The sequence below is a fragment of the Protofrankia coriariae genome (assembly GCF_001017755.1).
GTDB lineage: Bacteria > Actinomycetota > Actinomycetes > Frankiales > Frankiaceae > Protofrankia > Protofrankia coriariae.
The window spans coordinates 266-42,684 of sequence record NZ_JWIO01000038.1 but is presented as its reverse complement, the minus strand read 5'-3'; the positions used below and the strand labels follow the sequence as shown (position 1 = coordinate 42,684).

Here is a 42,419-nt window from a genome sequence, read left to right as displayed (position 1 = left end):
TTGCCGGCACCGTTCGGCCCGAGCAGGCCGACGATCTCCCCGGGGGCGAGGGTGAGGTCGAGGGAGTCGACCGCGGTCTTCTCGCCGAACCGGTAGGTCAGCCCTCGGACGTCCAGCGCCGGCGAGTCATCCGGGGCTGGCGTGGACGCGGTCGGTGACACGGAATGATCGATGGACATCCGACCTCCATATCTTTTTCTTTCTACAACTAACTATCCACCCCCGCGGTTGTCGCGTCACCTGTCCCGGTCGAACATCCACCCGAACACCCACAAAAGGCCTGGGCCTCCCGCCTCCGGATGACGGAGGTGGAAGGCCCCAGGTAAACCTCGCGGCAAGAAGACCCCAGCCGGTCAGTGCCCGCCCTCGGGATGCTGCGAGGAGGAGCCGGTCGGCTCCGGCTGGCGTTCCTCCTCCTCGACGAAGAAGCCGCTGACAGCCCGGCCCGCGCGACGCACGAGAGCACCCTTGGCATGCCCATCCCCCGCGGACGGCAGGGCCACCCGGTCGGTCGGCACCCGGGGGTGGTCGGGCACCGGCGGCAGCTTCGGCCGGTGCTCCTCCACGAACTCCCCGTTGGGCAGCTGCTGGATGATCCCGGTCTCGATGCCGTGTTCGGCGATCTCGCGGTCACGTTCCTGCAGGTGGATGCACAGCTTCCTGGTGAGGTAGAAGACGATCGGCGGCAGGACGATGGCGCCGACCCGTCCCGCCCAGGTCATCGCGTTCAGCGAGATGTCGAACGTCTTGGCGATGACGTCGTTGCCACCCGAGATCCACAGCACCAGGTAGAACGTGATGGCGAAGGCGCCGAGGCCGGTGCGGGTGGGCGCCTCGCGCGGACGCTGCAGCAGGTTGTGCGACTCCTTGTCGCCGGTGACCTTCGCCTCGATGAACGGGTACACCGCCAGCAGGGTGAACAGGATGCCGGGCAGGATCAGCGTCGGCCAGAACACCGCCGGGACCGTGTGCCCGAGCCCGCGGAACTCCCACGGCGGGAACAGCCGGGTCGACCCGTCGAGGAAGCCGATGTACCAGTCCGGCTGGGATGCGGAGCTGACGTTCGCCGGGTCGTACGGCCCGAAGGCCCAGATCGGGTTGATCTGGGCGAGGCCCCCGAGCAGGGCGAGCATCGCGAACACCAGCATGAAGAAGCCGCTGGACTTCGCCGCGAAGACCGGGAAGACCCGGTGTCCGACGACGTTGTGCTCGGTCTTGCCCGGACCGGGGAAGTCGGTGTGCTTCTGGTGCCAGAGGATGCCCAGATGGGCGCCGATCAGCGCCAGCAGGATGCCCGGCACCAGCAGGATGTGGACGACGTACAGCCGGGGAATGAAGTTCTCGCCCGGCCACTCACCGTTGAAGACGAGGAAGGACGCCCAGGTGCCGACGACCGGGATCGACTGCGCGATGGACGAGGCGATCCGCAGCCCGGTACCGGAGAGCAGGTCGTCCGGCAGCGAGTAGCCGGCGAAGCCCTCCAGGATGCCCAGCACGAACAGGCCGACACCGATCAGCCAGTTGACCTCGCGGGGCTTGCGGAAGGCACCGGTGAAGAACACCCGCATCAGGTGCACCAGGATGGACGCGACGAACAGCAGCGCGGCCCAGTGGTGGATCTGGCGGAAGACCAGGCCCGCGCGGGTGTCGAAGCTGATCTCCAGGGTCGACGCGTAGGCGCGGCTCATCTCCACGCCCTTGAGCGGCACGTACGAGCCGTCGTAGACGACCTCGGTGTTGCTCGGGTCGAAGAACAGCGTCAGATAGATGCCGGTCAGCACCAGGATGACGAAGCTGTAGAGGGCGATCTCCCCGATCATGAAGGACCAGTGGTCGGGGAACACCTTGTTCAGGTTGCGCCGCAACGCCCCCTGCGTGCCGAACCGTTCGTCGGCCGCCCGGTTGAGCGCGCGGACGGGACCCGGCCTCTTGACCAGGGGTGGCGGTGGGACGGTGGTCATGAGCGCTCCCAGAAGGCGGGACCGATGGGCTCGGTGAAGTCGCCGTCTCGTGCGATGAAATATCCGTCCGCGTCAACGTCGATCGCCAGTTGTGGCAGGGACCGGCTGGCCGGCCCGAAGATCGCTCGGCATCCGTCCAACACATCGAACACGGACTGGTGACAGGGGCAGAGCAGGTGGTGGGTCTGCGCCTCGTAGAGGCTGACCGGGCAGCCCGCGTGAGTGCAGATCTTGGAGTAGGCGACGTGGCCGTCGTAGGCCCAGTTCTCCCGGCCCGGCCGCGGCCGGTTCTCGTCCGGCCCGAGCCGGATCAGGACGGTGGCGCTGTCGGCCTTCTGGTGCAGGGTGAGCTGGGGCTCGTAACGGACCCTGCCGTCGGGCTCGGTGACCGGGACCGCCGGGAACACCGTCTCGATGCCGCCGATGGAGATGTCACCGAGCCTGACCGGGGTGCCCTCCCCGGTGACCAGCCGGGCGCCCTTCACCCAGTGGGTGTGGCCGAGCTGTTTGCCCGGCTTGCGGTTGGTCAGGTTCAGCAGCGGTACCACCAGCAGGGCGCCGAGCACCGTGCCCGCGCCGAGCAGGGTCCGGCGGATCAGCGGCCGGCGGGCCAGCCCGGTGTCGGCGTAGCCGAGGGCGACCGTCTCCTCGGTGGCGGCGATCTCCTCGTCCGCGGACCTGAAGGGGTGCCGCTCCTGGACGGCCTCCTCGTGCGGCATGAGCCGCTTGGCCCAGATGATGATCCCGAACCCGATGCCGCCCACGGCCAGGGCGAGCGCGGCGCCCAGGGCCGGGGTGTAGTACTCCTTGTGCTTGTCACCGACGAAGTTGGTGACAACGAACCCGACCGTCCCGATGATCGAAATCACGAACCAGAACGCGGCCTGCCGCTCGGCCCGGCGTTCGGCCCGGCGGTCGAGCGCCTCGGCGTGGGGATCACGTACACCCACGCCCCGCTCGGGCGGCTCGGCCAGCAGGACCGTCGACCCCGCGCGGGTCGCGTCGGTCTGGTGCTCAGGGGTACCGAGACGCTCGGGACCGTCGTCGTGGCCCTGACTCAGTTCGGGTCCGCCAGCGCTGACGTCGGACCCGGGTGCGGGCTGCCCTGACGGCTTCACCGGGTGCTTGGCCCTGTCGAAGATGCTGCCGCCGCTGTCGTCGGGCGCGCCCGGGCCGGCGTTGTCGTCGTCCTGCTTGCTCATACCTTCTGCCTCGCTCCGATCCACAGGCACACCGCGAGCAGGCCGCCGATTCCGACCAGCCAGGCCAGCAGCCCCTCAGGAACCGGGCCGTACTTACCAAGACCGTGGCCGCCGGCGGCCGGAGCCTCGCTGACGTGCCGGATGTACTTGGCGATCGCGACCGCGTCGGCCTCGTCGACCTGCCCCGGGCCGAACAGGGGCATCGACTCCGGACCGGTCCGCATCGCCTCGATGATCTGAGTCGGGGTGGCGTGGCTGAGGTCCGGCGCGTACTTGCCGTAGGTCAGCGGCGCGCCCGCACCCGCGGCCTGGTGGCACTGGGCGCAGTTGGCCCGGTACAGCTCCCCGCCGTGGGCCAGGTCGGCGTCGTTCCACTCGGCCTCGTCGATGACCGGCTTCCGCGGGCCGCCGCCGAGGCTGTCGATGTAGGCGGCCAGCTGGTCGATCTGCGTCTGACTGTAGATCGGGTCCTTGCGCTTGGCCTGCGCGCCCGGCGCCGCCAGCGGCATCCGCCCGGTGCTGACCTGGAAGTCGACCGCGGCCGACCCGACGCCGATCAGGCTCGGGGCCTGGTTGCCGCCCTGGCCCTGCAGGCCGTGGCAGCTTGAGCAGCCCTGGAGGTAGAGGGCCCGCCCCGCCCGGACGGCCTCGTTGGTCGCCGCGGTGTCCTCGGCCGTCCCACGCGGAGCGAACGCCGTCCACAACACGCCGGTGGCCGCGAGCGCCACCAGCAGGACCACGGCCGAGGAACGCCGACGCCGGCGTACGGATGCGCGGGCAGCGCCCGTAGATGCAGTCATGTCGCTCACTGGCTCACTGGAGGAGGTAGATGGTCGCGTACAGGCCGATCCAGACGACGTCGACGAAGTGCCAGTAGTACGACGTCACGATCGCGGACGTCGCCTTCTCGGGCGTGAACCTGCCGTAGGTCGACCGGGCCAGCACGATCACGAAGGCGACGAGCCCACCGATGACGTGCAGGCCGTGGAAGCCGGTCGTGAGGTAGTACACGGAGCCGTAGGCATGGGACGAGATCGAGAACTCGTTCTCGCGGAAGTACTCCCACGCCTGGCCGCCGACGAACACCAGACCCATGATCAGGGTGATGACGTACCAGCGGCGCAGCCCGTAGACGTCACCGCGCTCGGCGGCGAACACGCCGAGCTGGCAGGTCAGACTGGAGAGCACCAGGATCGTCGTGAAGAAGAGCGCGAAACCGACGTGCAGGTGGACCGGGCCGTACTCGGACCCCGCGGGAACGCCGGTGGTCGGCGGCCAGTTGTCGCTGTCGACCGATCGGATCGTGTAGTACATCGCGAACAGGGCCGCGAAGAACATCAGCTCCGATGACAGCCACACGATCGTTCCGACCGAAACCATCGAGGGACGGTTGGCCGTCGGATGCGGCGGCGGAGCTTTCTCAAGGACGGAGGCGGAGGCCACGTCGGTCATTCTGGCACGCGATCCGTCAGGCGCCACCGTAGGTTCGACATTCGGTAGGACTACGAGCTGTCGAGGGTTCGACCGAACCCCCGTCCGACCCCGATCGGAGTGAGGTGACAGGGCCTGTGACCAGTCCCGGCGCCCTTGCCACGGCAGGCGCGGGAAGCCTGCTCGCATCGTCCGGGCAGGGAGAACTTCCACCGCCACCGACCGTCGGGCGAATGCTGCTGCACATCTCGCCGGAGCCCGGCCCGTTGCTGCTGGTCGCCCTCATGGGCGGGTTGTACCTGTTTGGAGTGAGCAGACTCACAGATCGTGGAGACGCCTGGAGCCGCTGGCGGACGGCCTCCTGGCTGGCCGGCCTGGTGGTGGTCGCCTACGCGCTCGTCGGTGGGATAGCCGCCTACGACACCGCCCTGTTCAGCGCGCACGCCGTCCAGCACATGCTGCTCGGCACGGTCGCGCCCATCCCGCTCGCGCTGGGCGCCCCCGTGACGCTGGCGCTGCGGGCCCTGCCGCTGCGTCCCCGCCGGCTGCTGGTACGGCTGCTGCACAGCCGGGTGGCGCGGGTGGTCACCTTCCCGCTGGTCGGCTTCGCCGCGTTCATCGTGAGCCTCTACGGGCTGTACTTCACCGGCCTGTACGAGGCGTCGATGCGGCACACGGCGCTCCATCTGTTCCTGCACGTGCACTTCCTGGCCGTCGGCTGCCTGTTCTACTGGCCGATCATCGGACTCGACCCGATGCCGGGACGGCTGCCGTACTGGGGACGGCTGCTCCTGCTGTTCGTGACCTTCCCGATGCACGCGCTGTGGGCGCTGGCGATGTTCACCACCAACGAGGTCTTCGCCGCGGACTGGTATGCCGAGCTCGGCCGGACCTGGGGGTCCAGCCCGCTCGGCGACCAGCAGACCGGCGCCGGGCTGATGTGGGCCGCCGGCGAGGTGGTCGGCGCCATGGTGTTCGTCGCGTTGTTCATCCAGTGGTCACGGGCGGACGGCCGGGAGGCCGCCCGCGAGGACCGCCGCCTGGACCGGCTGCTCGACACCGCCGCGAGCCCCGCCCGAGCACGCCCGGGCACACCCGGGCACCCCGCGACCGAGCGGGACGGGGCAGCCGGACGGCCGCGGGAGACGGAACAGAATGCGGATCGGGAGCTCGGGCCCGTTCCGGAGGCGGATCCGGAAGCCGAGCTGCTCGCCCGGGAGGCCGCCTACAACGCCTGGCTCGCCCGGCTCGCCGCGAACGACACCGCCGCCCCACGGCGGCCCGCGACCGTCCGCGACAGGACACCGGGGACGGAGCAGGGCTGACGAGCCAGGCCAGGCAGGCCGACAGGAAGGCCGGGCCGGAGCGCCGGCAGCCGGCTACGTGGCGGACTACCAGCCGCGTAGGCGGTCAGCCGCGTAGCGCGAGGTCCGCGATCAGGGACGTCCTGGTCGTGCCGGTGATCGGTGTCGCCTCGTTGTAGGCGGGATGGTCGACCACCAGCTCGACCGGCACGGCCGGATCCCGGAAGGCGTCCCGGGTGTCGTCGTTGAGGAGGAACCGCAGCATGTGCACGGACACGGTCTGGCTCGGGACGTCCGGGTCCTCGTCGGGGCCGAGAATCTCCTCGGCCGGCACCGGTACGCCGCCGATCTCCAGCCGGATGCTGCGCTGCACGCCGGCCAGCCGCTCCAGCTCCGCGCGCACGGCGTCCAGGACGTCAAGCTCGATGAACAGGGTGGCGGTCAGCGTGTGGCTGGAGGGCAGCAGGCGGGAATAGATGTCGATCTCGTGGGCGACCTCCGAGGGATCGCGCAGCCGTTCGGTGTAAACCATCTCCTGCACCTGGTAGCGCAGGGTCTGCTCGTTCTCGAACTCGAACAGGAGCATGTCGCCGACCCGGATTCGGCGCTCCGCCCTCACCGGCAGGATGCGGGCGCGCAGGCTCGGCCGTTGGGCGGAGTAGACCTCGGGGTCGGTGATGATGTCGGCGACACTGAGCGCCATCGTTGGGACTCCCTGACGATCATCGAAGGCATGGGCGGCGCGCCGGATGTTACGCCGACATCCGCCAGATCATGAAGCGGCCGGGATGCCGTCCGCCGGGCACACGCCGACAACGTCACGCGCCGACAACGTGTAGTGGCCGGGGCGGACGCGACCTGTGCGTCCACCCCGGCCAGCTACCTTCTCGGCGGCAGGCGGCTCCGCCCTGGTGACAGCCCGAAGCGGTACGGCCTGCCGGAGTTATTCCGCCGCGACTGTGTCCAGCGTGTCCAGGGCCTTCTGGAAGCGGCCGGCGTGGGTCTTCTCGGCCCGCGCGAGGGTGGCGAACCAGTCGGCGATCTCCTCGAAACCCTCCTCACGGGCGGTCTTGGCGAAGCCCGGGTACATCGCGGTGAACTCGTAGGTCTCCCCCGCCACGGCGCTGGCAAGGTTCTTGGCGGTGTCACCGATCGGGCTCCCCGTCGCCGGGTCGCCGACCTTGGCGAGGAAGTCCAGGTGGCCGAAAGCGTGACCGGTCTCACCCTCGGCGGTGTCGCGGAAGAGCGAGCTGACATCGGTCAGGCCCTCGATGTCCGCCACCCGGGCGAAGTAGAGGTAGCGGCGGTTCGCCTGGCTCTCGCCGGCGAACGCCTCCTTGAGGTTGTCGTGCGTCTTCGTGCCGTCAAGCTTGGACATACATGCTCCTTCTTTCGGCTGCGGTCACCTCTGGTGACCTTCTTCAAGTGCGGTCACCTCTGGTGCGAGGCGACGTCCTTGGGGTGCGGCCGTCCAGGATGGTGACGACCGCTCGGATGAGTGGCTCGCGGCGGCGCGGGAAACCTCGAGTGGGACACCGGCCGCGCGACAGCCGCTGGTGTTCAGGGCTTCCGGTGATCAACCACCCGGTCGACAGGACGGACACAGGCCGCGCAACTGCAGGTCGTAGCCTGTGATCGCGAAGCCGGTGCTGTGCGCGAGCTCGTCGACCATCATCTCCACCGGGCTCGGCAGATCGATGTCCACGGCTTGTCCACAGCGGTCACAGACCAGATGGTCGTGACGGCTGGTGTTCCCGTCGTAGCGGGCGGCCGTACCGTTGCCGAGGCTGAGCTCGAGGGCCTGTCCGGCCTGGACGAGCAGCCCCAGAGACCGGTAGACGGTGGCAGCGCCGATACCTGGCGCGACTTCTCGGACGCGATCGTAGACCTCGGCCGCTGTCGGATGGTTGTGGGCAGTCTGAAGCACCTCCAGCACCGCGCGGCGCTGGGGGGTGAGACGGAGAGCCTGCTGACCGTCCATGTCACATCCGATGTTGTCACGTCCGATGCCGTTGGTAGACGCGCCCCGCCCTGGCCAACCGTCCGCAATTATCTTGTGACGTTTGGTCATGGCTGGCCGCGACTGACTTTGCTGCGCTCGACACCCTTGAGAACGAGTCTCATTCTCTACCAGAGGACGGCGGTCCCGCAAACCCGCCGCGCCCGGCCTGGCGGACCAGGCGATGACACATCGGCATCTCCCCTGCGTGTCCCGCACAGCTCCCGGTGCCGCGACCGTGGGCGTCACCTGTCAGCACGATCGGATACCCTGCGGGCGGGTCCCTCACCATGGGCACACATCACGCCATGGGCGCACACCCACCATGGGCGCACACTGCCGCGGTCGCGGTGTGTGGCTCCTCGACGCTCCCATCGGGCGCCATCCTGCCAACGGCCGCTTCGAGTGAAAGGCCTGCGGTCGCATGAGTACCGTTCTCGTGTACGCGGACAAGCCCGAAGTCCGGGAGCAGGTGAAGCTCGCCATCGGCCCGCTTCCCGACCGCGAACTCGGCATCCTGGAGTTCCTGGACGCCGCGGACGGCCCGTCCGTGATCGACGCGGTCGACCACGGGGAAGCCGACATCTGCGTCCTGGACGCCGAGGCCGCCCCCAGCGGGGGTATGGGCCTGTCCCGGCAGATCAAGAACGAGATCCCCAACCCCCCGCCCACCGTCCTGCTGGTCGCCCGCCGGGACGACCGCTGGCTGGCGAGCTGGTCGCTGGCGGACGCGGTGGTCGCTCACCCGGTCGACCCCGCCGAGCTCACCGAGGTCGTCGTCACGCTGCTGCGCCGCCGGCACGCGCCGGCGCCCCGCGCGCAGTCCTCCCCCGCTCACTGACACGCCCCTTCCCTGCTGACGGCAGTGCCCTGGGGCCAAGGCGCCCAACGCCCGGCCACAGCCCCACCCGGCGCGCCGGCCCGGCCGGTGCGCCAGCCCGGTCGGGCTACCCGCGATCCGTCCGAGAAACAGTCCGCGCGGTACCCGGATGGCCGGACGGCACGAACAGCTCGGCGGTCCGGGAGCAGCCGGGGCGGCGGGAACGACCGGACGCCAGGAACAACCAAGTACGATCACAACGGGGAAGACAGGGATGATGGCCACGCCAACAGGCACGGAGCCAACAGGCACGGACAGGGACGAGCCGGTCGTACCCGTACCCGCCGGCCAGCCGAGCTGGGCCGAACTTCTCACGCTGCTCCTGCGCGGGGACTCGCTACGCGCCGAGGAGGCCGGCTGGGCGATGCGGCAGATCATGTCCGGCGCGGCGTCACCCGCCCGGATCGCCGGCTTCGCGGTGGCGCTACGGGCCAAGGGTGAGACCTCCGAGGAGGTCCGCGGCCTGGTCGAAGCGATGCTCGACCACGCCGCGCCGCTGGAGGTCTCCGACGAGGTCCGGGAACGCGCGGTGGACACCTGCGGCACCGGCGGAGATCGATCACATTCGGTGAACATATCGACCATGGCGGCGCTCGTGGTCGCCGGATCCGGCATCCCCGTGATCAAGCATGGCAACCGGGCCGCGTCCTCGCGCTGCGGCACGGCCGACCTGCTGGAGGAACTCGGCGTCGTCATCGACCTGCCGCCGGCCGCCGTCGGCACCTGCCTGGCCCGGGCGGGTGCGGCCTTCTGTTTCGCCCCGGTCTTCCATCCGGCCATGCGGCACGCGGCCGGGACGCGCCGTGAGCTCGGCGTGCCCACCTTCTTCAACATCCTCGGGCCGCTGACCAACCCGGGCCGGCCCGCCTCCCAGGCCATCGGGGTCGCCGACCCACGGCTGGCCCCGGTCGTCGCGGGCGTGCTCGCCGCGCGCGGCACCCGGGGCCTGGTGTTCCGGGGCGACGACGGCCTCGACGAGCTCACGCCGACGACCACGTCGACGGTATGGGTGGTCAGTGGCGGCACGGTCCGGCAGGAGGCCTTCGACCCACGAACGGTGGGCATCCAGCCCGGCGACCCCGCGGAGCTGCGGGGCGGTGACGCCGCCCACAACGCCGAGGTCGCCCGTGCCCTGCTGGCCGGACGTCGCGGGCTGGTACGCGATGCCGTCCTGCTGGCCGCCGCGACGGCTCTGATCGCCTCCACCGGGCCGACCGCCGCACCGGTGAGCGAGCAGATCCAGCGTCAGCTCAGCCGGGCCGCCTGGTCGCTGGATTCCGGCGCGGCCGAAGCCGCGCTGGGGCGCTGGGTCAGGACGAGCCAGGCGGCTGCCGCCGCCGCGTCCACCGGCGTCTGAGGCCAGGGCAGCACCGGTTCACCCAGAGGCCGGTTTTCACCCAGGACAGATCCGGCCCCTGCCGGAGGACCTGTCACGTACGTCCGTTCGCGTAAGTCCGTACCGATGGGCGCCGACAGACGGAAGTTCCATCCAGAGCAGGTCAGGCCCTGTCTCACCTGGGCTGTCCCGCGCGTGGGCGGCCGGTCCAACCCAGGGCCACCTGTTTCCGGTGGGCCGGCGTCCGGCCCACCGGAAACAGGATCAGTCTTCGGGGACGGGTGGGTGCCACAGGTTCTCGAACAGCAGGCCTGTGACGAAGAACAGCGTCAGGATCCCGCCGATCAGACCGAGCCAGACACCGAAGACGATGCCGAAGACGACCAGGCTGGCGCTGAACGCGATAAAGATCGGATAGTAGCTACCCGGTGTGAAGTGCCCGAGTTCCCCGGCCCCGTCGGCGACCTCGGCGTCGGGCAGGTCCTGTGGCCGCGCTCCGATCCGGCGGGCGGTGAACAGCAGATATCCACCGACCAGCAGGCCGAGGCCGCCGCACAGTGCCAACGCGACGGTGCCGGTCGGATCCTGTGATGTGAACCAGTAGACCACGTCAACCGCCGCGCAGAAGATTGTGAATACGAGGAAGACCACGCCTTCGATCTTCATGGCTACCGCTCCTCCCTTGCGGCCTCCGCCGACGCGAAAAAATCATCGCATCGGCTTCGGCCAGTGCCTCTCTCGGCCTCCGCCGACGCGACAACATCATCGCATCGGCTTCGGCTGGTCTCCTGCCGGCCCACGGGCCGGCTATTTGATTTCAGGCGTGGCGTGGTAGTCCACGCTGCCCGCCGCCTGCGGATAGTGCAGGTCGAAAGCCGGCCGTTCCGAGCGGATACGCGGCAGCGAGCGGAAGTTGTGGCGCGGCGGCGGGCAGGACGTCGCCCATTCCAGGGAGTTCCCGTAGCCCCACGGGTCGTCCACGACAGCCAGCTCGCCCTTCTTGTACGAACGCCAGACGTTGTAGATGAACGGCAGGGTCGAGGTGGCCAACAGGAAGGCGCCGGCCGTGGAGATCGTGTTGTAGGTGGTGAAACCGTCGGTGGGCGAGTAGTCGGCGACCCGGCGCGGCATGCCCTTCACGCCCAGCCAGTGCTGGATCAGGAAGGTCAGGTGGAAGCCGAAGAACAACGCCCAGAAATGGATCTTCCCGAGTTTCTCGTCGAGCAGCCGCCCGGTGACCTTGGGGAACCAGAAGTAGATCCCGGCGTACGCGGCGAAGACCACCGAGCCGAAAACGACATAGTGGAAGTGCGCGACCACGAAGTAGCTGTCACTGACGTGGAAGTCGATCGGCGGGCTGGCCAGCAGCACGCCGGTGAGGCCGCCGAAGAGGAACGTCACGAGAAAGCCCAGCGCGAACAACATGGGCGTCTCGAAGGTGATCTGCCCTCGCCACAGAGTGCCGATCCAGTTGAAGTACTTCATCCCGGTCGGCACCGCGATCAGGAAGGAGAGGAAGGCGAAGAACGGCAGCAGGACGGCCCCGGTGGCGAACATGTGGTGTGCCCACACCGCCACCGACAGCGCGCCGATACCGACCGTCGCGAAGACCAGCCCCTTGTACCCGAACAGCGGCTTGCGGGAGAAGACCGGCAGGACCTCGCTGATGATGCCGAAGAACGGCAGGGCGATGATGTAGACCTCGGGATGGCCGAAGAACCAGAACAGGTGCTGCCACAGGATCGCGCCGCCGTTGGCCGCGTCGAATATGTGCGCGCCCAGTCGGCGGTCCGCCTCAAGCGCGAGCAGCGCGCCGGTGAGGACCGGGAAGGCGATCAGCACCAGGATCGAGGTGATCAGGAAGTTCCAGCAGAAGATGGGCAGCCGGAACATCGTCATACCCGGCGCCCGCAGGCAGAGAATCGTCGTGATCATGTTGACCGCGCCGAGGATGGTACCCAGACCGGACAGCGCCAGGCCGAGAATCCACAGGTCGGCGCCGGCCCCCGGCGAATAGAGCGAGTTGTTCAGCGGCGCGTAGGCGAACCAGCCGAAGTCCGCCGCGCCGTTGGGGGTCAGGAATCCCGTGACGACGGTCAGGCTGCCGAAGAGGAAGAACCAGTAGGACAGCGCGTTCAGCCGGGGGAAGGCCACGTCCGGCGAGCCGATCTGCAGCGGTATCAGGAAGTTCGCGAACGCGAACGCCATGGGCGTGGCGAACATCAGCAGCATCAGCGTGCCGTGCATCGTGAACAGCTGGTTGAACTGTTCGTTCGACACGATCTGCAGACCAGGCCGGGCGAGCTCGATCCGCATCAGCTCGGCCATGATCCCGGCGAAGAGGAAGAAGATGAAGGAGGTCACGCCGTAGAGCAGGGCGATGTCCTTGTGGGACGTCGTCCGCAGGTAGCCGAGCAGGTTCGTCCGCGGCCTGGTGTGGAGATCCTCGACGTGGCCGGCCGGCGGCTCGTGCACCAGTGTCACTGTCGGCTCCCGGAGGTGTTCGGTGCGGCGGATGTCTGCGCGGGCGCCCCGGCGGCGGTGACTGTGGCCGGGGTCACGTCCGAGACCGGACGGGTCCGTTCGGCGATGAACCGGTCGTACTCGTCACCGGGGACCACCTTGACGGAGAAGTTCATCCGGTCGTGGTCGACCCCGCACAGCTCCGCGCAACGGCCCACGAAGGTACCGGTTTTGGTGATCGTGAGCTGGAACTGGTTGATCCGGCCGGGGACCACGTCCCGCTTGAACAGGAAGTCGGGCACCCAGAAGGAGTGGATCACATCCGGCGAGGTCTCGATGAAGCGGATCGTCCGGTTCTGCGGGAGCACCAGGACGGCTGGCTCCCCGGGCCTGCCGGTGACCTCTATCGGGGCGGTGCCGTCGCGGCCGGTGTCGAGATAGCGGAACTGCCAGTTCCAGCGGAAACCGATCACGTTGACGGTGACGTCCGGGTCGGGTGGCAGCCGGTTGATCTCGATCTCGTCGCGGGCCGTGTAGTAGAACAGCCCGGCCACGATGACCAGAGGCACGACGGTGTACAGGATCTCGACCGGCAGGTTGTACCGGACCTGCCGCGGCAGGTCGTCCGACCGCTTCCGGAACACAATGATCGCATAGAAGATCAGGCCCCAGGTGAACACGCCCACGGCGAGCGCCGCGATCGAGGAGCCCTGCCACAGGTTCAGAATGCGCGGTGTCTGGTCCGTCACTCCGTCGGGGAAACCGAAGTTGGGAACATCACACCCGGTCGCGGTCATGACGAGCAGCGCGAGCCCGGCCGTCAGGGCCAGGCGGCGCCGCCGCGGCCGGGCGCGGGCGGCGCGGTGATCAGAACCTCGCGCGCGGTTCGTACTCCCCGCCCGGGCAGCGTCGGAGGCGGCCGCTTCCTCGACATCGGCGGGCAACGGCCGAGGTCGGCCGAAGGATCGGGTCACCAGGTCCTGCCTCCCACGAATGCGTCGGCCCGGGCGAACCAACCCGGTCGACGCAGGGCTCTTCGACAAGCTGTAGATGCTGCGGCAGGAGCGTATCCCAGCTACCCGTCCGGCATCACGCCAGAGCCCCGACAGGTGAGCCCTCCCGCCCCGAGAAAGGCATCCCGGGCAACCCGCCGGAGCCCCTTTTCGCCCCGCCGTCGGCTTGCGGCGCGACAGACGACCCGTCGCGACCCGCAGCGACGGGGCCTTCCCGAACCCGTGGCGGGATGACGCCTATGCCTCCACCGCGAGGACGCCGGGAAGATCGGTAAAACGGGCTTTGACGTCGCGGCTGAGGACGATCCGTCCGGTCTCGGCCGCATGGGCCGCGATGATCAGATCGTGGGCGATGAGGATGTTGCTGTCGAGGATCAGGCGGCGGCCCACGGGTCACCCTCGTCCACGGCCAGGTGACCGACCGCCTCCGCGATGTCCGCTTCGAAGGCGTCATCCGGTGGCGCGGTGCCGACAAGCACGGCTCGAAGGTCGACTCCGGTCCGCCGACGCGCCGGCCCAATTTCCGCGATCGAACGGTTACCTCGTGTAATTACAATGGTCTCACCAGCCTCGATCGCGTCAAGCAGGTCCGAGAACCTGCGGGACGCCTCGGTTGCCGTTACAGTAAGCATGATCATCGTCAAATCCGAAAATCAGATACGACACCGACGGCCGGCCCACCGTCGCCGGCCTGCTCGCGCTCGGCGTCCACCCTCAGCAGTGGTTTCCCCGGTACGTCATCCAGGCATCGGCCGAGCCGCTGTCGACCGATCCCGCTGGAACACGCGCCAGGAACCAGGTCACGATCACCGGATCCATTCCACGGATGCTCGACGCCGCGCTGCTGTGGGCCAGACGTACGTTCGACACGTCGATCGTCTCCGAGGCGGACGGTACCGTGCACGACCGTCCCACCTATCCGTTCGTCGCCTTCCGTGAACTGGTCGCCAACGCCCTGGTCCACCGTGACCTCGACCACTGGTCCGCCGGCCTCGCCGTCGAGGTACGGCTGCGGAGGGACCGCCTCGTCGTGGCGAATCCGGGCGGGCTGTACCGCATCACCGTCGACTGCCTCGGCCGGGACGCCGTCACCTCGGCACGCAACGCCAGGCTGGTCGCCATCTGCCAGCACGTCCGCTCCCCGGAGACCGGCGCCCGCGTCATCGAAGCTCTCGCAAGCGGTATCCCGACCATTACCGACGCGCTCGCCGCATACCATCTGCCGCCCGCCCACTACATCGACAGCGGCATCCGGTTCACCGTCGTCCTCCAGCGGAGGACAGCCACGCCGGCCGAGACGGATCTGAACACCACGGAACTGCGGATCCACCAGGCTCTTGCCAAGGGAACGCGGACCGTTTCGGAGCTGGAAAGAGATCTGGGACTGACCGCCCCCACCATCCGCAGGGCACTTCGTCGGCTGCGCGGTCGAGGTCTGATCGTCCAGCTCGGCGGCAGAGGACGCCCCACCGTCTACCAGCGCCTGGACGAAACGTCGTGACCATCCGGATCCATAAGGCGGCTCTCAGGATGTGTCCGGGCAGCCGGACGATACATCGACCGGCAGAACGGCCGTCAACCTGATAGGGGGACGGAAGATGCCGATGGCGGCGGGCTCGGACAGTTCGGGTCAGCTTTTACCCGGCGGAATCCGATCAGTCGGCCCGCGTCCTGACCGCTCTCGGATCCGCCCAGCTCCACGACGATGCAGTCGCCGACACGGAGGGACTGGAGTACGGAGGATTCGGCGGGGAAGCATGCGCCTCCCGCGGCAGGCCGTCCGACACACACCCGGTCCGGCATAACAGAGGTGACCATGCCGACGAAGTCGCCGGCCGGCCCGGAGGAACCGCAGGAAGCTGCCGTCATCGCTCCGAGAAAAACAGCGAAAAGCATGTTCGGCCGCCCGCCGCCGGCTCTTCGAAGCACCGCCCTCATGTCACTCCTCGTTGTCCACGGGCAGCTTCCCGCGTGACGGACGTGTGCCAACCGACCGCCACCGCGGCAACGGGCGGCGACATGACCGACGGTGAGCCGGTTGTGGTCGTCCAGGTGCGCGAGTATGGTCGCTCGGCCGGCCCTGCCTGGTCACCGCGACCGGCGCGCCCCATCCGTCTGTCCGCGCGGTACGACGGGGAGCATCAGCTGTCCGCTCCGGGCCATCCACACGAAGCATGATCCAGGCGAGTTTGTTGTTTTGTACTCTTTTTCGTCAGATCAGCGTACAAAACGGCAAACTTTTGGCGATCTTTCCTGAGGCGGACGGTCATGTCGTGGGTCTCGGACGCCGCTTCGGGCCCGCGGCGGGACGGGCCCGCGCGCCAGCATGGCGTGAACGTGGCGGCATACCGTGGTAGGCGTGCCGGCCTATCTCGATCATGCTTCTACGGCCGTTCTGCATCCGACGGCCCGGGCGGCCCTGCTGGCCGCGATCGACGAGGGGTGGGCCGACCCGGCCCGGCTGTACCGCGACGCCCGGCAGGCCCGCATGCTGCTCGACGCCGCCCGGGAGACGGTTGCCGGGGTGATCGGCGCCCGGCCGGACGAGGTCAGCTTCACCGCCTCGGGCACCCAGGCGGCCCAGCTCGCGCTGCTCGGCGCGGCCCGGGCCCGCCGCCGCGCCGGCAGCCGCATCCTGGTCAGCGCCGTGGAACACTCCTGTGTCCTGCACGCCGCCGAGTGGCACGAGCACGCCGGCGGTCTGGTCGGCACCATCGGGGTGGACAGGTTCGGCCGCGTCGACCCGGTGAGCTTCACCCCCCCGCCGGACACGGCGGTGGCCAGCCTGCAGCACGCCAACCACGAGGTCGCCACCATCCAGCCGGTGGCCGCGGCCGCGGATGTCCTGCACGCCACGGGCGTCCCGCTGCACGTGGACGCGGCCATGTCGCTCGGGCGGATACCGGTGGACGTCACGGCGCTGGGCGCCGACCTGCTCAGCGCCAGCGCGCACAAGTTCGGCGGGCCGGCGGGTGTGGGCATCCTGGTGGTGCGCACCGGACGCCGCTGGGTCAACCCGCTGCCCGCGGACGAGCGCGAGGGCGGGCGGGTCGCCGGCTTCCCCAACGTCGCGGGGATCGTCGCTACGGCCGCGGCCCTGCACGCCCGGGCCAGCGAGATCATCACCGAGGGTCCACGCCTGGCCGGCTATGTGGAGCGGCTACGGGCCCGACTGCCCGAGCTGATAGCGGACGTCGAACTGCTCGGCGACCCCGACCCGGCCGGCCGGCTGCCGCACCTGCTCACCTTCTCCTGCCTCTACGTCGACGGCGAGTCGCTGCTGCACGAGCTGGACCGGGCGGGCATCGCGGTCAGCAGCGGCTCCAGCTGCACCTCCGACACGCTCACCCCGAGCCATGTGCTCGCCGCGATGGGTGCGTTGACGCAGGGGAACATTCGGGTGTCCTTCGGCCGGGAGTCCGGCAGCGCGGACGTCGACGCCCTGCTGGCGGTCCTGCCGGACGCGGTCGCCCGCATCCGCGAACGGGCCGGGGCCGCCGGACTGTGACACACAACCGGCCCGCGATGCACTACCGGACCGTGACAACCGGACCATGACGAACAGTCGGGCTATGACAAACAATATAAATAATATAAACAAAACAGATAATACGGACGACATCCACTGGGACATGGCGGCGTTCACCGTGGACGCGCGGGGCCGGCGATGCCCGCTGCCGATCATCGAACTGGCCCGCCGTATCGGTGAGCTCGACCTCGCCGCCACCCTGGTGCTGTGGGCGGACGACCCGGCCGCGGACCTCGACGTCCCCGCCTGGTGCCGGATGCGCGCTCAGGAGCTGGTCGCGACCCGGGCGCTGCCCACGGGCGGGACGGCCTACCTCGTCCGCCGACTCACCTGAATCCTCGGTCAGGCTGTGGCCCCCCGGGGGTCCTGGTCAGGCCGTGGGCAGGTGCGGTGCGATCTGTGCGGCGGCGTCCGCGCCGTAGGTCTCCGACAGGCGCTTGACCAGTTCGGCCGGAACAGTTTCGTACTCCTGGGTGCCGATGGTCTCCAGCGCCAGCGTGGCGAGCAGGCAGCCGAGCTGCGCGCTGCGCTCCAACGACAGTTCCCAGGCGCGTCCCGCGAAGAAGCCGGCGCGGAAGGCGTCCCCGACACCGGTCGGATCCGGGGTGACCCGGGCGGGCACGACCGGTACCCGGATCGGCGCCTGCCCGACGGCCTCGATGGCGACCCCGTCCGCGCCGTGGGTGGTGATCCGGACGCCCACCCGCTGGAGCACCTGCGTGTCCGACCAGCCGGTCTTGCTCTCCAGCAGGCCCTTCTCGTACTCGTTGCACAACAGCCAGGCCGCGCCGTCGACCAACCGGCGGATCTGCGGGCCGTCCATCCGGGCGAGCTGCTGGGAGGGATCGGCCGCGAACGGGATCGACCGCTCGCGGCACTCGTCGGTGTGGCGGAGCATCGCCTCCGGGTCGTTCGGGCTGATCAGCACCAGGTCCAGGCTGCCCAGGCGGTCGGCGATCGGACGCAGCTCGATCAGCCGGGCGTCGCTCATCGCACCGGGATAGAAGGAGGCGATCTGGCAGAGGGCGTCGTCGGTGGTGCACACGAAACGGGCGGTGTGGGCAATTTCGCTCACATACACCGAGTTCGTGTCGACACCGTTGCGGTCGAGCCAGGACCGGTAGTCGGCGAAATCCTCGCCCACCGCCCCGACGAGAACGGGACGCAGGCCCAGCCGTCCGAGCCCGTAACAGATGTTGGCGGCCGCTCCCCCGCGCCGGATGACCAGGTCGTCGACAAGGAACGACAGGGAGATCCTGTCCAGCTGGTCGGCCAGTAGCTGCTCGGCGAACCGGCCCGGAAAGCGCATGAGATGGTCGGTCGCGATGGAACCCGTAACGGCAATAGGCACGATGCGTGATTCTACCTGGCCATCGTCCGTAACTGCCGGGTCCATCCGACATCTGGACACGGCAGACGTGTGGCCGGCTGGTCGCTCCCAGCCGGCCACACGTCACAACCCACGCCACTATCGACGCCACACCGAACGGACACCGTCGGCAACCCGGCGCTGTCCGGCGCCCCGGACCGGACCCACCGGCTGATGTCGCCTCGGCGACGGACGCCTACCGCCGCCCCGACCATGGCAACACGCCCGGCCGGGCCCCAGAAATCAGCGCCCGACCCCGGAAATCAGCAGGGCGCCAGGGATCACCAGGGATCAGTGGAAGGAGTCGCCGCAGGCACAGGAGCCCGCCGCGTTCGGGTTGTCGATCGTGAAGCCCTGCTTCTCGATCGTGTCGACGAAGTCGATCGTCGCCCCGCCGAGGTACGGGCCGCTCATCCGGTCGACCGCGACCTTGACACCGGAGAAGTCGAGGACGGTGTCGCCGTCAAGCTGCCGCTCGTCGAAGAAGAGCTGGTAGCGCATGCCGGAGCAGCCGCCGGGCTGGACGGCGATCCGCAGCTGGAGGTCCTCACGCCCCTCCTGCTCGAGCAGGCTCTTCACCTTGTGCGCGGCCACGTCGGTCAGGATGACGGTGTTCGGACGAGTCGCTGTGTCCACGCCGGTCGCCGTATCGGTCGTCGTGTCCTGGACTGTCATGGAGGCTGCTCCCTAGTGAATATTCCCTGGGGCGTGGGGAGTCACGACGACAGCCACCGTCGCTCCTCCTTCGGCCGATTGGATACGTGTGCAGGGATGCCAGAGGTATTCGGCTACTCGCAATACGTGCGCATCCAGTACGTGCGCATCACTGTAGGCAACAACATGGGATGCCCGCGACGCCACCCTTCATGCACGGTCGCCGTTCTGCCATCGCGACGGCAGTCGTCCCGTCCTCACCAGTAGTCGTCACCAGCAAGCTCACCAGCGAGCCCACCAGCAAGCCGTTGCACACGCCTGGATGGAACACCGCCCGCCGCGATTGCCTTCCCATCGTACGCAGGTCGTCCGCGCACGACCAAGCACACGACCCGCGGCTGTGATCACGAACTCGTCCCGCGCGGTACGGCAGAAGGTCCCAGACGGTGCGGTACAGGGCCGTGGCGAGTTAGAGTCTTACCGACCATACGTCCCCATGCGTGCGGCCAGGCCACGGACGGCCGGTCGACCTCAGGAGCGAGCATGACGACCCATCCCGCGCTCGAACGCGCCGGCGTCGCGGCGCCGGGAACACCTTCGGTCACACCGCCGGCCCCGCCACGCTCCCGGCCCCTGGCCGGGCCGCTCGAACTGCTGCTGCTCGGACGCGGCTCGGATCCCGACAGCGAACGCGGGGTCGACTGCCCCGGCGCGCTGCCACCCGCGTCCGACCCGACGCTCGTCGAACGGGCGAGAACGGCCAGAGCCGCCCTCGGTGACTCCGTCTTCGTCCTCGGCCACCACTACCAGCGGGACGAGGTCATCGCCTTCGCCGACGTCACCGGCGACTCGTTCAAACTCGCCCAGCAGGCCGCCGCCCGGCCCGAGGCCGGGCACATCGTCTTCTGCGGCGTGCACTTCATGGCGGAGAGCGCCGACATTCTCACCGGCGACCACCAGCAGGTGATCCTGCCCGATCTCGCCGCCGGCTGCTCCATGGCCGACATGGCCACGGCCGAACAGGTCGAACAGGCCTGGGAGACGCTCGCGGACGCCGGCCTCGCCGAGGGCACCGTCCCGGTGAGCTACATGAACTCCTCCGCCGCCATCAAGGCGTTCACCGGACGGCACGGCGGCACCATCTGCACGTCCTCCAACGCCCGCCGAGCGCTGGAATGGGCGTTCGGGCCGGCCCGCCGTGGCGAGCGGGTGCTGTTCCTGCCCGACCAGCATCTCGGCCGCAACACCGCCGTGCTGGAGATGGGGATGTCGCTGGACGACTGCGTCGTCTATAACCCGCACCGCCCCGGCGGCGGCCTCACCCGCGAACAGCTGCGGGACGCCCGGATGATCCTGTGGCAGGGGCACTGCTCGGTGCACGGCCGGTTCAGCCTCGGCTGCGTCGACGAGGTGCGCGCCCGGATACCCGGCGTCACCGTACTGGTGCATCCCGAGTGCCGGCACGAGGTCGTCACCGCCGCGGACCTGGTCGGCTCGACGGAGTACATCATCAAGGCGGTGGACGAAGCCCCGCCCGGCTCCCGGTTCGCCGTCGGCACCGAGCTGAACCTGGTGCAGCGGCTGGCCAACCGGCACCCTGACAAGACCGTCGTCTTCCTGGATCGTACGGTGTGCTACTGCTCCACCATGAACCGTATCGATCTGCCCCACCTCGTGTGGACCCTTGAATCCCTGGTCCGCGGCGAGACGGTCAACCGCATCACGGTCGACCCCGACGTCGCGGCATACGCCCGGAAGGCCCTCGACCAGATGCTGGCGCTGCCCTGATGGCACTGTTGAAACGACGCACGTCCGTCTCCGACGATCCCGCGGACACCGCGGGCACACCGGTGGCCACGGCCGACTCCGCTCCCCCCACCGCCGACACCGAACGTGGGAACCGGCCGGGCAACGGGGTGGGGAAGGGCCGTCCCACCCCGAAGCGCAGCCAGGCGCGGGCGGCGCGCGCCCGCGGCGGCGCCCTGCCCACCCCGACGTCCCGCAAGGAGGCCCGGGCCCACGTCCGCGAGGAGCGCCGCCGGTCGAGCCGGGAGTACCGGGCGGCGATGCTCTCCGGTGATGTCAGCAGGCTGCCGCCGCGCGAGCGCGCCCCCGAGCGGGTGCTCGCCCGGGACTTCGTCGACACCCGCCGCAACATCGGGCCGTTCTTCCTCGCCGCCGCCCTGGTGTACTTCCTCGGTGGCATCGTCCCCAACGCGTACGTGCGGCTGGTCACCACCTCGCTGATGCTGCTGGGCCTGCTCGCGGTGGCCGTCGACTCGGTGGTCCTGGCCCGCCAGGTCAGCCGCCGGGTGGCACGGAAGTACCCGGACTCGCGGGTCCGGGTCCGGGCCTACTCGGTGCAGCGCGCGCTCCTGCCTCCCCGCTGGCGGATGCCCCGGCCCCGGGTGAGCCGTCGGGACGGCCAACGATGAACGTGTGATTTCGCGGCCGGGCGCCTCGGGGCACGGGCGTTCTAAGGTGACTGTGTGGAGCACAGACGACTCGGGCGTAGCGGACTGTCCGTCAGCGAGATCTCATACGGTAACTGGATCACCCATGGTGACCAGGTCGAACGGGAGCAGGCGCTCGCCTGTGTACAGGCCGCTCTCGACGAGGGCATCACCACCTTCGACACGGCCGACGTCTACGCGGGCACCCGCGCCGAGACCGTGCTGGGCGAAGCGCTCGACGGCGTCCGCCGGGAGTCCTACGAGCTGTTCACCAAGGTCTTCTGGCCGACCGGCCCCGGCCCGAACGACCGGGGCCTCGGCCGCAAGCACATCATCGAGTCCTGCCACGCGTCGCTGCGGCGGCTGCGCACCGACTATGTCGATCTCTACCAGGCGCACCGGTACGACCCGACCGTGCCGCTGGAGGAGACCCTGCGGGCCTTCGACGACCTCGTACGGGCCGGCAAGGTCCTCTACGTCGGCGTCTCGGAGTGGAGCGCCGCGCAGATCTCGGACGCGGTGCGGACAGCCGACGAACTGGGCTTCGACCGGATCATCTCCAACCAGCCGCAGTACTCGCTGCTGTGGCGCACGATCGAGGCCGAGGTTATCCCGACCTCACGGGACGCCGGCATCTCCCAGATCGTCTGGTCACCGGTCGCGCAGGGCGTGCTCACCGGCAAGTACCGGCCGGGCCAGCCGCCGCCGGTGGACACCCGCGCCACCAGCACGACCGGCGGGCGCTTCATCCAGCGGCTGCTGGGCGACGACGTCCTCGCCCGGGTGCAGGACCTGCTGCCCGTCGCGGCCGACGCCGGTCTGTCCCCGGCCCAGCTCGCGGTGGCCTGGGTGCTCCAGAACGACAACGTGGCGTCGGCGATCATCGGGGCGTCCCGGCCAGAGCAGGTCCATGAGAACGTCAGGGCGTCCGGAGTGAAGCTCGACCCCGACCTGCTGGCCCGCATCGACTCCGTGCTCGACGGCGTCATCGTCACCGACCCGACAATCGTCGGCTAGCCGCCCGGCCCAGCCAGCCTGGTCAGGCCCGCGGCCGTGGGCCTGACCGGTGGGGTCTACCAGGCATGGGCCGCCGAACGCCCGCAAGACACGATCGGCGCGTTCGGCGGCAGGGCCGCTGGTCGACGCGGCCGCTAGTCGACGGGGCGCAGGCTCATCGGGCCGTAGACCTTGCGATCGCCCTCGTGGAGCACCACCTGTTGGACGCCGGCGGCCAGCAGCTCCTGCCAGATCTCCCCCAGCCAGGTCTCGGCGTCGCCCTGGGTCGGGAACGACTCCGACGGCAACGAGCCGGCGGNCGGCAACGAGCCGGCGGGATTGACCACCCCACCGTCCTCCGTCTCGAAACGCCAGGTCCAGCTCACCGTTGGCCCCCTTGTCCAGGTCGTCGGTCCTCGTCGCGCTGTCCGTCGGACACCATCCAACACCGACGGTGGGCCCGGAGGAGACGACCGGCGGGTCGGTCTCGCCGCCGACCCAACCCGCGGCCGGCCGGAACACCGGCACCGGGAGCGGGACCGGCACCAGTCCGACCGATGGCGGATCCGGAGCGTGGCCGCTGGTCAGCGGCGGTAGCCGGGCGGACAGGTGGCCGGTGAACGGAAACACCCCATACGATCCGTCGGACGGCCGGGCCAGTCGACACAGAGGAAGGAGACCGTGATCATGGCTTCGCACGGTGTCACGACGTTGCTCGCGGAGGCTACCGCCGAGTCGCACGAGGCGCCCTTGGTCTGGTGGCAGGTCGGGCTGGTCACGATCGGCGCGATCGTGCTCCTCGGCGTCGTGATCGCGCTCATGACGCTGGCCGACCGCAGGCGCCATCCGCACCCGTAGGCGTCCGGGCCGGTGCGCCTGAGGCTGCTGGGCACGGGGTCGGCCGACGGCTGGCCCAACCCGTGGTGTGGGTGTGCGTCCTGCGAGTGGGCCCGCGAACACCAGGTGCGCACCCAGACCGCGGTGCTTGTCGACGACCGCCTGCTCATCGACTGCGGGCCGGACGTGCCGCGCGCCGCCACCAGGTTCGGGGTGCGGCTCGCCGACGTGCGTCACCTGCTGTTCAGCCACGCCCACGGCGATCACACCGGCCCCGCGGCCCTGCTGTGGCGGACGTGGTCGACGGTGGCCACCCGTCCGTTGGACGTCGTCGGGCCGCCCGCCTCGTTGGACGCCTGCCGTCCCTTCGTGGCGCCCCCGGACGGGGACACGGGGGCGCTGCGATTCCGACTGGCACACGCCGGTGACGTCCTGTCACTGGACGGTTTCGAGATCCGCGCGCTGGCGGCCAACCACGGGGCCGCGTTCGTGGGCCCGGCGCTGCTCTACGACATCACGGCCCCTGACGGCGGACGCCTGCTCTACGCCTGCGACACCGCCGCGCCGCTACCACCGGCGACCCTGGACGCGCTGACCGGGCGCGCCTTCGACGTCGTGCTGATGGAGGAGAACAACGGCGACCGGCCCGGCTTCGGCGACCATCTCGACCTGGCGACGTTCGCCGACGTCCTCGCGGAGCTGCGGCGGCGGGGCGCCGTGGTCGGGGNGCGCCGTGGTCGGGGCGAGCCGGGTCGTCGCCGTCCATCTCAGCCACCGCAACCCGCCCGGCGACGAGCTCGCCCGGCGGCTGGCGCTGATGGGCGCGCACCTGTATTCCGACGGCGCCGTCATCGACACCGCCACCGGCAACGTCCCCGGCACCACCGACCCCGGTGACGTGCTCGATACCGCTGCCAGCAACGCCCCCGGCAACGTCCTCGATACCGCCGGCGGCGACGTCCTCGGCACCGTCGTAGCCAGCGGCGCGCCCGGCAGCACTACGTCCAATGGCGTGCTCGGGCCAGTCGGCACTGGCACTGGTACCGGCGCTGGTGGCACTGGCACCGCCGGTACCGATGGCGGTGGCCGGCCCGAGCGCACCGTGTTCCGCGGAACACGGCCCCCGGTGGGCCCGCCCCGGCCGTATCGCGTCCTGATCACTGGAGGTGCCCGGTCGGGGAAGTCCGCGGAAGCCGAACGACGGCTCACCGCCTGGCCGGAGGTGGTCTACGTGGCCACGGCGGGCCCGGTCCCGCCGGGCGACTCCGACTGGGCGGCGCGGGTGGCCGCCCACCGCACCCGCCGGCCGTCCCACTGGACGACGCTGGAGACAACCGATCTACCACCGCTGCTGCGCGCGGACGGCCCACCGCTGCTGATCGACTGCCTCACCCTGTGGCTGACCGCCCACCTGAGCGAGGAGCATCCGGACGACGGCCACCAGGCCGGGAACAGCCCGTCCGACGACGGCGCGACCGGCGAAACGGCGGCCGGGGAATGGCCCACCAGGCTCCGGGAGCTGGTGGCTGCCTGGCGGGACACCCGCCGTCACGTGGTCGCGGTGACCAACGAGGTCGGCTCCGGGATCGTGCCGGCAACCGCGGTCGGACGCCGCTTCCGCGATGCCCTCGGCCGCCTCAACGCCGCGGTCGCGGCCGAGTCCGACGAGGTCTGGCACGTCGTCGCCGGCATCCCCACCCGCCTGCGCTGACCCGCGTTTCATCCTGGCGCCAAGCCGCCCGTAGCGAGGCCACCCGCTCAGCCGCGTCCGGATGGCTGGTGTGGGCCGAAGTGGCGGTTGAGCAGCGCATCGCATTCGGCTTTGAGGACTTCGGGGATGACCTCGACGAAGTGGTTCAGTCTCGGGTCACGCACGAGATCCCACTGGGAGCAGACGGCACCGTTGCGTTCGTCCCACGAGCCGATGACCAGCCGCGGCACCCGGGCGAGGACGACGGCGCCGGCAGCCATCACCCCGGGCTCGAGCGTGGTCACCAGGGTGCAGCCGTCGAGTTTCCACGTCCCGAGCGCACGCCCGGCCCGCCGGAGCACGGTGATCTCCGCGTGGGCGGTCGGGTCGGCCGTCCGCTGCCGATCGTGGTGCGCGGCGGTGATCTCCCGTCCGTCCGGGCCGTAGATCACCGCTCCGACGGGCGGATCGCCGGCTCCCGGGTCCGGCAGCGCCCGCGCCATCTCCAGGGCGCGGCGCATCCACGGCTCGTACTTCGCCACGGCCGCCCCCAGCCGCGTCGCCCCCAGCCGCGCCGGGCCCGGCCACACAGGATCCGGCCGCACAGGATCCGGCTGTACAGCATCTGGCTGTACCGGATCTGGCCGCACGAGAGCTGATTGTCCTCCCCACGCCGAGCCGCCAGCCCGCCGCACGCACCTGCTCCCGCAGGTATGCCGCTACCCGGCCCTTGCGGCCCTGGCCGGCCTCACCCAGGCCGGGGCGAAGCGCGCGCTCGACCTGCTCGTCCCAAACCGGCCCGTCCGTGGCTCCAGCAGCGGGCGCAACACCCACTACATCGTGGCGCGAACACACACGGAAGCGGTACGAACACATGCGGAAGTGACGAGGACGCAGAGGGAATAAATGAAAGACGTGCCGTCGCGCGACGGACGGGCGTGGATACACGGTCCCGCGCGGGCGGCCGCGGCAATCCCGTGAGCCGGCATCATTGCGCCGCGCGCGACCCTCGGCTACGGTCTAGTTGTGGCACTGAAGAGTGCATGTGCAGTGACGTGTGCAGCGAAAAGTACGCGGGCGGTGAAAAGCGCGGGAGCGGTGACGAGCATGCCGGCGTTGAAGAGCGCGTCGGCGCGGGGAACGTTCGTCACCCGCAGGTACCTCGACCTCTCTCGTCTCGCGAGCTCTCTCTGTTGTCGTTGACGGAGCGTCAGCCGGTCCACCTGCCAGTGCGGTACGACGATGTCAGGCCTGTATACATGCCGTTCACGTCGTTCATGCCGTCCCGCTTTCCCAGCGGCCGTGTTCCGATTTCCCGTATCTGACACCTGTTGACCAGCGGCGTCGGCGAGGAAAGGCAGCGACTGCGATCCGGAAGGTAACCCGGGCCCGGAAGCAAAAAGATCCGACCGTGCTGCCGGCGGCCTGCCGAGATGAGCGGACACCGATCGACACCCCGTGTCGGACGCCGTTTCGATGCCATTGCATCGGCCGTTTCCCACGCCGTCACGGAACCCTGCCGGCCGACGAGACACACCCGGCACCCGGGAAGCACCCAGGAAACACCCGAGAAGTAAAAAAGAGAAAAAGAAGAGAAGGGGACAACACGTCTGATGCCCGCGCTCTTTCCACTTCATCTCGCCGTCGCGCTGGACGGTACCGGCTGGCATCCCGCGGCCTGGCGGGAGCCGCGGGCGCGCCCGCTCGAGCTGTTCACCCCGCGCTACTGGGTCGACCTGGTCGCCGAGGCCCAGCGCGGGCTGCTGGACTTCGTCACCATCGAGGACGCCCTTGGCGTGCAGTCCTCCCGCTATGACGGGCCGGACGGGCGGACCGACCAGGTGCGCGGGCGCCTGGACGCGCTGCTGATCGCCTCCCGGGTCGCGCCGCTGACCGCACACATCGGGCTCGTCCCGACCGCGACCGTCACCCACACCGAGCCGTTCCACGTCTCGAAGGCGGTAGCGACCCTGGACTACGTCAGCACCGGCCGGGCCGGCTGGCGGGCGCAGCTGTCGCGTCCCAGCGAGAACTCCCATTTCGGCCGCCGCGACATCCCCCGCCTGCGGCTCGAGGACTACGCGACACCCGAGGGCCAGGCGCTGGTCGCCGAGCACTTCGAGGAGGCCGGCGACTTCGTCGAGGTGGTCCGCCGGCTGTGGGACAGCTGGGAGGACGACGCGGAGATCCGCGACGCCGCCACCGGTCGGTTCATCGACCGCGAGAAACTGCACTACATCGATTTCAAGGGCAGGTGGTTCAGCGTCCGCGGCCCGTCGATCGTGCCGCGGCCACCGCAGGGGCAGCCGCTGGTCACCGCGCTCGCGCACAGCACGCTGCCCTACCGGTTCGGTGCCCGCTCGGCCGACGTCGTCTACGTGACCCCGCGGGACACCTACGACGCGCGCGCGATCGTCGAGGAGATCCGGGCCGAGCAGCACTCCGCCGGACGGACGGAGAACGTGCACGTCTTCGGTGATCTCGTCGTCTTCCTCGACACCGCCGCGACAGCGGCGAACGACCGCCGCAGGCGCCTGGACGAGCTGGCCGGCAGCGAGTACGGCAGCGACGCGCTGGTGTTCACCGGCACCCCCGCCGAACTCGCCGACCTGCTGCGGGACTGGCAGCGCGCGGGCCTGTCCGGCTTCCGGCTGCGGCCCGGGGCGATCCCGCACGACCTGGAGGCGATCACCCGCGCGCTGGTCCCGGAACTACAGCAGCGCGGCCTGTTCCGCACCGCCTACGAGGCGGACACGCTGCGCGGCCTGCTCGGGCTGCCCAGGCCTGCCAACCGCTACGCCGCCGCCTGACGACCACCGGCCGGCCCGCCGGCCGATATCGAGCGCCTGGAGCGTTACGCATGAGCAAGCCCCGCAAGCAGATCATCCTCGGTGCCTACCTCGGTGGCGTGAACCACCACACGGTGTGGTCCGACCCGGCCGCCGGCAGCCAGATCGCGTTCTCCTCGTTCCAGCACCTGGCCCGGACCGCCGAACGCGGCAGGTTCGACTTCTTCTTCCTCGCCGAGGGCCTGATCCTGCGTGAACGGCTCGGCCTGATCTTCGACCAGGACATCGTCGGCCGGCCGGACACCCTGCCGGTGCTCGCCGCGCTGGCCGCGGTGACCGAACACCTCGGCCTGATCGGCACCATCAACGCCACCTTCAACGAGCCGTACGAACTGGCCCGGCAGCTCGCCTCGCTGGACCACCTCTCCGGCGGACGGGCCGGCTGGAACGTGGTGACCTCCTTCGGCGCCTTCACCGGGCAGAACTTCCGCCGCGGCGGCTTCCTGCACCGCGACGACCGCTACGTCCGCGCGGGCGAGTTCCTCGCCACCGCCCGGAAGCTCTGGGACTCCTGGCCCGCCGACGCCGTGGTGGCCGACAGGAGCAGCGGGCGGTTCGTCCGCGACGACAGCGTGGGCGCGTTCAGCCAGCACGGCGAGCAGTTCGACATCTCCGGGCGCTTCAACGTCCCCCGCAGCCCCCAGGGCCGTCCGGTCGTCCTGCAGGCCGGGGTGTCCCCGCAGGGCCGGGACTTCGCGGCCGGCAGCGCGGACGCGATCTTCTCCCCCTACCGCCACCTGCCCGAGGCGCGCGAGTTCTACCAGGACATCCAGGCTCGGGCGCTGCGCCAGGGCCGCCCGGCCGGCTCGGTCAGGCTGCTGCCCTCGGCGTCGTTCGTGCTCGGCGACACCGAGGCCGAAGCCGTCGAACGGCACCGGGAGATCACCCGGACGCAGGTCAGCGGCCGGACGGCGCAGATCCTGCTCGAGACCGTCTGGAACCGTGACCTCTCCGGCTACGACCCCGACGGCCCGCTGCCTGATGTCGACCCCGACCCGGACGCCCCCCTGGTGATCCAGGGCCGGGCGCGCCTGGCCCAGGACCCGCACGAGACGGTGGCCAACTGGCGGGCGCTGGCCGAGGCGAACAACTACTCGCTGCGCGAGCTGGCCATCCACGTCTTCAGCCGCACCGAGTTCATCGGCACACCGGCGCAGGTGGCCGAACGCATCGACTCCTTCGTCCAGAACGACGGCTCGGACGGCTTCATCCTCGGCTCCCACCTGACCCCCACCGGCCTGGACGAGTTCGTCGACAAGGTGGTGCCACTCCTGCAGGAACGCGGCTCCCTACGCGCCGAATACACCGGCACGACCCTGCGCGACAACCTCGGCCTCCCCACCCCCAACACCCCCGCCTCCGCCGCCGCCTGAAACCACGAGCCCTTCATCGAAGGTGCGACCAACAACCCGCCGGACCACCACATCTTCGCCGCGATGGTCCGCGCCAACGCTGAATTCGTCGCCACCTTTGCCAGCTATACAGAGCTGGCGGACGGTGCAGAGATGAGTTCTTCGGCGCGGCCGAGAAATTCTCGGACCGCCGGTTTCCGGCTGTGCGGCGCAAGATGGGTGGTCAGACGGGTGATGTGACCGACGCATCGGGCCGAATCGACCTCCTCGGTGAGGAGGTCGATAGTAGCGGTACCGAGAGCCAGGGCGCGATCAAGATCGGGTGGGTCCTGCCTGGCATAGGCGCTGGAGGCGATCACCCGCGCGCTGGTCCCCGAACTCCAGCAACCGTGGCGTGTTCCGCACCGCCTACGAGGCTGAAACGCTGCGTGGCCTTCTCAGGCTGGCCCAGACCCGCCAACCGCTACGCCGCCGCCTGAGACGCCCGAACAGCCGAGACACGGAAAAGCGGCGCTGGAGCGCACCGCTTTCAGCGACGCTCCGCTGACGCCCTGTCTCCGCCATGGCTCGCGACTCGCGCAGGCCGCGGAACGGTGCGCCCACCCCGATCCCCCGCCGACACTCACCAGCCGTAGGTGGAAACCGCTGTAGCAGCCACGGTTTTCACCTACAGGCGCGGAGGCCGTGGGCGGAAAACCGTCGCCATAACCACGATTTTCACCTACGGGCGCGGCTGTACACACACGAAGGCGGACGACCCAGCAGCGTGGGCGTGGGACGGCGTGGGGAACGGCGCTCCCTGGCCCGATAGCCCCGCCCTGCCGCAGCCCAGCCCGCCGCCAACGTACGCCAGAACACCAGATGACCCGACACTCCCGGACGGAGGCAGTCTCCGAAGCTCACGGCAGCGCCCACTCAAGATCTTTATTGCCTTCAGATGCCCTTTGACCGCGTCGATGACCCTCAGCCCCGCCTACGACATGGTGCCGCAGGCACACCAGTCCAACGACGGAGAAGTCGCTCTTGCCGTTGCCGGCGAATACCGCCACGCCGCCATCGCCCTCGACCATCTCGTGAAAGAGGGCCGCGCATGGGGCCTCGCCACGGCCGCCGACCTCGTCGAGGAGACCCTGGCCACGGTCCTTCATCTGACGAGATCAGAGACTCCACACCCACGCGCGGACCCCGGGCTCGCCCACAACATCGCCCGGTTCACCTCCAACCTCCTCACCGGCCACACCATCGGCGGTGAGTAGCCAGACCCCAGAAAACCATGGGGAATCACCCGCTACGTCAGAGGCTGTCAGAAGATCTTCAGCTGGCCGCCAGGGCAGCAGCCTTGACCTGCAGAAACAGCCCCCGTGCTGGCCGATGCACCGTTCTGCCGGCAGGCCCGTTCGATTCCGGCCAACTGAGAAGAGCCCGATTCCCTGAGTGACCGCATTCCATGACTCCTGTCGACTGATTATCAATCAACCAGGATGCTAAGTGGCACCTGCTGAAGCGTCAATGCACAAGACACGACGGGGCGAGACACCGCCACGTGCAGTCCGTCGAGCCGCACCGGAAAGAGGAACCCTGCTGTGAGAACTCACGACCCCGTTGCCGGAAGGCGTGTGCTGCTGACCGGAGCGTGCAGCGGCATCGGACGATCCCTGGCCACACAGCTCGCGGCCAAGGGCGCACACCTCGCACTCGTGGCTCGACGCACCCACCTGCTCGACGGGCTCGCCGTGGAGATCTCCGCGACGGGCGCCGCGCCCCCGGTCGTCCTGACCGCCGACCTCGCCTCGGCCGAATCGGCGACCGACGTGGCGCACCGCGCGCTCGGGGAGCTCGGTGCGGTCGACGTCCTGATCAACAATGCGGGGACGAGCCTGACCGGCGCGCTCAGCCTGCACTCCGATACCGAGGCCGCCCGCGCTGTCTTCGAGACGAACTTCTGGGCGCCGATCGCACTCAGTGCCGCGCTGATCCCCGCGATGCGCGCCCAAGGACGTGGCACCGTTGTCAACGTCACCTCGACGATTCAGTCGGTTCCCCTGCCGCTGCTGGGGTACTACGCGTCATCGAAGGCCGCCCTCGGGCAGGCGACGCGATCGCTGCGCGAGGAGCTCGCCACCACGCCGATCCGTGTGCTCGAGGTGATCCCGGGCGGCACTGACACGGCTCTCCGCGACGTGGACGAGCTCCCGTGGCGCGGCAGCGTCCCGAAGACGATTCCACCGGTCTCGGCGGACTCGATGGCGGCCGCGATCGTGCGGGCCCTTGAGCGCGGAAGCAAGCGGCTGGTCTATCCGCCCTACGCGCTGGTCCCCCTGGAACTTCCTGTCACCGGTCGCGTGGTCGCCCACCTCGCCGGACGCCGAATCGACACGGCCAACGCCCTGCCCAGCGAGCCCTGAGGAAATGCCACCATGCCTATCGTCGCCTATCGTCCTGGCCCGGCCTACCGTCCTGGCCCGGCGCCACGAACGTGCTGGCGCCCTCGCCGCTTTCGCTCACGTCGGCACAGCACCCGTCGCACACTTCGCCGTCCCGAAGTCGCTGGAGACGAAGCTCGGCCTGGTCGCCGCCCCCTGGTTCCGGCGGGAGACGGGGACCGCCAACGCGGGCCACGCGTACGGTGCGCTGCGGCTCTACCACGGCCATCGGCCGGTATCTCCATGGCCGCCGTAAGGGCCGTAGCGACGCTACGCGGCCACCGGAGCGGACCGTTAGCCACTTGGTGGATGAAGGCCCATAACCCGTCAACTAGCGTTTGCCCACCATGACCAGCAATGTGGGTGCGACTGCGGACCGTCGTCGGCTGCTCCTCGAGGCAGCGCGTCAGCTCTTCGGCACGAGGTCGTACGACGACGTCACCACCACCGAGATCGCGAAGAAGGCGGGGGTCTCCTACGGACTCATCGCGCACCACTTCGGGAACAAGCGTGGGCTGTACCTGGCCGTGATGGACGACATCCGGAACGAGCTCGCCGCCGAGCAGGACAGCCCAGTCGAGGGCGAAACACTCACTGAACAACTCCACAACGCGCTTCGCCGCCACGTCGACTACATCGATTCTCACCGGTCAGGGTTCCTCGCCCTGCTCCGAGGCGACCTCGGCGCAGACCCGGGCATGCGCGCGATGTTCGATGAGCTTCGTTGGAGCGGCGCCAGCCGAATCCTGCATCGGATCGGTGTCCATGGTGAGCCACCCCCGGTCCTGCGCGCCGCCATGCGAAGCTGGGTCGCCCAGTTCGATGAGCTGATGCTCGATCGCCTCGACCACGGCGACACGTCCGTCGACACGATCGTCGCGCTGGCCGCCAACGCGCTGATCGCGGCCCTGGGCACCGTACTTTCACTCGATCAGAACATCGAACTCGACCCGGAAGTCCTGGCCCAGCTCGGAAGCTGTCAAGTCACGTGAGACAGTTGGTCGTGACCCGATTGGCTGTTGGCTGTGGGATTGGCTGGTTGATCCACACGGTCTCGGGCAAGCAGGGTGGCTGCGGTCCGCGGGCCTCTGCCGGTGACACAGCACCACAGCGTGGCGCCGTTCGCGGCACGGATTGTCGTCTCCACCGCCGAACCATAACAACGACAGCGCATCCCCCTCACCACAGGCAGCCGGGACCACACCGCACGCCTGTGGGACACCGCCACCGGGCGTCTGCCCGCGACCCGCTGTCCCCTCCCAGATGGCGAGTGGGTCACCGTCCTGGCGGATGGGAGGTACAAGAACTCCGGGGGGCGACGTCCGTTCGCCGCTGTGGCGGTCGGTCGGGCTACGCCGATTCGAGCCTGACGATCTTGGCAGGCCGGACCCCGGCTACCAGCCGCCCGACCCGGCCGCGCCCATCCCCGAGCTGGATCGAATCCCCCTCGACGCGCTGCCGGCGACACAACCGCGAACGCCACCACAGCCGCGGCGGCGAGGGATGACGGGCGGGCAACACCACCGATCTTCCGCCTGATTACAGCACCATTACGACGCCGGTAGGACATACCGGAGAACTACCTGTGGGGGACGCCCGGGACCGGATTTTGTGCGGGGCTGATGTGGGTGCGACCTCCTGGGACGGGGCGGGGACGGCGCGGCGGGGGCGCTGGGGATGGGGTGGGTCGGAGGGCGTTACAGCGAGGAGCCGATAATTCGTTAGCGGCGGCGACCTCCGGCACCTGACCCGCGACCGAGCCGACATGATCACAGCCTGTCACGGTCATGTTTTCGCGCGTCATGCGACAGCCGGGCCCCCGGAAGGGCGGAACGGGAGCCCGGAAGCGCGACAGGAGACCCGGGAACGCGCGAGGGAACCCGGGAGCACACCGGAAACTCGGGCCGCGTCGGCGGCCCCCACTGACATGACGGGGAGTGAGAGGCATCGGCACGGCCGGGATGTTGACACAACCGGGCCATCGACATGATCCCGACAACGTCGGAGACTGGGGCTGTCAGGCGGACATCGCGAACATCTGGAGTCGCGTATGGGCGTCGATCGGCGCAGGCTCGGGGTGGTCGCCGGGCTCGTCGCGGCGGGACAGCTGGTGAGCGCCTTCCCCGGGCGCGCCCGGGTCGCGCAGGACCTGACCGGGCTTACCACCGCCATGCGGGCGTTGGTCGGCGGCTACGGGTCCACCGCCCCGGCGCAGACGGCCCTGCAGGCGTGGAACCTGGGCCGCCACATCGCCGCGTCCCAGGCGGGGGCGGTCCGTACCAGGCACGACTGGCAGGCTCTGCACTCCCGCACCCTCGTGCTGGAGGGCAACGCGCTCATCGACGCCGGTGACATCTGCTCCGGGCTGCGCGCGCTGACCCAGGCCGAGTCGGTCGCCGCGAGTATCGGGGACTGGCCGACGATCGCGCACGCCCACGCCGTGCGGGCGATGGCCGCGCGGGGGCTGCAACGCTGGCGGAGCGCGTTGGCGCTCGCCGTGGAGGGGCAGCGGTACGCGGGCAACACCCCCGTCGCCGTGATGCTGGCGGTCGCCGAGGCCGGCGCGCGGGCGCGCCTCGGCGACGCCCTCGGTACCGTCGCCACGATCGGCCGGGCGCAGGAGCTGATGAGCCGGCTACCCGCCGAGAAACACGGTGCCCCCGCCTACTCCCTCGACAGCTACCATCCGGCGCTGTTCGTGACGATGGCCGCCAGCGCCCTCGTCCTGGCCGGGCAGGTCTACGCGGCCGCGCCGTTCCTGGCCGAGGCCCGTGAGCGGGTCGGTGGCGTGGACGGCACCGAGGGCCGGGACCAGGGTGTCGGCTGCCTGGCTCCGCTGGTGCACGTCATCTGCGCGGACGCGGCGCTGCGCCGGGAGCGGCCGGACGTCGATGAGGCCGAGCATCATGTCACCGGCGCGGTGGCCGCCTCGTCCGGCCGGCCGGCGGCCTGGATGAGCAGCGAGGTGGCCCAGCTCGCCGACGGGGCCGCCCGGCACGGCGCCGACTGGTCCGACCTGGTCGCGTTGACCTCGGCCTGGGGCGGTTCCTCGGACGGGGTCCCGGCCTGACGAAATCTGTCGGATATCCGTTGGGACACAGGCATCCGGCGGCGTCCGGTGGCACATCGGGTAATAAAGACGCTGTGCGGATCCCAGCGCTCGACGCCGACGCGATGGCTGCCGCCCGGCAGCGGCAGGCAATGCTGACCAAGCCTCCGGGCGCTCTCGGGCGTCTGGAGGAGATCTCGGTCTGGCTCGCCGGAGTGCAGGGGGTCTGCCCGCCCAGGCCCTTCCGGCGCATCCGGGCTGTGATCATCGCCGGCGATCACGGCATCGCGCGGACGGGTGTCTCGGCCTTCCCACCGGAGGTCACCGCGCAGATGGTGGCGAACTTCGCCGCCGGCGGCGCCGCGGTGAACGTGCTGGCCCGCACGGTCGGCGCGTCCGTGCGGGTCGTGGACGTCAGCGTGGACAGCGACGAGCCGGTGCCGCCCCCGGCCGGCGCAGCGGGCGATACGGCAGCAGCAGGCGATACGGCAGCAGCGGGTACGGAGCCAGCAGCGGGCACGAGCGCGCCGGCGGCCGGCGGCGTGGACGCGGTCAACGTCACCAGCCGCTACCGGGTCCGGCGCGGCAGCGGGCGCATCGACGTCGAGGACGCCCTCACCGCCGAGGAGGCCGCCCGCGCGTTCGACATCGGCCGGACGATCGTCGACGAGGAGGTCGACGCCGGCGCCGACCTGCTGGTCCCCGGCGAGATGGGCATCGGGAACACCACTCCGTCCGCGGCGATCGTCGCCACCCTGCTCGACCGGGAACCGATCGAGACCGTCGGCCGCGGCACCGGCATCGACGACACCCGGTGGATGCTCAAGACCGCGGCGATCCGGGACGCGATGCGCCGCGGCCGGCCGTACGCCGCCGATCCGCTCGCCCTGCTGCGGGTGATCGGCGGCGCCGACCTCGCCGCGCTGGCCGGCCTGCTGGTGCAGGCCGCCGTCCGCCGCACCCCGGTGGTGCTCGACGGGGTCGTGGTCTGCGCCGCGGCGCTGGCCGCCGAGGCGTACGCGCCCGGGTCGAAGACCTGGTGGATCGCGGGCACCCGGTCGACCGAGCCGGCGCAGAAGCTCACGCTGACGTCGCTGGGCTTTGATCCCCTGCTGGACCTCGGCCTGCGCCTCGGCGAGGGCACCGGCGCGCTGCTCGCTGTCCACCTGCTGGTGGCCGCCCAGGCGACACTCGCCGAGATGGCCACGTTCGACCAGGCCGGGGTCAGTGACAAGACCGCCGGGGCAGCTCCCACCGGCCCGCCCCCCAGCGACGCTGCCCTCAGCGGGCCAGCGTCCAACGGCACCGCAGCCGTCCCGAGCGACACGCCCGGGACGGCGGGCGCCTGACGCGGGCGGCNCGGGCGCCTGACGCGGGCGGCCAATGCTCGCCACGCGGACGGTCTTCTCCCTGCTTTCGCTACTGCCCGTCCGGGGACGGGTCGCGCTCGACCGGCCCACCATGGGCCGGGCCATGGCGCTCGCGCCGCTGGTCGGCCTCGTCCTGGGGGGTATCGCCGCCGTCGTCACGGCCGGCTTCCAACTTCTCACGAAGGTGCCCGCGGCGACGCCGGAAGCCCCGGCCGGGCACCTGCTCCCGGCCGCCATCGGGATCGCCGCCCTGGCGCTGCTCACCCGCGGCCTGCACCTGGACGGGCTCGCCGACGTCGCCGACGGCATCGGCGCCGGCCGGGAGCGGGCGCTGGCGGCCATGCGGGACTCGCGGCTGGGCGCGTTCGGCGCGCTGGCGCTGATCTTCGCCGTCCTGGTCCAGGTCGCGGCGCTGTCGCTGGCGATCGGGGAGCACCGGGGCAGCCTGTCGATCCTGGTCGCGGCGATGACCGGACGGCTGGCGGCCACCCTGGCCTGTACCGGCGGCATCCCCGCGGCGCACCCGAACGGGCTCGGCGCCCTCGTCGCCGGTTCCGTGCGGCCGCGACAGGCCGTCTGCTCCGTGCTCGCCGTGCTCACGGTCGCAGCCGGCGCCGGGCTGCTGGGCGTCGACGGCCTGCTCGACGTGGACGTCGACGGTGGTGGCGGCAGCCCCGGCCAGGCCGCGCGCGCGGTGGCCGCGGTGGCCGTGGGCACCGCGGCGGGCTGGCTGCTGCGGCGCTACCTGGTCGGCTATCTCGGCGGCATCACCGGGGACGTGCTCGGCGCCCTCGTCGAGATCACGGCGACTGTCACCCTGGTGTTCATGGCCCTGGGCGTCCCTACGATCTGAGGCACCGCCCCGGCATCATCCAGCCGGTGGTCCAGCGGTATCTCATTCGGCGGTGGTAGTAGGAACACCAGGCCACAGCACCGCTCCAGGGCACTTCAGCCCTCACTTCGGGTTCAGCCCTCACTTCGGGGAGGAGTCGACGAACGGTGGCCGCAGCACGGTCATCGCCGACGGCCGGCCCCGCACGTCCACCCGGACGGTGTCCCCTTCGGCGACGCCGCGGTCGAGCAGGGCGAGGCCGATACCGGTCCGCAACGTCGGCGAGAACGTCCCGCTGGTGACCTCGCCCACCCGCCCGCCGGCCAGGTCGTACACGGCCATGTGCGGCCGTGGGATGCCCCGGTCTGTCGAACGCAGCCCCCACAGCAGCCGCGCCGGGCCCGCGCTCCGCTCCGCCAGCAGCGCGTCCCGGCCCCAGAACCGCGGCTTGTTCCAGCCCACCGCCCAGCCGGCCCGCGCCTGCACCGGGGTGATCGACGGCGAGAGGTCCTGGCCGTGCAGCGGGTAGCCCATCTCGGTCCGCAGGGTGTCGCGGGCGCCGAGACCGCACGGCCGCGCCCCCACGGACGCCCCGGCCGCCAGCAGCGCGTCCCACACCGCCGGGGTGTCCGCCCAGCGCGTCACGAGCTCGAATCCGCGTTCACCGGTGTAGCCCGAACGGCACACGACGATCTCCCCGTGGGTGCCGTCGCCACCACCACCGCCCGCGCTGTCAGGGCCAGCGCCCTTCCAGCCGGCCGACGTGAAGCTCATGTAGGCACCGTCGACCGGCAGGCCGAGCGCGGACACCAGCTCCGGCGCGGCCGGACCCTGGACCGCGATCACGCCGAAGGCCGTGTGCAGGTTCTCGACGGCAACCTCCGGTGGGGACGCCGCCGCGAGCCGGCGGACGACCTCGGCGGTGTTGGCCGCGTTGGGGATCAGGAAGACCTCCGACGCGGAGTACAGGTAGGCGATCAGGTCGTCCACCACCCCGCCGGTCTCCGGATCGCAGCACAGCGTGTACTGGGCCTGCCCCGGGCCGATCCGGGACAGGTCGTTGGTGAGGGCGGAGTCGACGAGGTCCGCGGCGCCGGGGCCGCGCACGCGCGCCTTGCCGAGATGACTGACATCGAAGATCCCGACCGCGGACCGGACCGCCGCGTGTTCCTTGAGCACACCTCCGCCGGGATACTCGATCGGCATCTCCCATCCGCCGAAGTCGGCCAGCTTGGCGCCGAGCGCCACATGCCGGTCGTGCAACGGAGACTGCAACAGCTCACCCATGCCTCGGCAGGCTAGCCCCATGGAGCGGCTCTCGAGCCGCTCCATGGGGACCCCGAGCTCGAGAGCGGGCCACCACGCAGGGGTTTCCAGATCTTCCACCGAAGATCCGGAAACGAACAACACCCCCACCCACGAGCCGCTCCATGGGGACCCCGAGCTCGAGAGCGGGCCACCACGCAGGGGTTTCCAGATCTTCCACCGAAGATCTGAGCGTGCACCCGGCCCGTCGAGACGCCCCGCCCGGGAACACCCCAACCGCCTCGGGACACCTCCTTCGAGCGTTTTTGGATACTCATGACACAGGCCCGTCCTACAGGTTTTTGGAGGCATCCGCACTCAGGCCGCCAACAGATCATCGATCATCGATGGGCGGATGTGGGGCGAGGATGTGGAAGATGTGAACGCGGCGCTGCTCCAACAGCGGTGGATTCACGTCCTTCGCGCTCCTCAGGGTGGCCGGGGCGGTTTGCGGGACTCGGCGTGGTCGGCGGGTGACGCGCGGTCGGGATGCGGATACGGGGCGGGGAACGGCCTCTCGGGGGAACGGCCTCTCCGGGGAAAGGCTGCGGTGATGCTCCGGAGGCGGTTGCGGGAGTGGCTCCCGGGACGGTTCCGGCGTCGGCCGGTCGGTTCCTGGGGCTCGGCTCCCGGGGCTGGGGCTGGCCGGCACCACGGGCGGGGACGGGCGCTGTGGGACGGCGTGGGGGACCCGGCTCTGCATCGTCTCGTGGTGTGTTCCGTAGTCTCTCGACATGACCGTGACTGCCGTGACAACTTCATCCGTACTGGATCTTGACGCTGACGTACTGGTGATCGGTGTCGCGACGGGCAAGGACGGTCCCATCCCACTCGGCGGCACCGAGGAACTGGACACGGCACTCGGCGGCCGGCTCGCGACGGTTCTCGCTGACCTGGGGGCCACTGGCAAGGCCGGCGACCTGGTCCGTTTCGCGACTTTGGGAACCCTGCGCATCCCGACGGTGCTCGCGGTCGGCGTCGGCGCGCCGCCGTCACAGCTGCCGGCGACGGGCCCGTCACCAGCAGGAACATCGGCGGCGGGCGCGGACGCGGCGGCGGCCGACGGCGGCATCGACCACGAGACGCTGCGCCGCGCGGCCGGGGCGGCCGTGCGCGCGCTCGCCGGCACCACCCGGGTGGCCACCACCCTCGCTCTCGTCGCCGGCAGCCCCGGGCCGGCGCGGCTGCGTGCCGTCGCGGAGGGATCGCTGCTCGGCGCCTACGCCTTCCGGGAGTTCCGGACCACGTCCGCGGACGACCACCGCCCACCTGTGAGCGAAATCACATTCGTGGTGGACAGCGCGTCCCGGGCCGCCGCCGACGACGCGGTGCGTCGGGCCGGTGTCGTGGCGGACTCCGTGGCCCTCGTCCGCGACCTCGTCAACACCCCGCCCGGGCATCTGCCGCCGGCAGCGTTCGCCGAGATCGCGGCCCGGCGCGCGGGCGAGGTGGGCGTCACCGTCGACGTGCTCGACGAGCAGGCGCTGGCCGACGGCGAGTTCGGCGGCATCCTCGGAGTGGGCCAGGGCTCGGCGAACACACCCCGCCTCGTCCGCCTGGAGTGGCGCCCGGCCGGTTCGCCGGCCACCGGGGGGCCCGCGCTCACCCTCGTCGGCAAGGGCATCACGTTCGACTCGGGCGGCCTGTCGCTGAAGCCCCCGACCGCGATGGAGTGGATGAAGGCCGACATGGCGGGGGCCGCATCGGTGCTCGCGACGCTCGTCGCGGCGGCCCGGCTGAACCTGNCGGCGGCCCGGCTGAACCTGCCGGTCCACCTCGCCGGCTGGCTGCCGCTGGCGGAGAACATGCCCTCGGGCGGGGCGATCCGGCCGGGCGACGTCCTGGCCCTGCGCGGCGGCACCCGGGTGGAGGTGCTCAACACCGACGCCGAGGGACGCCTGGTTCTCGGCGACGCCCTCGCCCGCGCCGCCGAGGACTCCCCCGCCCTGATCGTGGACGTCGCCACCCTCACCGGTGCGCAGATCGTCGCCCTGGGGCAGCGCACCGCCGGGGTGATGGGCCGCGGCGGCGCGGTCGACCAGGTCGTCGACGCCGCCCGTGACAGCGGCGAGGCGGTGTGGCCGATGCCGCTGCCGCCGGAGCTGCGCAAGGTGCTCGACTCGACCGTCGCCGACCTGGCCAACGTCGCCGGTGGCGGCGGCCGGGATGGCGGCATGCTCGTCGGCGCCCACTTCCTGAGCACCTTCGTGCCCGAGGACATCCCCTGGGCGCACATCGACATCGCCGGGCCGTCCTGGAACGGCGGCGAACCGTACGGGCACACCCCCAGGGGCGGCACCGGGGCGATCGTCCGGACCCTGCTCCAACTTGCCGAGAACGTTGCCGGCAACCAGCGGCCGGAGGTCCGCTGAACCAACTACCAGCGGGTAACGGGTACCGCACGGAAGTGGTCCGGTGAAATACCGGCGTCATGCACCACAGTCGCAGCGGACCTCCGACGCCGCACTGACGTGACATGAAAGACTGAACGCATCCCAACCAGTCAACGAGAAGGGACACCTGGCGTGGTGGACTCTGCGGCGGGTCCCGTCGACCTGGTCATCCTCGGCGGCGGCAGCGGCGGTTACGCGACGGCTCTGCGTGCCGCAGAGCTCGGCCTGACCGTTTCTCTGATCGAGAAGGACAAGCTGGGGGGAACGTGCCTGCATCGCGGGTGCATTCCGACCAAGGCGCTGCTGCACGCGGCGGAGATCGCGGACAATATTCACGAAAGCGGTAACTTCGGGATTCTGTCGACCCTCGAGGGAATCGACATCGCGAAGGTCAACTCCTACAAGGACTCGGTGGTCAGCAAGCTTTACCGGGGGCTGACCGGCCTGGTGAACACCCGTGGCATCGAACTCGTCGAGGGCTACGGGCGGCTGGTGTCACCGACATCTGTTGCCGTAGGCGACAGGATCATTACTGGTCGTCACGTCGTGCTGGCGACCGGGTCGCAGTCGAAGTCGTTGCCGGGCCTGGAGGTCGACCACCACCAGGTGATCACCAGCGACGACGCCCTCCGGCTCGACCGGGTGCCGGCATCCGCCGTGGTGCTCGGCGCCGGCGCGATCGGCTGCGAGTTCGCCTCGGTGTGGCGCTCCTTCGGCGCCGAGGTGACCATCGTCGAGGCCCTGCCCCACCTGGTGCCGCTGGAGGAGGAGTCCAGCTCCAAGCTGCTGGAGCGGGCCTTCCGTCGGCGCGGCATCAAACAGCACCTCGGCGCCCGGTTCGCCGGTGTGAAGACCACCGACGAGGGCGTCACGGTGACCCTCGAGGACGGCACGACCATCGAGGCCGAGCTGCTGCTGGTGGCGGTCGGGCGCGGGCCGGTGTCGGAGGGGCTGGGCTACGAGGAGGTCGGCATCGCGACGGACCGCGGGTACGTCCTCGTCGACCACCAGCTGCGCACCAACGTGCCGACCGTCTCCGCCATCGGCGACCTGCGCCCCGGCCTCCAGCTCGCCCATGTCGGCTTCGCCGAGGGGATCTTCCTCGCCGAGAGCCTGGCCGGGCTGAACCCGCCGCCGATCAACTACGACAACATCCCGCGGGTCACCTACTCACACCCCGAGGTGGCCTCGGTCGGGCTGACCTCGGCCGCGGCGGCGCAGCGCTACGGGGACGTCGTCACCCAGACCTACGACCTGGCGGGCAACGGCAAGGCGCAGATCCTGCAGACCGCGGGCGCGGTGACGCTCGTGGCCGTGCCCGACGGCCCGGTGGTGGGCGTCCACATCGTCGGCGACCGGGTCGGCGAGCTGATCGCCGAAGCCCAGCTGATCACCAGCTGGGAGGCGCTGCCCGCCGAGGTGGCCCAGCTCATCCACCCGCACCCGACGTTGTCCGAGTCCATCGGTGAGGCGCACCTGGCGCTGGCCGGCAAGCCGCTGCACTCCCACAACTGACAGTCACCACTGACAGCCAACGCCCATACCTGACAGGTAACACAGTCAACCGATCGATCGGGGGCCACGGATGCGCGACGCCGGCCACCGCCGCACACCCCCCGCCCCAGCAGCAGTCACCAGGGCCCGCGGGTACACGACACGCACCATGATCGTGTACCCGCTCGCCCACCAGCCATCAGGGCCTGCGGTGACGCGGCGGCAGGTGCCCGCC

General features: G+C 70.3%; 36 protein-coding genes and 1 pseudogene. 21 read left to right on the top strand and 16 right to left on the bottom strand.

The window, feature by feature from the left end; translation table 11 throughout:
* Positions 1-353: 353 nt before the first annotated feature.
* Genes qcrB through ctaE form a run of 4 tightly spaced genes read right to left on the bottom strand, consistent with a single transcriptional unit; the run spans position 354 to position 4,615 of the window.
* Entirely contained in the window at positions 354-1,961 is a 1,608-nt protein-coding gene (gene qcrB, locus FrCorBMG51_RS19305; protein ID WP_047224455.1) for a cytochrome bc1 complex cytochrome b subunit, read from the bottom strand.
* Positions 1,958-3,163, bottom strand: a complete 1,206-nt coding sequence (gene qcrA / locus FrCorBMG51_RS19300; protein WP_047224454.1) for a cytochrome bc1 complex Rieske iron-sulfur subunit — start codon at positions 3,161-3,163, stop codon at positions 1,958-1,960. Before qcrA ends, qcrB begins: the two co-directional genes overlap by 4 nt.
* Positions 3,160-3,963: a cytochrome bc1 complex diheme cytochrome c subunit gene (gene qcrC, locus FrCorBMG51_RS19295; RefSeq protein ID WP_047224462.1), complete on the bottom strand. Its 804-nt coding sequence runs from the start codon at positions 3,961-3,963 to the stop codon at positions 3,160-3,162. Before qcrC ends, qcrA begins: the two co-directional genes overlap by 4 nt.
* A gap of 13 nt (positions 3,964-3,976) precedes the next feature.
* Positions 3,977-4,615, bottom strand: coding sequence for an aa3-type cytochrome oxidase subunit III (gene ctaE / locus FrCorBMG51_RS19290; RefSeq protein ID WP_013874384.1), 639 nt, complete (start codon positions 4,613-4,615; stop codon positions 3,977-3,979).
* A gap of 116 nt (positions 4,616-4,731) precedes the next feature.
* Here ctaE and FrCorBMG51_RS19285 point away from each other — a divergent pair, with 116 nt between their 5' ends.
* Positions 4,732-5,919 carry a cytochrome c oxidase assembly protein gene (locus FrCorBMG51_RS19285; protein WP_047224453.1) on the top strand — a complete coding sequence of 396 codons (1,188 nt, stop codon included), beginning with the start codon at positions 4,732-4,734 and terminating at the stop codon, positions 5,917-5,919.
* 85 nt (positions 5,920-6,004) lie between these two features.
* Here the strand turns inward: FrCorBMG51_RS19285 and FrCorBMG51_RS19280 are convergent, their stop codons facing one another.
* The 3 genes from FrCorBMG51_RS19280 to FrCorBMG51_RS19270 all read right to left on the bottom strand — a co-directional run bounded on the left by FrCorBMG51_RS19280 (position 6,005) and on the right by FrCorBMG51_RS19270 (position 7,879).
* Positions 6,005-6,601, bottom strand: coding sequence for a DUF3501 family protein (locus FrCorBMG51_RS19280; RefSeq protein WP_013874386.1), 597 nt, complete (start codon positions 6,599-6,601; stop codon positions 6,005-6,007).
* A gap of 240 nt (positions 6,602-6,841) precedes the next feature.
* On the bottom strand, positions 6,842-7,276 hold the full coding sequence (locus FrCorBMG51_RS19275) for a rubrerythrin family protein (RefSeq protein ID WP_013874387.1): 435 nt from the start codon (positions 7,274-7,276) through the stop codon (positions 6,842-6,844).
* 198 nt (positions 7,277-7,474) lie between these two features.
* The gene (locus FrCorBMG51_RS19270) at positions 7,475-7,879 is read right to left on the bottom strand and encodes a Fur family transcriptional regulator (RefSeq protein ID WP_043603786.1); all 405 of its coding nucleotides are present in this window, start codon (positions 7,877-7,879) and stop codon (positions 7,475-7,477) included.
* Between the two features lie 442 nt (positions 7,880-8,321).
* On the opposite strand from FrCorBMG51_RS19270, the gene FrCorBMG51_RS19265 reads away from it, so the two are divergent.
* Both FrCorBMG51_RS19265 and trpD read left to right on the top strand, forming a co-directional pair.
* Entirely contained in the window at positions 8,322-8,738 is a 417-nt protein-coding gene (locus FrCorBMG51_RS19265) for a response regulator transcription factor (RefSeq protein ID WP_047224452.1), read from the top strand.
* 253 nt (positions 8,739-8,991) lie between these two features.
* A complete protein-coding gene (gene trpD, locus FrCorBMG51_RS19260) occupies positions 8,992-10,134 on the top strand; it encodes an anthranilate phosphoribosyltransferase (RefSeq protein ID WP_076842546.1) in 1,143 nt (380 codons plus the stop codon).
* Between the two features lie 243 nt (positions 10,135-10,377).
* Here trpD and ctaF read toward each other — a convergent pair whose 3' ends face one another.
* The 5 genes from ctaF to FrCorBMG51_RS31755 all read right to left on the bottom strand — a co-directional run bounded on the left by ctaF (position 10,378) and on the right by FrCorBMG51_RS31755 (position 14,227).
* Entirely contained in the window at positions 10,378-10,779 is a 402-nt protein-coding gene (ctaF, locus tag FrCorBMG51_RS19255; protein WP_047224451.1) for an aa3-type cytochrome oxidase subunit IV, read from the bottom strand.
* A 141-nt stretch (positions 10,780-10,920) separates the two neighbouring features.
* Positions 10,921-12,597: an aa3-type cytochrome oxidase subunit I gene (ctaD, locus tag FrCorBMG51_RS19250; protein ID WP_047224450.1), complete on the bottom strand. Its 1,677-nt coding sequence runs from the start codon at positions 12,595-12,597 to the stop codon at positions 10,921-10,923.
* On the bottom strand, positions 12,594-13,550 hold the full coding sequence (gene ctaC / locus FrCorBMG51_RS19245; protein ID WP_047224449.1) for an aa3-type cytochrome oxidase subunit II: 957 nt from the start codon (positions 13,548-13,550) through the stop codon (positions 12,594-12,596). The genes ctaD and ctaC overlap by 4 nt, the downstream gene beginning before the upstream one ends.
* A 276-nt stretch (positions 13,551-13,826) precedes the next feature.
* Positions 13,827-13,979 carry a hypothetical protein gene (locus FrCorBMG51_RS27275; protein WP_235433731.1) on the bottom strand — a complete coding sequence of 51 codons (153 nt, stop codon included), beginning with the start codon at positions 13,977-13,979 and terminating at the stop codon, positions 13,827-13,829.
* The gene (locus FrCorBMG51_RS31755; RefSeq protein WP_235433730.1) at positions 13,964-14,227 is read right to left on the bottom strand and encodes a type II toxin-antitoxin system Phd/YefM family antitoxin; all 264 of its coding nucleotides are present in this window, start codon (positions 14,225-14,227) and stop codon (positions 13,964-13,966) included. The genes FrCorBMG51_RS27275 and FrCorBMG51_RS31755 overlap by 16 nt, the downstream gene beginning before the upstream one ends.
* Before the next feature lie 188 nt (positions 14,228-14,415).
* Between FrCorBMG51_RS31755 and FrCorBMG51_RS31750 the strand changes: the two genes are divergently transcribed.
* The 3 genes from FrCorBMG51_RS31750 (at position 14,416) to FrCorBMG51_RS19225 (ending at position 17,452) form a co-directional block, all read left to right on the top strand.
* On the top strand, positions 14,416-15,090 hold the full coding sequence (locus tag FrCorBMG51_RS31750; protein ID WP_235433729.1) for an ATP-binding protein: 675 nt from the start codon (positions 14,416-14,418) through the stop codon (positions 15,088-15,090).
* 858 nt (positions 15,091-15,948) lie between these two features.
* Positions 15,949-17,097, top strand: coding sequence for a cysteine desulfurase family protein (locus FrCorBMG51_RS19230; protein WP_047224448.1), 1,149 nt, complete (start codon positions 15,949-15,951; stop codon positions 17,095-17,097).
* 46 nt (positions 17,098-17,143) lie between these two features.
* The gene (locus tag FrCorBMG51_RS19225; protein WP_235433728.1) at positions 17,144-17,452 is read left to right on the top strand and encodes a sulfurtransferase TusA family protein; all 309 of its coding nucleotides are present in this window, start codon (positions 17,144-17,146) and stop codon (positions 17,450-17,452) included.
* 36 nt (positions 17,453-17,488) lie between these two features.
* Here FrCorBMG51_RS19225 and FrCorBMG51_RS19220 read toward each other — a convergent pair whose 3' ends face one another.
* Both FrCorBMG51_RS19220 and FrCorBMG51_RS19215 read right to left on the bottom strand, forming a co-directional pair.
* Positions 17,489-18,469, bottom strand: coding sequence for a carbohydrate kinase family protein (locus FrCorBMG51_RS19220; RefSeq protein ID WP_047224446.1), 981 nt, complete (start codon positions 18,467-18,469; stop codon positions 17,489-17,491).
* Between the two features lie 309 nt (positions 18,470-18,778).
* Complete coding sequence (locus FrCorBMG51_RS19215) at positions 18,779-19,162, bottom strand: HesB/IscA family protein (protein WP_047224445.1); 384 nt, start codon at positions 19,160-19,162, stop codon at positions 18,779-18,781.
* Between the two features lie 522 nt (positions 19,163-19,684).
* Here FrCorBMG51_RS19215 and nadA point away from each other — a divergent pair.
* From nadA to FrCorBMG51_RS35030, 5 genes and pseudogenes are all read left to right on the top strand, one after another.
* Positions 19,685-20,929, top strand: a complete 1,245-nt coding sequence (nadA, locus tag FrCorBMG51_RS19210; protein WP_047224444.1) for a quinolinate synthase NadA — start codon at positions 19,685-19,687, stop codon at positions 20,927-20,929.
* Positions 20,929-21,576, top strand: coding sequence for a DUF3043 domain-containing protein (locus FrCorBMG51_RS19205; protein WP_047224443.1), 648 nt, complete (start codon positions 20,929-20,931; stop codon positions 21,574-21,576). Before nadA ends, FrCorBMG51_RS19205 begins: the two co-directional genes overlap by 1 nt.
* 54 nt (positions 21,577-21,630) lie before the next feature.
* Positions 21,631-22,611 (top strand): aldo/keto reductase family protein, encoded by a 981-nt coding sequence (locus FrCorBMG51_RS19200; RefSeq protein WP_047224442.1) that lies wholly within the window; start codon positions 21,631-21,633, stop codon positions 22,609-22,611.
* Between the two features lie 666 nt (positions 22,612-23,277).
* Complete coding sequence (locus FrCorBMG51_RS29885) at positions 23,278-23,448, top strand: hypothetical protein (RefSeq protein WP_175648278.1); 171 nt, start codon at positions 23,278-23,280, stop codon at positions 23,446-23,448.
* 12 nt (positions 23,449-23,460) lie between these two features.
* Positions 23,461-25,138, top strand: a pseudogene (locus FrCorBMG51_RS35030) (bifunctional adenosylcobinamide kinase/adenosylcobinamide-phosphate guanylyltransferase).
* Between the two features lie 47 nt (positions 25,139-25,185).
* On the opposite strand, the gene FrCorBMG51_RS19175 reads toward FrCorBMG51_RS35030, so the two are convergent.
* The gene (locus FrCorBMG51_RS19175) at positions 25,186-25,659 is read right to left on the bottom strand and encodes a nucleoside deaminase (protein ID WP_086055577.1); all 474 of its coding nucleotides are present in this window, start codon (positions 25,657-25,659) and stop codon (positions 25,186-25,188) included.
* A 1,071-nt stretch (positions 25,660-26,730) separates the two neighbouring features.
* Between FrCorBMG51_RS19175 and FrCorBMG51_RS19170 the strand changes: the two genes are divergently transcribed.
* The 8 genes from FrCorBMG51_RS19170 to FrCorBMG51_RS19130 all read left to right on the top strand — a co-directional run bounded on the left by FrCorBMG51_RS19170 (position 26,731) and on the right by FrCorBMG51_RS19130 (position 37,013).
* Positions 26,731-27,927 carry an LLM class flavin-dependent oxidoreductase gene (locus FrCorBMG51_RS19170; RefSeq protein WP_047224439.1) on the top strand — a complete coding sequence of 399 codons (1,197 nt, stop codon included), beginning with the start codon at positions 26,731-26,733 and terminating at the stop codon, positions 27,925-27,927.
* A gap of 50 nt (positions 27,928-27,977) precedes the next feature.
* Entirely contained in the window at positions 27,978-29,339 is a 1,362-nt protein-coding gene (locus FrCorBMG51_RS19165; RefSeq protein WP_047224438.1) for an NtaA/DmoA family FMN-dependent monooxygenase, read from the top strand.
* A 935-nt stretch (positions 29,340-30,274) separates the two neighbouring features.
* Positions 30,275-30,574 (top strand): hypothetical protein, encoded by a 300-nt coding sequence (locus tag FrCorBMG51_RS19160; protein ID WP_047224437.1) that lies wholly within the window; start codon positions 30,275-30,277, stop codon positions 30,572-30,574.
* Between the two features lie 327 nt (positions 30,575-30,901).
* Entirely contained in the window at positions 30,902-31,723 is an 822-nt protein-coding gene (locus FrCorBMG51_RS19155) for an SDR family NAD(P)-dependent oxidoreductase (protein WP_047224436.1), read from the top strand.
* Between the two features lie 365 nt (positions 31,724-32,088).
* Entirely contained in the window at positions 32,089-32,733 is a 645-nt protein-coding gene (locus tag FrCorBMG51_RS19145) for a TetR/AcrR family transcriptional regulator (RefSeq protein ID WP_047224434.1), read from the top strand.
* A 1,058-nt stretch (positions 32,734-33,791) separates the two neighbouring features.
* On the top strand, positions 33,792-34,811 hold the full coding sequence (locus tag FrCorBMG51_RS19140; protein WP_047224433.1) for a hypothetical protein: 1,020 nt from the start codon (positions 33,792-33,794) through the stop codon (positions 34,809-34,811).
* A gap of 74 nt (positions 34,812-34,885) precedes the next feature.
* The gene (locus FrCorBMG51_RS19135; RefSeq protein ID WP_052914842.1) at positions 34,886-36,139 is read left to right on the top strand and encodes a nicotinate-nucleotide--dimethylbenzimidazole phosphoribosyltransferase; all 1,254 of its coding nucleotides are present in this window, start codon (positions 34,886-34,888) and stop codon (positions 36,137-36,139) included.
* A gap of 34 nt (positions 36,140-36,173) precedes the next feature.
* Positions 36,174-37,013: an adenosylcobinamide-GDP ribazoletransferase gene (locus FrCorBMG51_RS19130; RefSeq protein ID WP_047224432.1), complete on the top strand. Its 840-nt coding sequence runs from the start codon at positions 36,174-36,176 to the stop codon at positions 37,011-37,013.
* A 120-nt stretch (positions 37,014-37,133) separates the two neighbouring features.
* On the opposite strand, the gene gcvT is transcribed toward FrCorBMG51_RS19130, so the two are convergent.
* The gene (gene gcvT / locus FrCorBMG51_RS19125) at positions 37,134-38,279 is read right to left on the bottom strand and encodes a glycine cleavage system aminomethyltransferase GcvT (protein WP_047224431.1); all 1,146 of its coding nucleotides are present in this window, start codon (positions 38,277-38,279) and stop codon (positions 37,134-37,136) included.
* A 752-nt stretch (positions 38,280-39,031) separates the two neighbouring features.
* Here gcvT and FrCorBMG51_RS19120 point away from each other — a divergent pair.
* Positions 39,032-40,669, top strand: a complete 1,638-nt coding sequence (locus FrCorBMG51_RS19120) for a leucyl aminopeptidase (RefSeq protein ID WP_047224430.1) — start codon at positions 39,032-39,034, stop codon at positions 40,667-40,669.
* A 153-nt stretch (positions 40,670-40,822) separates the two neighbouring features.
* Positions 40,823-42,205 (top strand): dihydrolipoyl dehydrogenase, encoded by a 1,383-nt coding sequence (gene lpdA, locus FrCorBMG51_RS19115; RefSeq protein ID WP_047224429.1) that lies wholly within the window; start codon positions 40,823-40,825, stop codon positions 42,203-42,205.
* The last annotated feature ends 214 nt before the right edge of the window (positions 42,206-42,419 follow it).

Excerpts from the sequence above, each read along its gene's own strand:
- gcvT (WP_047224431.1), bottom strand. The coding sequence starts at position 38,279 with ATGGGTGAGCTGTTGCAGTCTCCGTTGCACGACCGGCATGTGGCGCTC.
- qcrA (WP_047224454.1), bottom strand. The coding sequence starts at position 3,163 with ATGAGCAAGCAGGACGACGACAACGCCGGCCCGGGCGCGCCCGACGAC.
- nadA (WP_047224444.1), top strand. The coding sequence starts at position 19,685 with ATGACGACCCATCCCGCGCTCGAACGCGCCGGCGTCGCGGCGCCGGGA.
- FrCorBMG51_RS19130 (WP_047224432.1), top strand. The coding sequence starts at position 36,174 with ATGCTCGCCACGCGGACGGTCTTCTCCCTGCTTTCGCTACTGCCCGTC.
- FrCorBMG51_RS19280 (WP_013874386.1), bottom strand. The coding sequence starts at position 6,601 with ATGGCGCTCAGTGTCGCCGACATCATCACCGACCCCGAGGTCTACTCC.
- FrCorBMG51_RS31755 (WP_235433730.1), bottom strand. The coding sequence starts at position 14,227 with ATGATCATGCTTACTGTAACGGCAACCGAGGCGTCCCGCAGGTTCTCG.
- FrCorBMG51_RS31750 (WP_235433729.1), top strand. The coding sequence starts at position 14,416 with ATGCTCGACGCCGCGCTGCTGTGGGCCAGACGTACGTTCGACACGTCG.
- FrCorBMG51_RS19145 (WP_047224434.1), top strand. The coding sequence starts at position 32,089 with ATGACCAGCAATGTGGGTGCGACTGCGGACCGTCGTCGGCTGCTCCTC.
- FrCorBMG51_RS19225 (WP_235433728.1), top strand. The coding sequence starts at position 17,144 with ATGACGAACAGTCGGGCTATGACAAACAATATAAATAATATAAACAAA.
- FrCorBMG51_RS19165 (WP_047224438.1), top strand. The coding sequence starts at position 27,978 with ATGAGCAAGCCCCGCAAGCAGATCATCCTCGGTGCCTACCTCGGTGGC.
- FrCorBMG51_RS29885 (WP_175648278.1), top strand. The coding sequence starts at position 23,278 with ATGGCTTCGCACGGTGTCACGACGTTGCTCGCGGAGGCTACCGCCGAG.
- FrCorBMG51_RS19215 (WP_047224445.1), bottom strand. The coding sequence starts at position 19,162 with ATGACAGTCCAGGACACGACGACCGATACGGCGACCGGCGTGGACACA.
- FrCorBMG51_RS19170 (WP_047224439.1), top strand. The coding sequence starts at position 26,731 with ATGCCCGCGCTCTTTCCACTTCATCTCGCCGTCGCGCTGGACGGTACC.
- trpD (WP_076842546.1), top strand. The coding sequence starts at position 8,992 with ATGATGGCCACGCCAACAGGCACGGAGCCAACAGGCACGGACAGGGAC.
- FrCorBMG51_RS19270 (WP_043603786.1), bottom strand. The coding sequence starts at position 7,879 with ATGGACGGTCAGCAGGCTCTCCGTCTCACCCCCCAGCGCCGCGCGGTG.
- qcrB (WP_047224455.1), bottom strand. The coding sequence starts at position 1,961 with ATGACCACCGTCCCACCGCCACCCCTGGTCAAGAGGCCGGGTCCCGTC.
- FrCorBMG51_RS19265 (WP_047224452.1), top strand. The coding sequence starts at position 8,322 with ATGAGTACCGTTCTCGTGTACGCGGACAAGCCCGAAGTCCGGGAGCAG.
- FrCorBMG51_RS19275 (WP_013874387.1), bottom strand. The coding sequence starts at position 7,276 with ATGTCCAAGCTTGACGGCACGAAGACGCACGACAACCTCAAGGAGGCG.
- ctaE (WP_013874384.1), bottom strand. The coding sequence starts at position 4,615 with ATGACCGACGTGGCCTCCGCCTCCGTCCTTGAGAAAGCTCCGCCGCCG.
- FrCorBMG51_RS19160 (WP_047224437.1), top strand. The coding sequence starts at position 30,275 with ATGACCCTCAGCCCCGCCTACGACATGGTGCCGCAGGCACACCAGTCC.
- FrCorBMG51_RS19205 (WP_047224443.1), top strand. The coding sequence starts at position 20,929 with ATGGCACTGTTGAAACGACGCACGTCCGTCTCCGACGATCCCGCGGAC.
- ctaF (WP_047224451.1), bottom strand. The coding sequence starts at position 10,779 with ATGAAGATCGAAGGCGTGGTCTTCCTCGTATTCACAATCTTCTGCGCG.
- qcrC (WP_047224462.1), bottom strand. The coding sequence starts at position 3,963 with ATGACTGCATCTACGGGCGCTGCCCGCGCATCCGTACGCCGGCGTCGG.
- FrCorBMG51_RS19140 (WP_047224433.1), top strand. The coding sequence starts at position 33,792 with ATGGGCGTCGATCGGCGCAGGCTCGGGGTGGTCGCCGGGCTCGTCGCG.